The organism is Deinococcus aquaedulcis (assembly GCF_019693445.1).
GTDB lineage: Bacteria > Deinococcota > Deinococci > Deinococcales > Deinococcaceae > Deinococcus > Deinococcus aquaedulcis.
In genome coordinates this window covers 220,430-277,165 of the sequence record NZ_JAHRBL010000004.1, presented here as the reverse complement: position 1 = coordinate 277,165, position 56,736 = coordinate 220,430, and the positions used below count along the sequence as shown (strand labels likewise).

The 56,736-nt window shown below is 68.2% G+C and carries 46 protein-coding genes (2 of these 46 only partly in view); 22 read left to right on the top strand and 24 right to left on the bottom strand.

The annotated features are described in order from the left end of the window. Together KMW22_RS08015 and alaS are read left to right on the top strand one after the other, a co-directional pair. Positions 1-994, top strand: the 3' portion of a protein-coding gene (locus KMW22_RS08015; RefSeq protein WP_221089502.1) for a CHAP domain-containing protein. The gene continues 824 nt to the left of window position 1, outside the view; the window shows 994 of its 1,818 coding nt (coding positions 825-1,818); its start codon lies off the left edge, out of view; the stop codon is at positions 992-994. 645 nt (positions 995-1,639) lie between these two features. Next, a complete protein-coding gene (alaS, locus tag KMW22_RS08010; protein WP_221089501.1) occupies positions 1,640-4,312 on the top strand; it encodes an alanine--tRNA ligase in 2,673 nt (890 codons plus the stop codon). Positions 4,313-4,374: 62 nt separating this feature from the next. On the opposite strand, the gene KMW22_RS08005 is transcribed toward alaS, so the two are convergent. From KMW22_RS08005 to KMW22_RS07980, 6 genes are all read right to left on the bottom strand, one after another. After that, a complete protein-coding gene (locus KMW22_RS08005) occupies positions 4,375-4,860 on the bottom strand; it encodes a hypothetical protein (RefSeq protein WP_221089500.1) in 486 nt (161 codons plus the stop codon). After that, positions 4,857-9,755 (bottom strand): DUF4132 domain-containing protein, encoded by a 4,899-nt coding sequence (locus KMW22_RS08000; RefSeq protein WP_221089499.1) that lies wholly within the window; start codon positions 9,753-9,755, stop codon positions 4,857-4,859. The genes KMW22_RS08005 and KMW22_RS08000 overlap by 4 nt, the downstream gene beginning before the upstream one ends. A 1-nt stretch (position 9,756) precedes the next feature. Continuing rightward, positions 9,757-10,161 carry a hypothetical protein gene (locus tag KMW22_RS07995; protein ID WP_235692750.1) on the bottom strand — a complete coding sequence of 135 codons (405 nt, stop codon included), beginning with the start codon at positions 10,159-10,161 and terminating at the stop codon, positions 9,757-9,759. Between the two features lie 120 nt (positions 10,162-10,281). Continuing rightward, complete coding sequence (locus KMW22_RS07990; protein ID WP_221089498.1) at positions 10,282-10,824, bottom strand: class I SAM-dependent methyltransferase; 543 nt, start codon at positions 10,822-10,824, stop codon at positions 10,282-10,284. Between the two features lie 11 nt (positions 10,825-10,835). Further along, a complete protein-coding gene (locus KMW22_RS07985; RefSeq protein ID WP_221089497.1) occupies positions 10,836-11,192 on the bottom strand; it encodes an MmcQ/YjbR family DNA-binding protein in 357 nt (118 codons plus the stop codon). A gap of 178 nt (positions 11,193-11,370) precedes the next feature. Continuing rightward, on the bottom strand, positions 11,371-11,643 hold the full coding sequence (locus tag KMW22_RS07980) for a hypothetical protein (RefSeq protein WP_221089496.1): 273 nt from the start codon (positions 11,641-11,643) through the stop codon (positions 11,371-11,373). Between the two features lie 70 nt (positions 11,644-11,713). On the opposite strand from KMW22_RS07980, the gene KMW22_RS07975 reads away from it, so the two are divergent. After that, entirely contained in the window at positions 11,714-12,673 is a 960-nt protein-coding gene (locus KMW22_RS07975; RefSeq protein ID WP_221089495.1) for a metallophosphoesterase family protein, read from the top strand. Here the strand turns inward: KMW22_RS07975 and KMW22_RS19310 are convergent. Next, positions 12,670-13,347, bottom strand: a complete 678-nt coding sequence (locus KMW22_RS19310; RefSeq protein WP_235692749.1) for a hypothetical protein — start codon at positions 13,345-13,347, stop codon at positions 12,670-12,672. The two genes, KMW22_RS07975 and KMW22_RS19310, sit on opposite strands and share 4 nt — an antisense overlap. 307 nt (positions 13,348-13,654) lie before the next feature. Here KMW22_RS19310 and KMW22_RS07965 point away from each other — a divergent pair, with 307 nt between their 5' ends. Further along, a complete protein-coding gene (locus KMW22_RS07965; protein WP_221089494.1) occupies positions 13,655-14,845 on the top strand; it encodes a macrolide family glycosyltransferase in 1,191 nt (396 codons plus the stop codon). Between the two features lie 39 nt (positions 14,846-14,884). Here KMW22_RS07965 and KMW22_RS07960 read toward each other — a convergent pair whose 3' ends face one another. Together KMW22_RS07960 and KMW22_RS07955 are read right to left on the bottom strand one after the other, a co-directional pair. Then, positions 14,885-15,130, bottom strand: a complete 246-nt coding sequence (locus tag KMW22_RS07960; protein ID WP_221089493.1) for a hypothetical protein — start codon at positions 15,128-15,130, stop codon at positions 14,885-14,887. A gap of 77 nt (positions 15,131-15,207) precedes the next feature. After that, on the bottom strand, positions 15,208-16,068 hold the full coding sequence (locus KMW22_RS07955) for a sulfurtransferase (RefSeq protein WP_221089492.1): 861 nt from the start codon (positions 16,066-16,068) through the stop codon (positions 15,208-15,210). Between the two features lie 143 nt (positions 16,069-16,211). Between KMW22_RS07955 and KMW22_RS07950 the strand changes: the two genes are divergently transcribed. After that, positions 16,212-16,655, top strand: coding sequence for a SufE family protein (locus tag KMW22_RS07950; protein WP_221089491.1), 444 nt, complete (start codon positions 16,212-16,214; stop codon positions 16,653-16,655). Between the two features lie 383 nt (positions 16,656-17,038). On the opposite strand, the gene rdgB is transcribed toward KMW22_RS07950, so the two are convergent. From rdgB to rraA, 5 genes are all read right to left on the bottom strand, one after another. Then, entirely contained in the window at positions 17,039-17,659 is a 621-nt protein-coding gene (rdgB, locus tag KMW22_RS07945; protein ID WP_235692780.1) for an RdgB/HAM1 family non-canonical purine NTP pyrophosphatase, read from the bottom strand. A gap of 103 nt (positions 17,660-17,762) precedes the next feature. Next, on the bottom strand, positions 17,763-19,136 hold the full coding sequence (locus KMW22_RS07940) for a D-alanyl-D-alanine carboxypeptidase/D-alanyl-D-alanine-endopeptidase (RefSeq protein WP_221089490.1): 1,374 nt from the start codon (positions 19,134-19,136) through the stop codon (positions 17,763-17,765). A 140-nt stretch (positions 19,137-19,276) separates the two neighbouring features. After that, positions 19,277-20,290, bottom strand: coding sequence for a 4Fe-4S dicluster domain-containing protein (locus KMW22_RS07935; protein WP_221089489.1), 1,014 nt, complete (start codon positions 20,288-20,290; stop codon positions 19,277-19,279). A 58-nt stretch (positions 20,291-20,348) separates the two neighbouring features. Continuing rightward, positions 20,349-20,738: a YbaN family protein gene (locus KMW22_RS07930; protein WP_221089488.1), complete on the bottom strand. Its 390-nt coding sequence runs from the start codon at positions 20,736-20,738 to the stop codon at positions 20,349-20,351. A gap of 71 nt (positions 20,739-20,809) precedes the next feature. Next, the gene (rraA, locus tag KMW22_RS07925; protein WP_221089487.1) at positions 20,810-21,343 is read right to left on the bottom strand and encodes a ribonuclease E activity regulator RraA; all 534 of its coding nucleotides are present in this window, start codon (positions 21,341-21,343) and stop codon (positions 20,810-20,812) included. A 340-nt stretch (positions 21,344-21,683) separates the two neighbouring features. On the opposite strand from rraA, the gene KMW22_RS07920 reads away from it, so the two are divergent. The 6 genes from KMW22_RS07920 (at position 21,684) to KMW22_RS07895 (ending at position 29,394) form a co-directional block, all read left to right on the top strand. Next, the gene (locus KMW22_RS07920; protein ID WP_221089486.1) at positions 21,684-22,661 is read left to right on the top strand and encodes a LacI family DNA-binding transcriptional regulator; all 978 of its coding nucleotides are present in this window, start codon (positions 21,684-21,686) and stop codon (positions 22,659-22,661) included. Beyond that, positions 22,658-23,893, top strand: coding sequence for an ABC transporter substrate-binding protein (locus tag KMW22_RS07915; RefSeq protein ID WP_221089485.1), 1,236 nt, complete (start codon positions 22,658-22,660; stop codon positions 23,891-23,893). Before KMW22_RS07920 ends, KMW22_RS07915 begins: the two co-directional genes overlap by 4 nt. A 174-nt stretch (positions 23,894-24,067) precedes the next feature. Continuing rightward, positions 24,068-25,165, top strand: coding sequence for a carbohydrate ABC transporter permease (locus KMW22_RS07910; RefSeq protein WP_221089484.1), 1,098 nt, complete (start codon positions 24,068-24,070; stop codon positions 25,163-25,165). Beyond that, complete coding sequence (locus KMW22_RS07905) at positions 25,162-26,697, top strand: carbohydrate ABC transporter permease (protein WP_221089483.1); 1,536 nt, start codon at positions 25,162-25,164, stop codon at positions 26,695-26,697. The genes KMW22_RS07910 and KMW22_RS07905 overlap by 4 nt, the downstream gene beginning before the upstream one ends. 43 nt (positions 26,698-26,740) lie before the next feature. Further along, on the top strand, positions 26,741-28,636 hold the full coding sequence (locus tag KMW22_RS07900; RefSeq protein ID WP_221089482.1) for an amylo-alpha-1,6-glucosidase: 1,896 nt from the start codon (positions 26,741-26,743) through the stop codon (positions 28,634-28,636). 137 nt (positions 28,637-28,773) lie between these two features. After that, the gene (locus tag KMW22_RS07895) at positions 28,774-29,394 is read left to right on the top strand and encodes a hypothetical protein (protein WP_221089481.1); all 621 of its coding nucleotides are present in this window, start codon (positions 28,774-28,776) and stop codon (positions 29,392-29,394) included. Between the two features lie 200 nt (positions 29,395-29,594). On the opposite strand, the gene KMW22_RS07890 is transcribed toward KMW22_RS07895, so the two are convergent. Then, complete coding sequence (locus KMW22_RS07890) at positions 29,595-30,383, bottom strand: enoyl-CoA hydratase-related protein (RefSeq protein WP_221089480.1); 789 nt, start codon at positions 30,381-30,383, stop codon at positions 29,595-29,597. 46 nt (positions 30,384-30,429) lie between these two features. Between KMW22_RS07890 and ruvX the strand changes: the two genes are divergently transcribed. Next, complete coding sequence (ruvX, locus tag KMW22_RS07885; RefSeq protein ID WP_221089479.1) at positions 30,430-30,873, top strand: Holliday junction resolvase RuvX; 444 nt, start codon at positions 30,430-30,432, stop codon at positions 30,871-30,873. Positions 30,874-30,979: 106 nt separating this feature from the next. On the opposite strand, the gene serS is transcribed toward ruvX, so the two are convergent. Both serS and gatC read right to left on the bottom strand, forming a co-directional pair. Next, complete coding sequence (gene serS, locus KMW22_RS07880) at positions 30,980-32,263, bottom strand: serine--tRNA ligase (protein WP_221089478.1); 1,284 nt, start codon at positions 32,261-32,263, stop codon at positions 30,980-30,982. Positions 32,264-32,333: 70 nt separating this feature from the next. After that, positions 32,334-32,627 carry an Asp-tRNA(Asn)/Glu-tRNA(Gln) amidotransferase subunit GatC gene (gene gatC, locus KMW22_RS07875; protein WP_221089477.1) on the bottom strand — a complete coding sequence of 98 codons (294 nt, stop codon included), beginning with the start codon at positions 32,625-32,627 and terminating at the stop codon, positions 32,334-32,336. Between the two features lie 88 nt (positions 32,628-32,715). Between gatC and KMW22_RS07870 the strand changes: the two genes are divergently transcribed. Beyond that, positions 32,716-34,179, top strand: coding sequence for a serine hydrolase (locus KMW22_RS07870; protein ID WP_221089476.1), 1,464 nt, complete (start codon positions 32,716-32,718; stop codon positions 34,177-34,179). 85 nt (positions 34,180-34,264) lie between these two features. Then, positions 34,265-34,840, top strand: a complete 576-nt coding sequence (locus KMW22_RS07865; protein WP_221089475.1) for a flagellar hook assembly protein FlgD — start codon at positions 34,265-34,267, stop codon at positions 34,838-34,840. A 153-nt stretch (positions 34,841-34,993) separates the two neighbouring features. On the opposite strand, the gene KMW22_RS07860 is transcribed toward KMW22_RS07865, so the two are convergent. Then, positions 34,994-35,278, bottom strand: a complete 285-nt coding sequence (locus tag KMW22_RS07860) for a DUF427 domain-containing protein (RefSeq protein ID WP_221089474.1) — start codon at positions 35,276-35,278, stop codon at positions 34,994-34,996. Positions 35,279-35,516: 238 nt separating this feature from the next. On the opposite strand from KMW22_RS07860, the gene KMW22_RS07855 reads away from it, so the two are divergent. After that, complete coding sequence (locus KMW22_RS07855; protein ID WP_221089473.1) at positions 35,517-38,579, top strand: alpha-amylase family glycosyl hydrolase; 3,063 nt, start codon at positions 35,517-35,519, stop codon at positions 38,577-38,579. A gap of 67 nt (positions 38,580-38,646) precedes the next feature. Here KMW22_RS07855 and KMW22_RS07850 read toward each other — a convergent pair whose 3' ends face one another. The 3 genes from KMW22_RS07850 to KMW22_RS07840 all read right to left on the bottom strand — a co-directional run bounded on the left by KMW22_RS07850 (position 38,647) and on the right by KMW22_RS07840 (position 43,280). Next, on the bottom strand, positions 38,647-38,937 hold the full coding sequence (locus KMW22_RS07850; protein WP_221089472.1) for a hypothetical protein: 291 nt from the start codon (positions 38,935-38,937) through the stop codon (positions 38,647-38,649). Between the two features lie 25 nt (positions 38,938-38,962). Beyond that, the gene (locus tag KMW22_RS07845) at positions 38,963-39,724 is read right to left on the bottom strand and encodes a hypothetical protein (protein ID WP_221089471.1); all 762 of its coding nucleotides are present in this window, start codon (positions 39,722-39,724) and stop codon (positions 38,963-38,965) included. A 124-nt stretch (positions 39,725-39,848) separates the two neighbouring features. Further along, a complete protein-coding gene (locus tag KMW22_RS07840) occupies positions 39,849-43,280 on the bottom strand; it encodes an eCIS core domain-containing protein (RefSeq protein WP_221089470.1) in 3,432 nt (1,143 codons plus the stop codon). Positions 43,281-43,471: 191 nt separating this feature from the next. On the opposite strand from KMW22_RS07840, the gene KMW22_RS07835 reads away from it, so the two are divergent. The 3 genes from KMW22_RS07835 to KMW22_RS07825 all read left to right on the top strand — a co-directional run bounded on the left by KMW22_RS07835 (position 43,472) and on the right by KMW22_RS07825 (position 47,271). After that, positions 43,472-44,110 carry a DUF47 domain-containing protein gene (locus KMW22_RS07835; RefSeq protein WP_221089469.1) on the top strand — a complete coding sequence of 213 codons (639 nt, stop codon included), beginning with the start codon at positions 43,472-43,474 and terminating at the stop codon, positions 44,108-44,110. Positions 44,111-44,124: 14 nt separating this feature from the next. Continuing rightward, the gene (locus tag KMW22_RS07830) at positions 44,125-45,123 is read left to right on the top strand and encodes an inorganic phosphate transporter (protein WP_221089468.1); all 999 of its coding nucleotides are present in this window, start codon (positions 44,125-44,127) and stop codon (positions 45,121-45,123) included. Between the two features lie 114 nt (positions 45,124-45,237). Then, complete coding sequence (locus KMW22_RS07825; protein WP_221089467.1) at positions 45,238-47,271, top strand: cation:proton antiporter domain-containing protein; 2,034 nt, start codon at positions 45,238-45,240, stop codon at positions 47,269-47,271. Positions 47,272-47,439: 168 nt separating this feature from the next. On the opposite strand, the gene KMW22_RS07820 is transcribed toward KMW22_RS07825, so the two are convergent. Next, complete coding sequence (locus tag KMW22_RS07820; protein ID WP_221089466.1) at positions 47,440-48,078, bottom strand: hypothetical protein; 639 nt, start codon at positions 48,076-48,078, stop codon at positions 47,440-47,442. 100 nt (positions 48,079-48,178) lie between these two features. After that, entirely contained in the window at positions 48,179-49,621 is a 1,443-nt protein-coding gene (gene gatB, locus KMW22_RS07815; protein WP_221089465.1) for an Asp-tRNA(Asn)/Glu-tRNA(Gln) amidotransferase subunit GatB, read from the bottom strand. 99 nt (positions 49,622-49,720) lie between these two features. Here gatB and KMW22_RS07810 point away from each other — a divergent pair, with 99 nt between their 5' ends. After that, a complete protein-coding gene (locus tag KMW22_RS07810; protein WP_221089464.1) occupies positions 49,721-50,869 on the top strand; it encodes an aminotransferase class I/II-fold pyridoxal phosphate-dependent enzyme in 1,149 nt (382 codons plus the stop codon). A 49-nt stretch (positions 50,870-50,918) separates the two neighbouring features. Here the strand turns inward: KMW22_RS07810 and KMW22_RS07805 are convergent, their stop codons facing one another. Then, on the bottom strand, positions 50,919-51,227 hold the full coding sequence (locus KMW22_RS07805) for a hypothetical protein (RefSeq protein WP_221089463.1): 309 nt from the start codon (positions 51,225-51,227) through the stop codon (positions 50,919-50,921). A gap of 112 nt (positions 51,228-51,339) precedes the next feature. On the opposite strand from KMW22_RS07805, the gene KMW22_RS07800 reads away from it, so the two are divergent. From KMW22_RS07800 to treZ, 3 genes are all read left to right on the top strand, one after another. Then, complete coding sequence (locus tag KMW22_RS07800) at positions 51,340-52,119, top strand: exodeoxyribonuclease III (protein ID WP_221089462.1); 780 nt, start codon at positions 51,340-51,342, stop codon at positions 52,117-52,119. A gap of 260 nt (positions 52,120-52,379) precedes the next feature. Continuing rightward, positions 52,380-56,381 carry a ribonuclease R gene (rnr, locus tag KMW22_RS07795; RefSeq protein WP_221089461.1) on the top strand — a complete coding sequence of 1,334 codons (4,002 nt, stop codon included), beginning with the start codon at positions 52,380-52,382 and terminating at the stop codon, positions 56,379-56,381. A 258-nt stretch (positions 56,382-56,639) separates the two neighbouring features. Then, positions 56,640-56,736: the 5' end (the start) of a malto-oligosyltrehalose trehalohydrolase gene (gene treZ, locus KMW22_RS07790; protein ID WP_221089460.1), read on the top strand. Its footprint extends 1,748 nt past the window's final position; the window shows 97 of its 1,845 coding nt (coding positions 1-97); it begins with the start codon at positions 56,640-56,642; the stop codon falls past the right edge of the window.

The following is a 56,736-nucleotide window of genomic DNA, read 5'->3' as shown; positions in this document are numbered from 1 at the left end:
ACGCAAGCAGAGAAACATCACGGAACTGGGCAACACCAAGCCGGGAGATGGATACAAGTATAGAGGTCGAGGCTATGTCCACCTCACGGGGAAAGCAGGCTACACGCGAGCACAGAAAGAGATTGTAGAGCCGAGTGGATATAAGATAGATGGCAAAATTCCCAACATCGTAGAGAATCCAGATCTCGCCGCAAGTGATCGCGATTTAGCAGGCATGATCATCGCGAAGGGGATGATGATGGGATTATTTACTAAAAAGAGCTTGAGTTCTTATGTTGCCGGCGCGAATATTGACTTCTCGGGAGCAAGACGAGTAGTAAATGGGACTGACTCTGCTGATGTGATCGCAAGGGGCGCTGCCACCGCCTCTCAAATGATGACCAATAATAACAGCGACCAAATTGAAGGGATCGAAGAATTAACGGATGAGCAGCGCGACGCTGTTCGCAACATTCCGAAAGGTGGATATACACAAGAAGAAATCCAGAGAATTACAAAGGGGGTTGAAATAGGTAGCTTCAAAGGAATAAGTGCTTATTATAATGGGACAGTAGAAAAGGAAACTTGGGGCAATAACTTTGGCGCAGGTGGCTTGTACTATGGTTTCAAATGGCAGTGCGTGGAGTTTGTTCGAAGGTTTACACATTTAAATTCTGGAGTCTATTTACATGAAATGGGTCATGCAGGAACTTGGTTCAAGAGCCATGTACAGGATGGCCAGAAGGGCCACAGTGGCCATCCACAGTATAGAAACTATGACATAAAAACTAAACTTCGAACCGGGAGCAAGGAAAAGCCTCAAGTAGGCGATATTATAGTTATAGGCACATCAACCTTCGGCCATGTTGCCATCATAGCCGAAGTAAACGACGATAGCATCGTAATCGTGCAGCAAAATGTAGAGACCAAATTTAGCGAATCAATCTCCATGGCTAATAAGAATGGGAAGTGGATTCTCGAGAGTCGAGTTCTATGCTGGATAAGGCCAAAATGAGATATTTTGTTTTTCTTACGCTGCTGGCTTCCTGTACAGCCCACTCATCCGCATTGTTAGGACAAGGGAGTCTAAAGACCCTGACAACATCCTTATTTTGCAATAAATACAAATGTCAGTCTGTAGATAACAACGAATCAGCAGATGTTCTGCAATATGAGGTCCTATTCAAAGACTCCTCCGGGAAGCAATTGGAGACATTCTTCGATGTTTATTACGAGAACAACCTCGTGAAGGGTTTAGTGCTCCAAATTGGTATCGACTATCCGAAAAATAAATTGAATCTTGATTATTCAGTCATAGTGGACGACTTCTACCGATTAGCGACCGGACGCCAAATATTGCCCCAGCAACAAAGATTCTATGGCGGCAAGGTCACAGAGTGTTATGATAAACTTTATGCTTCACTAGCAAAGTCTAAATCAAATACGAGGTATTTGCTAGAAGTGGGAAAAACCACCGATGGTCGTACATACTCGGCATACTGCTCGCAGTTATTTCTTGGAAATAGCAAAAGATCGAATAGATCGATAATTATAACCGTTAAATGACCGATCCAAAGCAACTATAATTTGCAATCAGCTCTTTCAAATAAGACTTCTTCCGTGTGCCGGTAAATCGCCCATCCTCGCTATACTCTCTCCTATGTCCACCTCGCTCTCCACGGCCCAGATTCGCGAGAAGTACCTGCAATTTTTCGAAAGCAAGGGGCATCTGCGCCTGCCCAGTTACTCCACAGTGGCGCCCGATCCCACCACCCTCTTCACTGTGGCGGGCATGCAGCCTTTCAAAGATCAGTTCATGGGGGCGCCAGCGGTCTTTGACGGCGTGGCCAGCAAGCGCGTCACCACGGCGCAGAAGTGCCTGCGTATTGGCGACATTGAAAACGTGGGGCGCACGCTGCGCCACTGCTCGCTGCTGGAAATGCTGGGCAACTTCAGCTTTGGCGACTACTTCAAGCGCGAGGCCCTGACCTGGGCCTGGGAATTCCTGACCAGCCCGGACTGGATGGGCCTGGACCCCAGCAAGCTGCACGCCACGATCTACCAGGATGACGAGGAAGCCTTCGCCATCTGGACCCAGGAGATTGGCCTGCCCCCCGAGCGGATTCTGCGCTTTGGGGCCGACGAGAACTTCTGGCCGGCAGACGCACCCAAGGAAGGCCCGAACGGCCCCTGCGGTCCGTGCAGCGAGATCTTCTATGACCGTGGCCCCAAATACGGCGACGATACCTGGGCCGAGTACGCCGACACCCGCGAGAGCGCCCGCTTTCTGGAAATCTGGAACTGCGTGTTCCCCCAGTATGACCGTCAGGACCCACTGCCCGACGGCACCCCGGTCCTCAAGGATCTGCCGTTCAAGAACATTGACACTGGCATGGGCCTGGAGCGCATTGCGACGGTCGTGCAGGACGTGTACGACTTCTACAGCAACGATGTGTTCGCGCCCATCATCGCCAAGGTGGTAGAGCTGAGCGGCCAGCCCTACGAGGGGCCGCAGAACGTGTCGCACCGCGTGGTGGCCGAGCACACCCGCTCGGTGAGCATGGTGATTGCCGACGGTTCAGCGCCCAGCAACACCGGGCGCGGCTATGTGGTGCGCAAGATTCTGCGCCGCGCCTCGCGCCACGCCTACCTGCTGGGCCTGCGCGAACCCAGCCTGTATCAGCTGGTGCCCCTGGTGGTCGAGCGCATGGGCGAGGCCTACCCCGAACTGCGCGAGCACCAGGCCAAGATTGAAGCCACCATCCGCGCCGAGGAAGAGCGCTTTCTGAAGACGCTCGAAGGCGGCATTCAGCGCCTGGGCGGCCTGCTGACCGGCATGCAGCGGGGCGACGTGCTGTCGGGCGAGCACGCCTTTGTGCTCTACGACACCTACGGCTTCCCAGTAGACCTGACCAAGGAAATTGCCGAGGAATACGGCATCACCGTGGACGAGGCCGGGTACGCCGAGAGCCTGGAGAATGCCCAGAACATTGCCCGCGCGGGCAGCAAATACGGCAAGTCCGAGCTGTTTGGCAGCAACCAGGAGGCCCTGGACGGCCTCTCCCCCACCGAGTTCGTGGGCTACGACGACCTGCAGGCCGAAGGGCAGGTGCTGGCGCTGGTGGGCGCGGGCGAGCGCCTGGAGCACCTGGCGGCGGGCAGCGAGGCCACGGTGGTCCTGTCGCGCACCCCCTTCTACGCCGAGGGTGGCGGCGAGGTGGGCGACACCGGGCGCCTGGAGTGGGAAGGCGGCGCTGGTCTGGTCCGGGACACGCGCAAGACGCCGCAGGGTGTGTTCCTGCATGACGTGCTGGTGGAAGAAGGTGAGTTGCGCAGCGGCATGACCGTGCGCGGCGTGGTGTCTGGTGGGCGGCAGGCCATCCAGCGCCACCACACCGCCACTCACCTGCTGCACGCCGCGCTGCGGGCGGTGCTGGGGAGCGGCGTGGCGCAGAAGGGCTCGCTGGTGGCCGCTGACCGCCTGCGCTTTGATTTCTCGCACGGGGCGGCCTTGAGTGCCGATGAACTGGCCGCCGTGGAAACGCTGGTGAGCCGCTGGATCAGCGCGAACTTCGCGGTGTCGTGGCAGGAAATGCCCATTGCCCAGGCCAAGGCCGCCGGGGCCACCGCCCTGTTCGGTGAGAAGTACGGCGAAACCGTGCGCGTGGTGAGCGTGGAAGGCGACGTGAGCTACCACGGCCAGCCTGTGAGCAGCAAGGAACTGTGCGGCGGCGCCCATGTACGCCGCACCGGCGACATCGGCGCCTTCGTGCTGCTGAGTGACGAGAACGTGGCGGCGGGCGTGCGCCGCGTGGAGGCCCTGGCGGGCGAGGCTGCCACCGCCTGGGTGCGCGAGCGCCTGAACGCCGCCGCCAAGGTGGCGGGCCTGCTGAACACCAGCCCCGAGGGCCTGGAAGCGCGGGTGTCTGGCCTGCAGGGCCAGCTGAAGGCCGCCGAAAAAGAGGTGGCCGCCGTCAAGCGCCAGCTGGCCGAGGCCCAGATGGGTGGCGGGGGCGCAGCGGCCCAGACCCGCGAACTGGGCGGGTTCCAGGTGGCCGCGCTGAAACTGGCGGGCATTGAAGGCAACGAACTGCGCGCCGCCGCCGACAAGCTGCTGGACCAGAGCGGCGCCGATCTGGTGGTCGTGGCCGGTGACAAAGGGCTGGTCGTGAAGGCCACCAAGGCCGCCGTGGGCCGGGGCGCACACGCCGGGCAACTGATCGGCAAGCTGGCGGCGGCCGGCGGCGGCAAGGGCGGGGGCCGCCCGGATATGGCCCAGGCCGGCATTTCGGATGCCGAGGCGGCGCTGGGGGCGCTGGACGGAGCGTTCTAACGGCCAAAGGGAAAGCGGCGGAGGCATCACCTCCGCCGCTCTCTCCTGTGATCTGGTCTGCGTCAGTCGGGCCGCAGCAGGCGCACGCGGAAGCCCCGGGCTTCGTCATAGGACGGCAGGCCCCGGCGCGCCGTGCCCGCTGTCCATTCCCACCGCAGGGTCCAGAAGTGCAGGTTCAGGCGAATGACCTCACAGACCTCGGAAAAGTCGAGATCGGCTTCGGCGGTGCGGTCGAAATAGGTCAGCTCGGACCAGAGGTGCAAGCGGTCTCCCTGGCGGATGACCTGCCCTTCCTCGCGCAGGTTCACGCCCTGCCCAGGCCGCAGGGCCAGGATGGCCTGCAGAAACTTTGGGGTCTCGCTGTCCTGAAGCCAGCTGCCCTGAAAGAAACGGGTCACGGCCTGAAGGGCGTCTGCCGGGCCCTCGGCCGCGAGAGTGAGCCGCGACGTGTAGGCAGGGACATCTGCCCATCCCGGGATGACCTGCGCGCTCAGGTGGATCTGCACCAGACGCAGGCCGGTGAGCACCGGGACGGGCAGCTGATTCACCGCAACTGCTCCAGAATCGTGGGGTCCTGAATCTTGCGGTCCTCGGCCAGTAGCAGCACCTTGCTCACCACCTCGGCCGTTTTAGGATCGGGGTCGGCAAACGGCAGAAAAATCCGGCCCTGGTGCTGATTGTGCACCGGTACGATGCACAGGAAGCCCCCCGGCTGGCGGTGAACGGTGCCGCTGCCCAGGTGCACGGTGTAGCGGGCGTGGTGGCCGTCAATCAGGGCGTGGTCGTTTTCCAGGCGCACGTTGCCCAGTTTCAACAGGCGCAGCGTTTCGCGCAGCAGGGCGGCGCGCATCTCGGTGGTGCTCTGGCTGGCTTCGGGGTCCACGCCGCCCACGTGGGCCACGCTGACCACCAGGTCCAGGTCGCGCATGGTTTCGCTGAACACGCGCGGCGGCACGTCCGCCAGGAGCAGCGGCTCGGTGGCGCCGGGGCGCAGGAAATACGCGGCGTGCAGGGGCGCACCTTCCACCTCGTTCGGGGTGCCGTAGCCCACGCTGGTGTCCACCCAGACGCTCAGGCCCTCGGCATGCCACGTCTTGCGCACGCCCTCTTCGGGGACCGCCACCCAGCCGCGCGTCTTGAACAGGGCCGCCGCCTTGCCGGGCTGCACGTGGTGGCCGTCATAGCGGGTGGTGCGGCGGGCGCCCTGCTCGGCCCCGGTGAGGGGGTAATACTCGCGGAAGGCCTGCTTGAAGGGCTGTGTCACCCCGCGCGTCATGATGTCCTGCTGAAGCTGCGGCCACTGCCCGCCCACGAACAGGTCATGCGGGTGCGCCAGGCGCAGGGCGTGGTCGGCCAGGGGAACGGGGCCGCCGGGCGTGTCCAACGCGTCCCCCTGCCACCAGCCCACGGCGTCCTCGTTCAGCACCCACAGCAGAGAGCGCAGCATGGGCGCAATCACCGGGTGCCCGGCCAGGTCGCGCAGTTCCTGGGGGGTAAAGAGGTCGCCGCGCACCATCGCCTCTTCCAGGGCCCCGCGCATGCGGCGCTGGGTGGCGCCCAGTTCCCTGACCGCCTCACGCAGGGCTACGACTTCGGGGTGCTTTTTCAGGGCGGCGGGCAGGGTTTTCAGGGCCTTCTGGCCGCGCGTCACGGTCAGGCTGGCTTCACCGCCTGCGGTGAGGTGGATACCCACGGTCACGTCGCCTTCGGTCACCGTCTGGGCCCAGTCGGGGGCCATGCGGGCTTCCATCGCCCACATCAGGCGCTGGGGGTCGGCGTAGCCAGCGGTGCGGGCGAGGTTCTGCAGGCCAATGTCGGCAGCGAGGCGTTCGCTGGCCTGCTTCTGCGCGCCCCACTGCCTGGCCTCGCGGCGAAAGTCGCTGAGGAGACGGTAGCGGGCCTCCAGTTCGCGGGCGGCCCTGGCGGCGCCCCGGCCCAGGGGCAGCAGGCCCAGGGCGCGCACGGCGTCCTGGTGGCGCTTCTCGCGGATGCGGGTGGTCAGTTCGGCCGCTGTGACCTCGCCGCGCAGGGCCTGGGCGTACAGCTCGGCGCGTTTGTGGCCGCCGCTGCTGGAGGCATATTTGGCCGCGCCCAGCAGCGCCTGAAAGCGCGCCTTGCCTAAGCCCCGGTGCAGGCGGTGAAACCACGCCACGTCCACCGCGCCCGCCATCAGGTCTTCGGGGGACAGGGCGGTGCGCTCACTGATCTGCACCTCCCAGTCCTCGCGGATGTCCTGGGGCACCGTCCAGTTCGTGTCGCGGGTGTGGGCGTGCAGCCAGTACACCCCGTCCTGCAGGCCGCGCCAGCCCAGGGCGCCGGCCACCAGCGGGGCCCACTGCGGGGCAAACATCGCCAGGTCCAGCAGCCGGGCTTCACTCAGCCCGGCCTCCTGCGCCAGCCGGGCAAAGGTGGCGGGGGTGTCGCCGGGCGCCGGGAACGCCACGCGAATCAGGTGGCTGAAGGTCACGTCGCGGCTCTCGTTGCGCCCCTGGTAGCCGCGCTTCAGCGGGTTCTTGCCCAGCGCGGCCAGCAGGCGCAGGGCTTTCTCCGCGCCGCTGATGGATTGCAGGGCCAGGGCCGCCGGAGTGGCGGGCGTTTCCAGGTCGCCGCGCACTGCTTCAATCTCCAGCACGCGGGCGCGCACGGCCTCCACCGCCGCCTGCCAGTCGGGGTGGGTGGGCGTGCCCTCGCGCAGGCGGCGCCGGGTAGAGGTGTTCAGGTCGTCAAAGTCGTTGCCGTAGTAATAGCCGGTGCGCTCCGGGCGCGGGCCGATCAGCTGATCGCACAGGTCGGCGCGGCCCGCCCAGCCTTGCTCGTAGGCGCGCAGCAGCAGGCCCGTGTCCGGGCGGCGGCGCGGCAGGTGGGGAAAGCCCGTTCCCTCGTGCAGGGTCAGGTGCCACAGGCGCCGCTCCTGGGCCGGGGTCAGGTGGCCGGCGTGCCTGGGCCGCAGGGGCGAGAGCAGGTCGCGTGGGTCCTCGCTGCGCCAGGAATAGCGCGGGTCGGTCAGCATCTGGGCGTCTTGCGGTAGCCCACTCAGGGCCGTGGCCCAGGCGTCCAGCGCCAGATCCACGTCGGCAGGGGTGCCGAAGGTGGCCTGCAGGTGGCCCGCGACCGCCTGCACCCGGTCCATGTGGGCCAGACGCAACGGCACCAGCGGGCCCAGCGTGCGGTGCAGGGTGGCGCGGCGCAGGGCCTGCCGGGTTTCGGCGGTGCGGCGGGCCTGGGCGCGTTCGGGGTCGGCCTCGGCGTCCTCTTCCCCCGCCAGTTCGGCCAGGACGTCGGCAAGGGCCTCGTCCTCTTCTGCCTCGGCTTCCAGGTCCGGCAGGGTGCTGTCCTGGCGGGCCACGAAGTGCGACAGGGCCCAGGCCATGCGGGTCAGGTCGCCGTCCTGGGCGCCGGGGCGCCCGGCCCACCAGCTGTTCCACAGGTCGGCCAGGGGCATGGGCTGCTCTGCGCGGGGGCTCAGCAGCCAGCCCGACACGTTGCCTAGCAGCGCCGTCTGCTGGCCGTCCCAGCCCAGGCCAGTCAGCGGGGTTTCGCGGTTAGCCTCGATCAGGGCGTCCAGCGCGCGCAGCAATTCTGCGCCGCGCGCCACCTCGGGGGCAAAGTCGCCCTCCACCGGCACGGGGGGCTCGGGGCGGGTCAGGGCCGCCGGGTCAAACAGGCCCAGGCCGTCGCGCAAGCTCAGTTGGCTCTCGGGCTCAGTCAGCGCGGCCAGCAGGGTCTGTTCGGTGACATTCTTCGGCTTGAAGTCGGCGGGCGGCGTCCCCCCCACCTCGCGCAGTAGTTGCAGCCCGGCCTGCCGCTGCTCGGTGCCCGTCTGGGCCAGCAGGCGCCCGGCACTCTGGGCCCCCTGAACCTGGTCGGCCGCCAGCAGCCGGATCAGCCCCCGGCGCAGGTCGGCGCCCCGGCGCCTCAGCAGCCCTTCGAGCACCGGCACCTCGTCCGGCGTGGGCGAGAGGTGGGCCATGATCTCCACCGCTGTCTGCGCCACGCTGCCCACGCGGTCTTGCAGCAGGGTCAGCAGCAGGTCGCGGGTGGGGGCGTCCAGGGGCTGGGGGGGCGCGGCCTTTTCCTCCGGCTGCGGGGTATGCCGCCGCCGCAGATGCCATAGCGCCGCATTCTTGCCGCTGCTGCTCATCTGGTTCAGGTAGGGCGCCAGGATGGCCAGAGGGGCCTCGCCCACCAGTCCGGGCAGGCTGTCCATCGCGTCACTGCGGGCCGGAATGTGGCCCAGCCAGGGAAACAGCAGCGGCTCGTGGCGGGCCTGGGCGGGCAGGCGCCCGGCGTAGGCCACGAAAGCGTCAAAGGGGGGCGCGTCCTGCGCCGCCTGGGCGTAGGCGTGGGGCCGCCCCCCGGCCAGCGCGGCGAGGCGCAGGTCCGGGTCGGCCAGTAGCGCGCCCAGGTCGGCGGGCGTCAGCGCGTCCGCCGCTTCCAGAAACTGCACGGCGGCCATGCGGCGTTCGGGGGCCGGGTCGCTCAGCAGGGGCTGGGCCAGGGCGGCGGCCTCCTGGGCATCGGCCATCGCCAGGGTGTACAGGGCGAGGTAGGCGCCTGCGCCGCTCCCGCCAGCGACGGCGGCGCGGGCCGTGGCGGGGTCTTCCAGAAAGCCCAGGGCGGTCTCCAGGTGGGCGCGCACCACCTTCAGGTCGGTCACGTCGTAGTTCAGGCCGAACCACACGCACGCGGCGCGCAGGGCAGCGGCAAAACGCAGCAGGTCTCCCTGCAGCAGCAGGCGCAGCATCCGGGTAAAGGCGCCCAGGCTGGCCTCGTCCACCGTTTCCAGAATGACCTGCCGCAGGCCCTCCTGGCGCTGGGCGGCCAGCAGCAGGCGCTCGGCCAGCGCCCAGGCGTCCTCGCGGGTGCTCGACAGCAGGGCCAGCGGGACGTGGCGCCCCATGCGGGCCACGGGGTGCTCGGCGCCGGCCGTCTGGCGCAGCACCTCGAACACGTCCTCGTGCCCGTCGCTGATGGCCTGCCCCAGCAGCAGGCCCAGGGTCTGCGATTCCCAGGGGTTCAGCAGACCGGCGTGAACGGCAAACCACGCGAGGTCCTGCGGGTAGTCGCGCGTGGCCTCCCAGGTCCGCCACAGCCAGTTCAGGGCGTGCCGGGCCATGCGGCGGTCACCCGGGGCCCGGAAGGCGCGCCGGGCGTAGCCCTGCGGGTAGGGGTGGCGGGTCAGCAGGGCGGCCAGGGCTGCAGCGGCCACCTCGGGAAACTGCGGAAAGAACACCTGCGCCAGCGCCAGCCGCTCGGCGGGGGTGCTGGCGTGCAGGTGGTCGGTCAGGGTGTCTTCGCGCGGGGGCGGCCCTTCGCGCTCGGGGCGGTGCTCCACATCGGCGCGCACCAGCTCGGCCAGGGGGGCAGGCAGGGTGTCCAGCCGCGCCAGAAAGGCCGGCTTCCAGGGCTGCTGAAAGGGGCGCAGGTATTCCTGAATGTCCATCTCAGCCCCCCGTCAGCGCGGTCAGGCGCACCAGCAGCAGCGTGCTGTCGGGCCGCAGGGTCAGCGGTGTGTCCAGCGTCTCGACCTGCTCGTCGTCCACGAACACGTAATACAGGCCGTCGCCAAAGCCGGTCAGGGCGGTGCGCACGGCGTCCTCGGTGCTCACGGTGCCGCCCGGCGCCTGGGGCGAGGTACTGACGCGCCCGGTCAAGGTGGCCTCGGACAGTTCGCGCTCGGTCAGCACGCGCAGCACGCCCACGCTGTTCTGGCGCTCGTGGTAGGCCGCGACCTCCTGCTCGACCAGATGGATCAGCAGGCTGCGCAGCGTCTGGGGGCCAGCGGGCACCTCCAGCGGGCGGCGTTCAAAGGGAGTCCGGCGACCAACAATCTTGGTTTCGACAATCATGGGTAACCTCGCAGGGGAATGGTGGTGCTGTTCACCATCCAGCTTACCCGGCCGAATTGAATATGTAAATAGCGTAATCCAGTCCAACCAGTTTGTTGGGGTTGAATGGTATCTGGGGGCCTAGCCTGGCTTCACCACGTCCAGCAGCACGCTGGTAAACCCGGGTGGGCGCTGACCCCGCCGCCACGCCTCGTTGCGGTGGTCCAGCCGGGCCGTGCGGTACACCGGGCCGTCGTCCGGCGACCAGGGCTGCTGGTGAAAGGTGCCGCCCGCATCCCACCATTCCAGGGGCTCCACCGTGAAGCCCGCCGCCGTGAAAAGGGGCGCGAAGGTTTCGAGCGTATACAGCACGCGGTGGTCATGGGCGGGCCCCGGGCCACCAACCGCGACCAGGGCCTGGTAGGCGGGGTCCGGGTGATGCCCGTCCGGCACGGCCACGCGCAGGCGGCCACCGGGCTTCAGATATTGGAAGACCAGCCGCGCCGCCTGCGCCCCTTCTTCTCGCCACAGGTGCTCCCAGACGTGCTCGCACAGAAAGGCGTCGGCCAGCCCTCTACCGAAGAACTGCTCGAAACTGGCGGGGTTCAGCAGGTCCAGCGTGGCCTGCTGCGTGGGCACCCAGCCGGGCCAGCGCTGTTCGCCAGCGCCCAGGATGACCCGCACAGGCCCCTCGTTCACAGACCCAGTTCGGCCCGTGCGGCGCGGGTCAGGCCAGCGGTGACCAGGGCGTGGCTGCCGCGCAGCAGTTCCGCCACCAGTTCGTCGGGCACGGTGCCGTCCAGGGTCACCGTGATCCAGTGGCGCTTGTTCAGGTGATAACCAGGAGCAATGGCGGGCCACGCCGCGCGCAGCTCGTCCCCCTGCTCTGGGCGCACCTTCAGCGACAGGGCCAGGGGCTCGGCCTGGATGTCGGTCAGGGCGTACATCTTGCCGCCCACCTTGAAGACCAGGGTAGTGGCGTCGAAGGGAAAGGTTTCCTGCGAGCCCGTCAGGGCGGCGCACGCGGCGCGCAGCTCGGCCATGGACTTCATGGGCCCAGCTTAGGGGCAAAGCAGGAAGCGCACCCGGCCTGCCGCGCAACGCCGGCCCCCTCAGCACAGAGAGCAGCGTTAGGAATGATGCGGTCCGAGCGGACCTCAAAGCCGTTCCAGCACTGACCTCGCAGGCCCAGAAGGCCGCCCATGCTGAAACGACTGGCTGCGCTTGCGCTCAGCTCTCTGTCGTCGGGTCCAGGCCCTCGGCGCTTTCCAGGGCCAGATTGGCTTCCATCATGGAGGGGTCCGCGCCGCCTACCAGGGCGGTCACTTCCGCGCTGCTCAGGCCGTCGCCGCTGGGCTGGGGCACGGCGGGGGCCGGTGGCAGGTGGTCCGGCGCCGGCCCCTGCTCGGCGGGGCGGTGGTCGGCGGCGGGGGCGGTGTGGGGCGCCAGGGTGGGGTTCACGGGAAGCGCGTCTCTGGGGGTGGTGGGGTCGTCGGGGGTCATGCCCCAGCCTGACCCGCCCCGGTCAGCCCCGGCTGATGATTTGCTCAAGACCCCATGAGACAGTGCGGCCATGCCGCTCCTGCGCCCCCTGCTGGCCCTGCTGCTACCTGCCCTGCTGTCGGCCGCGCCGCCGCCGGCGCCCCCGCTGCGGCTGGCGATTCTGGGCGATTTCAACGGTCCCTACGGCGCCACCACGTACCCGCCGCTGCTGGGCCGCGCCCTGGCCCAGGTGCAGGCGTGGCAACCCGACGCGGTGCTCTCGCCCGGCGATCTGGTGGCCGGCCAGAGTCCCCGCCTGAGCGCCGGACAGGTGCGCGCCATGTGGGCGGCCTTTGACCGCGAAGTGCGCGCCCCGCTGGCCCAGGCGGGCCTGCCCTTCGCCTTCACGCTGGGCAACCACGACGCCGCCCTGCCCGGCGACCGGCGCGAGGCCGCGCGCTACTGGCAGGCGCACGCCCCGGCCCTGGCCTACGTGGACCGCGCGGGGTTTCCCTTTCGCTTCTCGTTCACGCTGGGCGGCGGACAGGTGTTCGTGGTGTCGCTGGACGCCAGCGGGCCCACGGTGGACGCCGCGCAGCGCCGCTGGCTGGCGGCGCAACTGGCCTCGGGCCCGGCCCGCGCGGCGGGGGTGCGGCTGGTGCTGGGCCACCTGCCCCTGGCCGGGGTCAGCGCCGACAAGAACCGCCCCGGCGAGGTGATCCGCGAAGCCGGGGCGCTGCGGCAGGTCATGGAGGAGGGCGGCGTGCTGGCCTACCTGCACGGCCACCACGCGGCCTTTTACCCGGGACGACTGGGGGGGCTGAATGTGCTATCGGCCGGCGGGATTGGGGGCCGGGCCTACGTGGGTTTTCCCGGCACCGCGCGCAGCACGGTCACGCTGCTGACCGTCTGGCCGGCGCAGGGCCACGCCACCTTTCAAACCGTGGACGTGGCCACAGGCAAGGCCGTCCCGACCGAGACGCTGCCGGCCCGCCTGGAAGGACTGGGCGGGCCGCTGGAACGGGTCGAACGTTTTGAAGGGGGGCGTTAGGCCTTGTGCCCGCCCGGCGACGCGCTGTCGTCCCCGAAGCTCCAGATATCCAGATCGTCCAGCGCGCTGCCCAGGCCCTGAAGCTGCTGCAGGTCCTCGGCCTTCACAGGTTGGTTACGCACGTCGTCCACCTGCCCAATGGCGCGGGCCATCACGTCCTCGGGAACGGCGGCCATCAGGCGCTTCAGCTCATCGGGGGTCACGTCCAGCAGCGCGTCGGACAGCACCTCGTCGGGCACATCGGCCTGCACGGCGGCGCGGGCGGTCGCCACGGCTTCGGCGCTGACTTCGGGGCGAATGGCGTCGGGGTCGTCCAGGGCAGCGGTGCCCGGAGGGGCCAGGAAGGCGGGGGCCGCCGCCACAGGGGCCACTGTCACGGCGGTTGCTGCCACGGCCGGCGCCGCAGCGGCAGCAGGCGGGACAACGGGGGCCGGCGCGGCCTGGACCGGGGCTGCCGGCATGGGCACGGGGGCCGGCGAAATGGGCGCGGCCGTCTGGGGCGGCAGGGGGCTGACCACTGGGGAGGGGGCGGCGGGGGTGGGCACCACGCGCACGCCCGAGGGCCGGTCCGCTGGGGTGGCCGGGGGCGCGGCGGGGGGACGGCGGCGCCGGGCCACAGCCCAGACCAGAGCGAGCGCAGCCAGCACGGCCAGGGCGACAAGAACTCCCATCATGGCTTCAGCCTAGAGTGCCGCCTATGACACTTTTCTGAACCCTGGGGCCGCACGCCCCCCTGGCTGGTCAGAGGTCCCGGGTGCACCAGCGCAAGAGGGGCCAGCAGAACCCAGCACAGGCGCCGTTTCTCGAAGACGGCCCAGCAAAAAAGGCGACCCGCAGGCCGCCTTGATTTTTTAAAGATAGAGCGGTATCCAGGCCCTGTCAACCTATGCACCTGCCTGCCCTGGGCTTGAAAGGGCGCCGCCACCCAGGCTCCAGACCATCAAGCGTTGGGCAGCCCGGCGCGACCCGTAGAGTGTGGCAATGAGTACCATTGTGGTCTTTACGCTGTCGGCGCTGGGACATGTTCACCCCACCCTGCCCATCGTGACCGAACTCGTTCAGCGTGGATACCACGTGGTGTACTACTGCGGCGAGGAGGTGCGCGCGAAGATTGAGGCCACGGGCGCCACCTTCCGGCCCATTCCCTGGGATTTCCGCTCGGTGGAGCGCGCGCAGCAGCCCCGCCTGAGCGCCTATGCCCTGGCGCAGGCCCACTGCGCCGCCGCGCTGCTGCCCCGGCTTCTGGCCGAGGTCGTGGCCCTGGCCCCCGCTGGCGTGCTGGCGGATTTCATGTGCCTGTGGGGCCGCATGGTGGCCCGCACGCTGAAGCTGCCCCTGGTGAACATCAGCAGTGGGTTTGCCCTGGGCCCGGGGGTCCTGCCGCCCCGCCCCATGCTGATGGCCCTGGACGTGGGCCCCGCGCCGCTGCCCGGCGGCCGGGAGGTGCTGGAACTGCGCCGCCTGACCGCGCAGCTGGCCCGGCAGTACGCGGCGCCGCCCATGCAGACCCAGTTTGATCTGCTGTCTATGGACGGTGACGACGTTCTGGTCTGCACCGCGCAGGCCTTTCAGCCGCGTGGGGAGCAGTTCCCGGCGCACTTTCACTTTATCGGGCCGTCGGTGGCCCCCCGCGCCGAGCAGCCGCCGACATTGGGGCCACTGGACGACCGGCCGCTGGTCTACGTGTCGCTGGGCACGGTGTTTAACCGCAAGCCAGACTTTTTCCGCCAGTGTGTGGCGGCCTTTGCCGACGGCGCCTATCAGGTCATCCTGTCGGTGGGCGACCGCACCGATCCTGCCGTGCTGGGGCCGCTGCCCGACCATATTCAGGCGCGGGCCTACGTGCCGCAGCTGGAGGTGCTGTCGCGCGCCAGCGTCTTTGTGAGCCACGCGGGCATGAACAGCGTGTCTGAAGCCATCTCGCAGGAGGTGCCGGTGGTGGCGGTGCCGCAGGCCGCCGACCAGTTCACCATCGCCCAGCGGGTGGCGCAGCTGGGCATTGGCCGCACCCTGCAGCCATTCCAGCGCAGCGCCCGGCAGTTGCGGGCGGCGGTGGACGCCCTGGCGCAGGACACGGCGGTGCGGGGCCGGTGCCGCGATCTGCGCGGGGCGTTTGAGCAGGCCGGGGGGCCCGCCCGCGCGGCGCAGATCATTGAGGCGCGGATGGCCTGAAGGCGGCATGCGCTCAGCCAATGGCTGCGTTTCTCCTGCCTAACCGTCTTCCCCGGTCCAGCGCCTGACGCTGTGCCCGGCCAGCAGGTCCAACTCCCAGGCCAGCGCGTCGTAGAGGTAGGCGGGCAGACCGGGCCACAGGGCCGCGCCCTCAAAGGCAGCCTCGATGGTCCCGAACCGTTCCTGCCGGCCAGCAAAGGACAGCCCCACCTGTCCGCCGGGCAGCACATCCAGCCTCAGTTCGCCTTCCTCTGCCGGAATCCGTACCAGTGATCGCCGCACCATAGGGGCCAGCGTACAGGGCGCAGGCAGCAAAAGCGGCCAGCCCTGGGAGGAACTGGCCGCTCGGGAAAACCGAGGTCTTACGCTTCGCTGTAGGTTTTTTCGATGGGCATGCCCACGGCGTTGCCCCATTCGGTCCAGCTGCCGTCGTAGTTGCGCACCTTGGGGTAGCCCAGCAGTTCGCGCAGCACGAACCAGCTGTGGCTGCTGCGTTCGGCAATGCGGCAGTAGGCGATCACGTCCTTGTCGGGGGTCACGCCTTCGCCTTCGTACAGGGCCCTCAGTTCCTCGGCGCTCTTGAAGGTCCCGTCCTCGTTGGTGGCCCTGGCCCAGGGAATGGAGCGGGCGCCGGGGATGTGGCCGCCGCGCAGCACGCCTTCTTGCGGGTAGGCGGGCATGTGGGTCACCTTGCCGCTGAACTCGTCGGGGCTGCGCACGTCCACCAGGGCGCCCGCGCCATTCTTGACGCTCTGCAGGTGCGCCTTGACCTCGTCACGGAAGGCGCGCAGCGAGTCGTCGCGGGTCAGCGCCGGGTACTGGGTCGCCTCCACCTGGGGTGCGTCGGTGGTGGTCTCGCGGCCCTCGGCGATCCACTTCTGGCGCCCGCCGTTCATCAGCTTCAGGTTCTTCACGCCGCTGTACGACAGGAACCAGTAGGCGTAGGCGGCCCACCAGTTGCTCTTGTCGCCGTACAGGATGATCTGGTCGTTGGGCCCAATGCCCAGGCGGCCCAGCAGCGCGCTGACTTCCTCAGGGGTAATAAAGTCGCGTTCCACGGGGTGCCACAGGTCGGTCTGCCAGTCCAGCTTCACGGCGCCGGGAATGTGGCCAGTGTCGTACAGCAGGATGTCTTCATCCACCTCCACGAGGCGGATGCCGGGGGTGTTCAGGTTCTGGGCGACCCAGTCGGTGCTGACCAGTACGTCTTTTGCGTAGTCCATAGGTGTGCCTCCTGAGGCGAAATTGGGCCGGTCTTGCTCGGTTTGCCCCCGGATTGTAACCCTGAGCGGCAGTTATTGACAAAAGAGGTCAACTGGACAGCCCACCCCATTCCCCCGCCGGGGCGGGCGCTACAGTGGCGGGCATGACCGAGAGCGCGCCCCTTCCCGAAAAGCTGCAGAGCATCGTGAATCTGTTCCGCAGCGCGCCCAAACCGCTGCGGCTGCAGGCCCTGCTGGAGTACAGCAAGAAGCTGCCCGGCCTGCCGGAGAAGTACCTGGAGCACCCGGAGTTCCTGAAGCCCGTGCCCGAATGCACCAGCCCCTTTTTCCTAGTGACCGAGCAGGACGAGGCTGGCGGTATGCACCTGTATTTCAAGGTGCCTGAGGAAGCGCCGACCGTGCGCGGCTACGCGGGCATTCTGCATGAGGCGCTGGACGGCGCGCGGCCCGAAGAGATTTTGAATATTCCGGACCAGTTTTATATGGACATGGGGCTGACGGAGTTGATTACGCCGATGCGGCTTCGGGGGATGGGGGCGATTTTGATGCGGTTGAAGACGGATGTTCGGGAGCATGGGCAGGGGTGAGGGTGGCGCTTCCTGGCTAGCCCCACCCCCCAGCCCCCTACCCCAGAGGGGCAGGGGGAGCAGACGTTCGCACTGGGCAAGAGTTTCTACTGAAGTCGGCTGCGCTTCCCTCTTCGTTGACGTATCCGGCTTCGACGCCATCCTCCGAGAACGCGCAAGGGCCCGCGCGCTGCGCGCCCGACGGCCTCGTCTGGACCTGGACGGTAGAGGAGCCAGGCATCTTGGTGCGGCCCAGAAGGTTCTCCTTTTCAAAACAAGGGGGCTGGGTGGGTAGGTTCAGGCACACTCACTGAACAGCACGTCTCTGGCCCGACGAGTTCCATACCCAGAACAACCGCCCACCTCATCCTTTGCGGGACGGGGTGGGCGGTTGCTCTTGGGCTTTATTCGTCGCTTGTGGTGGGGACGGGGCGGGCGGGGGGGCCTTCGCGGTAGGCATGGACCAGAGCCGCCAGGGCCTGGCCCCGGTGGCTGATGGCGCGCTTTTCAGGCACGGTCATTTCGGCGAGGGTGCGGGTGTGGCCGTCGGGCACAAAGAGGGGGTCGTAGCCGAAGCCACCGTCGCCGCGCGGGCCTTCGAGCAGGGTGCCCTGGAGTTCGCCCCGGTAGGTTTCCACGTGACCGTCGGGGTGAGCCAGAATCACCACCGACACGAACTTGGCGCGGCGGTTGGCCTGCCCGCGCAGCTTGTCGAGCAGGTACACGTTGCGCTCCACATCGCTGTTCCAGTTGCCGTAGCGCGCCGAATACACGCCGGGTTCGCCGCCCAGGGCCTCGACTTCCAGGCCGCTGTCGTCGGCCAGGGCGGGCATGGCGGTCATGTGGGCCACAAAGCAGGCTTTCAGGGCGGCGTTGTCCTCGTAGGTGCGCCCGGTTTCCTCGGGCAGAGGCAGGCCGCTGACGCTGGTGAGGGTCCAGTTCAGGCCAGACAGCGCTTCTTGTATTTCCCGCACTTTCCCGGCGTTGCCGGTGGCCAGCATGACCTTCATCCCTGCGTCGTTCATCACGCCCCCGAGTCTAGGCGATGCCCTGGCCCGCATGTGAAGAACCCCACGCCCGGCAGCGGGGCGGCGCGGTGGGGGTATCGAGGCCCAGGCGGTCCGGGGGTCAGTAGCGCGCCGCCAGTTCCTGCACCAGTTCGTCCTGCAGAGCACGCAGGGTAAGGATAGGGGCATCCTCGGGGCCGTTCATCAGGATCGCAAAGGCCAGGGGGTGTCCACTGCGGCCCGTCACGTATCCGGCCAGCGCACTCACCCCGGGCAGGGTGCCGGTCTTGGCGCGCACGTCCAGCCCCGCGCCCAGCAGCCGCCGGGCCAGGGTACCGCCGCGCCCGTCGTGCTCCGGCACATTTTCGCCGGTGCCGGCCTGGGGCAGCGCTTCAATGAAGGCGTTGCCCCGCGTGCGGTACAGGGCCCCAGGCAGGCCTGTCTTGCCGGGCAGGGGGTGGGGCAGATCGTACTGGGCGCGCAGCACCGTGACCAGCGCCCGCGCGGTCAGGCGGTTCTCGCGGCTCAGGCCGCTGCCGTCAGCGAGGCGCACGCCCCGCAGGTCTACGCCCACGCGGCGCAGCCACGCCCGCTCCCGGGCCAGGGCCCCGGCGAGGGTGCCGTTGCCGCCGGGGCGGTGGGCCAGGGTGGCGAGCAGTTCTTCGGCCCGCAGGTTGTCACTGGGGCGCAGCATGGCCGCCAGCACCCGCGCAGGCGAGGCGCTGCGCACACTGGCCACCCCCTGCTCGGGGCGCTGGGCCAGCGGAATCCAGGGATCGGGGGGCAGCGGGCGGCCCTGGTCGTCGGTGCGGGCGGGGGGCACGTAGGGCCGGAACGGGGCGGCGCGCCCAATCTGCGCTGAGGCGACAGAGATACCGGCGCGGCGCAATTCCTGCACCAGGGCCGCCCCCAGGCGCGCCTGGGCTTCAGCGGCGGTGGCAGGGGGACGAACGCGCCATTCGGCCAGTCGCAGGGCGGTCATGGGCAGCCCCAGCGGAGTCTGTGCCCAGGCGCCACTCAGCGGCGTTTGGTCCAGCCGCACCTGCCCCACCTGCCGCACGCCGTGGGCATAGGCCTGCTGCGCCAGGGCCCGCAGGCTGTAGGCCCCCGTGACCGCCAGCGTGGGGTCGCCGCTGCCGCGCAGGGTCAGGTGCGACACCTGCGCGCGGCCCACCTGGGCAGCAGGCACCGTCAATTCGGCTGTCCAGGCCCCCGACGACCCCCCGCGTTCGTCCAGCACGCTGCTGGCCGTGATCAGCTTGATCGTGCTGGCGGGAATAAAGGCGTCGTCGGGGGCCTGGGTTTCCAGCACCGCCCGCGTGCGCAGGTCCACCACCAGCACCCCTGCGCGCACCCCCGGCGGCAGCTTCGAGAGCACCCCGCGCGCCGGCGCACTCAGGCCCGGCTCGCGCGTCAGCCGAACCGTGTCGCCTCCCTCGGGCGCCTGGGCCCCTGCGCTCAGCAGACAGAAAATCAGCAGGGCAGCGCGGCGCATGGGGGACAGGATAGAGCAGGGGGCGGGGTGGCAGTGAGACTGCCTCATGCGGCCCGGCGGGCCTGTCAAGCCCTGGTTTGCCCGCGCCCCGCCTTTCTCTTTTCCCACTTCCTCCTTCCCACACCCCACTTCCCACAGCCCTACATCACCGAATCGCTCTCCCGCAGCAGCAGCGGCGCGCGGAAGGCCGCCGGGCGCCAGTGGGTCTGGGCGTGAATGGCTTGGGGGGGGCAGGACTGCAGGCAGGCCATGCAGCCGGTGCAGGCATTCAGGGTCAGCAGCAGTTGCACGCCGCCGTCGGGTTGCAGTTCGCGGGCAATGGCGCCTGTGGGGCACACGTTGGCGCACACCGGGCAATCAATACAGCTGTCGTCCACCAGCGGGGCGGGCCAGGAAATGGCGGCGTCCTCCGGGGGGGCGGGCTTCAGGCTGCGCGCGCGCCACACCCATTCCTGGGGGGTGCGCTCTTCAGGCACGCTCCAGTCCACGAAGGGCAGGGGTTGCTCGGGCAGGCTCTGGGCCACCTGCTGCTTGCCCGCACGGAACAGGGCCCCAAAGGCCCCCCGGCGCGACACGGTCAGGGCCCGCGTCCTGTCCTCGGGCGCCGCGCGGCGGATGGTCACCCGGGCGGGCTGGCCGGTGGGGGCGCGCAGGCGCTGGGCTTCGTCCAGCACCCGCTCCAGGCGGGCCGGCACATCGGGGGCGCCCACCGGGCACGCGGCGCAGTCGCCGTGCAGCAGGGTCAGCGGCGCGCCCCAGGCCCCGGCGGCCGACAGCAGCGCCGGGGTCACGCGCCCCAGGCAGGGCAGTGTGGGGCCGCCCGCGCCGCTCTGGGCACAGGTGAGGCTGGCGTCGGGACCGGGGCGGCTGCCGGGGGCCTGCTGGTCTTTGACCGCTTGCAGGGCGGGTTCCAGATTGTATTCCAGGGCGCCGCTGGGGCACACCTGCACGCACAGGCCGCAGCCGGTGCACTTGGCCGGGTCAATCTGCACGCTCTGGCCCAGTGGGCCCAGTTCGATGGCGCCGTGCGGGCAGGTGCGGTGGCAGGCGTCGCAGCCCCCCACCGCCTGACGTTCCAGCAGGCAGCGCGGGGCCGTGAAGCGGGGCAGGGGGTTGGTGGCCTCGTCCAGCCGGGCCAGGACTCCGTCAAGCATTGGGGCAGTCTACGCGCGGGCCGGGCCGGCACACCGTGGCGCAGCGCCGGGTCTGCGTTCAGCGCCGCGTGGGCACCCGCAGCGTGATGTACAGCACGCCGGCCAGCCCCAGCAGCACCCAAAGCACCTGTCCGGCCAGCACCGGAATGCGCCCCACGCTGAAGGCCACGGCCAGCACGATGCACAGGCAGGCCACCCATTTGGCCCGCAGCGGCATCCCCCGCCCCGCGCGGTAGTCCTGCACCAGCGGCCCCACCACCGGGCGCGAGAGCAGCCACGCCTCCCAGCGCGGATCGCCGCGCGAGAAACAGGCGGCGGCCAGCACAAACCACACCGTACCCGGCAGCCCGGGCAACAGCAGCCCCAGCACACCCAGGCCCGTCAGAACAAAGCCCAGCGCCACCCACAGGGGGCGGATTTTGGGGGGCGCCGGCGGCAACGAAGCCATAGCCCCCAGCCTAGCCCAGTCCCAGGTGGCCCAGTCCCAGGTTTAGGCACCTAGGAAGAGGGACGCCCCCCTCAGGCCGGCAGCACCACGATGCCGTCTTCATCGGCGTGCAGGCGGTCACCGGGGCGAATGGTGACGCCCGCAAACGTGACCGACACGTTCTGTTCGCCCTGCATGGCCTTGCCGCTGCGGCGCGGGTGGGCGGCCAGGGCCCGCACGCCCAGCGGCAGGCAGCGCAGTTCGGCGGTGTCGCGCACGCAGCCGTGCACGATCACGCCGGCCCAGCCGTTCTGCACCGCCAGATCGCCCAGCAGCCCGCCCAGCAGCGCACAGTTCAGGCTGCCGCCGCCGTCCACCACCAGCACGCGGCCCTCGCCGGGGGTTTCCAGGGCGGCGCGCACCAGCGGGTTGTGCTCGTGCACCCGCAGAGTCACCGCCGTGCCGGTAAAACGGGGGCGGCCACCGTAGTCGGTCAGCAGCGGCAGAAGCACCTGCGCGTCCGGGTAGAGGTCGCTCAGGTCGGTGGTGGGCAGGTCCTGGGTAGGCAGATCGGCACTGGGTTGATCGGCGCTGCGGAGCTCGGTGTGGGTGGGGGTGGGGGTCATGCTCTAGTGAAGCAAGCGGAGCGGAGCGGCAGCCGTACTCCGCAGGGAACAACAGCAAAGCGGGGGCAGGAGGTGAGGAGCGGTGCGCCTCTCCCCCGCCTGAGCCCCTGCCCTGGGCACCCCGGGCCTTTTGCCAAGCGCGACTTGACAGGCGGCGCTTCCGGAGTACGATGGTTTTGTAACCGCTTACATTTTCTGAGCCACCGGGCCCGCGCGTTCTCCTGCTTTGCCGCCAGTACGGCATCACTCTCTTTTCGCGCTGCTGTTGTAACCGGTTACAGTCTGCCCACTCCCCTCACCTCTCCCCCGCCAGCGGCCTGGGCCCGCCAGAATCGGAGCCATGACCCCCACGACCCGCGCCACCATTGACGACATCGCCCGCGCCGCTGGCGTGAGCAAGGGCACCGTCAGCCGCGTGCTGAACGGCCACAGCACCGTGGCGGCGCGCACCCGGCAACGGGTGCAGGACGTGATGGTGCAGCTGAGCTACGCGCCGGACCCGGCGGCCCGGCACCTGAGCTGGCGCACCGGGCAGACGCTGGGGCTGTCGCTGGACCGCGACGATCCGCTGCTGCACCCCTATCACGTGCTGTTTCGCCGGGCGCTGGAAAGCCAGACGGCCCCGCAGGGTGTGCAGCTGGTGGACCTGCGCGCCGACCTGCAGGGCATGGCCCGGTTGCCCAGCGCGGTGCTGGTGATGCACGCCGTGGACGGCGACCCCCGCCTGAGCTATCTGGCGGCCCAGGGGGTGCCGGCTGTGCTGATCGGGCACCAGCCGGGGGCCTTCTGGGTGGCGCCCGACGATGTGGGCGGCGCGCGCCTGGCCACCCGGCAACTGACGGGCGCGGGCCACCGCCAGCTGGCCTACCTGGGGGCCGGGCCCAGCCAGGTGGCCCAGGACCGCGAATACGGCGCGCGGGACGCGGCGCGCGCCGCCGGGGCCACCCTGCAGACCATTGCCAGCGATTTCACCGTGCTGGGCGGCTACCGCGCCGTGCGCCGCGCCTGGGAAGGGGGGCTGCGCTTTACCGGCCTCTTTGCCCAGAGCGACGAGAGTGCCGCTGGCGCCGTGGCCGCGCTGGACGACCTGGGCGTGCGCGTGCCGCACGAGGTCAGCGTGGTGGGCTTTGACGGCCTGCCCGAACTGCCCATTCCGCTGAAGCTGACCACCGTGGCCCAGGACATTCCCCGCATTGCCGCCACCGCCCTGACCCTGGTGCAGGAGGCCATTCGCGGCCTGCCCGCGCGGGGCGAATTCATTCCTGTACACCTGATGCCCGGCGCCACTGTCGCGCCACCCCCCGGAGGGACGCCATGAAAAAGACCGTGCTCCTGAGCCTCGCCGTGCTTGCCGCCGCTGCCGCCCAGACCGCGCAGGCGCAGACCACCATCAAGATCAACGGCTACGGCGGCACCGACCCGGCCGTGGTGGGCGACCTGATCAACCGCTTTGTGAAGCCTGCGCTGGCCAAGGACCGCATTACGGTGGTCTACGAGCCGCTGCAGGGCGACTACAACAAGGCGCTGACCACCCTGCTGGCGGCCGGCAACGCCGGGGACGTGTTTTACCTGCCTGCCGAGACCATTGACGGCTTTGTGGCCACCGGCAAGGTGCTGCCGCTGAACGGTCTGGTGAACACCAGCCCCTTTATCAGGAGCCTGAACAGCGCCTTTACCCGGAACGGGCGCCTGTACGGCGTGGCCAAGGACTTCAACACCCTGACCCTGGTGTACAACCGCGACCTGTTCGACGAAGCGGGCGTGCCCTACCCCAACAACAACGACACCTGGGCCACCCTGCAGACCAAGCTGACCACCCTGAAGCAGAAACTGGGCCCGGACTACGCGGGCATCTGCCTGCAGCCCAACTGGGACCGCTTTGGGGCCTTTGCCTTTGCCACTGGCTGGCAGCAGTTCGACAGCAAGGGGCGCACCAATCTGGCCGATCCCCGGTTTGTGGAGGCCTTTAACTTCTACACGGGGCTGGCGAAAAACAAGGTGGGCGTGCAGCCCAGCGAGGTCAGCGAGGGCTGGACCGGCGGCTGCCTGAAAACCGGCAAGGTGGCGGTGGCCATTGAAGGCAGCTGGATCGTGAACTTCCTGCGCGACAACGCCCCGAACCTGAAGTTCGGCACCGCCCTGATGCCCAAGTACACCAAGACCGGCACGCGCGGCAACTTCCTGTACACCGTGGGCTGGGCCATCAACAGCGGCACCAAGAACCGGCAGGCCGCGCTGAAGGTGCTGAACATCCTCACCAGCCCGCAGGTGCAGCAGTACGTGCTGGAACAGGGCCTTGCCATTCCCAGCCGCACGGCGCTGACCAGCAACGCCTACTTTAAAAAGACCGACCCCGGCGCTGTGAACAGCCGCCTGGTCTTTGACGGCGCCGACGACGGCAACGTGCGCGCCTTTACCTTCGGGCCCCAGGGCACCGACTGGAGCAAGCCGATCAACGAGGCCCTGGCCGCCGTGCTGAGTGGCCAGAAGAGTGCCGCCGACGCGCTGAAAAAAGCGCAGGCCGACATGAGCACCTTCCAGAACCGCTAAGGGACGGATAGGCCCTTGCCCCTCTCCGCTTCTGGGGCTCAGAGCGCTGCCTAGCGGAGAGGGGGCCCCGGGAGGGTGGGTGAAGGGACGTGCCTGCCCCCTCCCCCCCCTCCTGACCACGTCAGGGCCCTGGGCGCCCCTGACGCCTCTCCCCTGCCCGGCTGGAGGGCCCCTATGCGCCAGCACCGCTCGCAGACCCCGACCGCCTACCTGTTTCTCGCGCCGTTTCTGATCACCACGGCCATCTTTTTCTTCTATGCCTTTGGGCGGGCGCTGTACTACTCGTTTACCGACTTCAACCTGTTCAACACGCCGAAACTTATCGGCGTGGCCCCCTACGCCGACGTGCTGGGCGATCCATCGTTTCGCCGGGCCCTGGGCAACAGCCTGGTGTTTGCCCTGGTGACCACCACGCTGCAGACCATTGGCGCGCTGCTGATGGCCGTGGCGCTGAACAACAAGATCCGGGGCATGGGCTTTTTCCGTTCGGCGTGGTACATGCCCAGCATCACGTCTTCTGTGGTCATCACGCTGATTTTCCTGTGGCTGTTTCAGCGCCGGGGCATCGCCAACTACCTGATCACCCAGTGGCAGGCGTACCAGCCCCTGATCCTCACCTTTCTGGGCACGCTGTTGGCCCTGCAGGTGGGCCAGGTGCTGTGGGAACGCGCCCGGCGGCTGCCCGCTGGCTGGCTGGACCCGGCCCTGGCGGCGGTGAGTGCCCTGGGGGCCCTGGCGGTCACAGGGCTGCTGGCCTGGACCGGCGTGGTGGGCGCGCGCGAGGTGGCCCCCTTTGACTACCAGTACTTTGCCGACAAGTGGATCGAGGTGGGCGGGGTGCGGGTGCTGAGCGTACCGCTGCTGGTGGTCATCATTCAGAACACCTTCACCACCATTCCCACGCTGATGCTGTTTTTCCTGGCAGGGCTGCAGAACATTCCCGGCGCGCTGTACGAGGCCGCCGATATTGACGGCGCCACGCCCTGGCAGAAACTGACGCGCGTGACGGTGCCCATGCTGCGCCCGGTGACCTTTTACGTGGTGACCGTGGGATTGATCGGCACCATGCAGATGTTCGATCAGGTGGCGGTGATCGGCAGCGCCGCGCCGCCCGATACGCTGGTCACGCTGGCGTACTACGTGTATACCAACACCTTCAAAGCCGGCGCCGCGCCGGTGAACATGGCCTCGGCGGCGGCGATCATCCTGGCCCTGATCATTCTGGCGATGGTCTTTGTGCAGCGCCGCTTCTTTCCCTCGGAGGCCTCATGACGGCTGCGCTGCCGGGCACCCCGGCCCACCACACCCCCCAGGCCCGCGACCGCTGGCTGGCGCGGCGCCGCTGGGCCCGCGCGGGCTGGCTGTACGCCTTCATGCTGGTCATGAGCTTTTTCTTTCTGGGCCCCTTTGTGACCGGGCTGCTGAGTTCCCTGAAAGACAACCCCAACGAGTACCCGCCCACCCTGAACATTCCGCAGCTGACCCCGCAGTTCATCACGCGGGCGTGGCAGCTGGGTGTGCAGGGCGGGGGCGACGGCTGGCAGGGTGGCCTGAAGCCCGGACGCAGCGTGAGCTTTGAGGTGAGCGTGCAGTCGCCCGCCGGCGCGCCGCAAACCCCGCCCACCGTGGCCCTATTTCCCTACCAGCCCGTCAGTCTGGTGGCGGTGGCGCGGCAGGCCCAAGCCAAGGACTACGCCGCCCTCACCACCGAGCAGGTGGCCCAGCGCAACGACGTGCGCACCTACCGCGTGACCGTCAAAAGCCCGGTGCTCACCCGCCAGACTGGCGACCCCGTCCGCGCGGTGCTGGTGGCCCCAGACGCCAATCTGCGTGCCCGGCTGCCCGGGGGCGAGGTGGTGCCCGTGGTGCTGGACACCCCCGAAGCCCAGGCCAAGCAGTACGAACTGAACGAGGGGCAGGCGGTGGAACTGGTGCGCGGCCCTGGCGGCTACGCCCTGCGCGGGCCCCTCTTCGAGCGCACGCCGCTGCAGGTGGACGTGGTGCGCGGCCAGAGCATCGTGGGCAGCACCCTGCCGCCCAGCGACCGCCAGAACTTCGGGCGCTCGTTCGCCTACCGCAACATCACGCCCGGGGTGCTGGGCTACACCTTCAACAACTACCGCCGGGCCTTTAACGAAACCCGTGACGGCAAGAGTGGCCGCAGCCTGTTTTTCAGCTGGGTGATGAACTCGTTCCTGTACGCCTTCCTGCGGGTGGCGGCGGCCGTGGTGTTCTGCTCGCTGGCGGGCTACGCGCTGGCCCGCATGCAGTTTCCCGGCAAGAACCTGATTTTCCTGGGAGCGGTGCTGTTCGTGCAGATGGTGCCCACCCAGGTCAATCTGGTGAGCAACTACGTGCTGCTCAAGGATCTGAACCTGCTGAACATCTGGGGCCTGTGGCTCTCGGGGCTGGTGGCGGCGGGCGGCGTGTTCCTGATGAAGCAGTTTTTTGAAGGCATGCCGCGCGAACTGGAGGAATCGGCGGCCATTGACGGCGCGGGCACCCTGACCACCTTCTTCCGCGTGATGCTGCCGCAGGCGGGCCCGGCCCTGATCGCCCTGGCGATCACCCAGTTTCAGGGCGCCTGGAACGACTTTTTCTGGCCGCTGGTGATTCTGCGCGAGAACACCAGTTTCACCCTCACGGTGGGCCTGTCCAACTTCCGCGAACTGTACGGCGGCCAGGGCGACTACGGCCTGATTCTGGCCGGGGCGGTGCTCAGCGCCATTCCGGTGATCATCCTGTTTGTGGTGTTCCAGCGCTACTTCGTGGACACCGGGGCCGACAGCGCGGTGAAGGGCTAGGCGCGCGCCGCTGCCCCTCCCTTTTCTTCTTCCAAGGACGGTCATGCTCAACACCCGCACGGTTCTCAAAGACAACGACCTTTATCTGGTGGGCGACGCCCAGTACGTGGTGGCCCAGGGCGAAAGCGGGCTGTACCGCCGCGACACGCGGGTGCTGTCGCGCTACGAGTGGCGCCTGGACGGCCAGCCGCCCCAGCCCTTGCTGCAGCAGGAACGCGCCCCCTTCTGGCTACACGAGCAGGCCGCCAACGCCAACGTGGGCTACACCATGAAGGTGGGCCTGCGCCGCGACCTCACCCTGAGCGCCACCGAACTGCGCGACACCCTGCAGGTCACCCGTTACCGGGGCCAGGGCCCCCACGAACTGAAGCTGTACCTGGGCGCCGATTACCTGGATATGTTCGAGGTGCGCGGCTGGCCCGGCGGCCTGGGCGCGCGGGCGGTTGAGGCGCAGGCCACCGCCCAGGGCGTGACCTTCGCGTATGCGGCGGGCGACGGCCTGCGCAGCCGCACCGTGGTGCAGGCCAGCCTCCCCGCCACCTGGGACGGCGAGGCCCTGGTCTGGACATTGCCAGATGCCCACACCCAATTACAGGTGAGCGTCTTTCCCCTGCAGGACGATGAGGTGCCTACCCCCGGCGACCCGGCGGCGCTGCTGGCCGAATACCGCGCCCTCACCGAGAGGCTGCGCGCCCAGGTGCAGCTGCCCGACCCCGCCGACCAGCAGGTGCTGGAGCGCAGCGTGGCCGACCTGCGCAGCCTGAGTTTTCAGACCGACCACGGCGCCTTTCCGGCGGCGGGCCTGCCCTGGTTCGTGGCGCCTTTTGGCCGCGACTCTATGCTGATGGCGCTGATGGTGCACCGCCACCTGCCCGAGCTGGCCCGCACGGTGGCGCGCTACCTCGCCGCCCACCAGGGCGTGCGCCACGACCCAATGACCCTGGAGCAGCCCGGCAAGATCCTGCACGAACTGCGGGTGGGCGAGCTGACACGCCTGGGCCACACCCCGCACCGCCCCTACTACGCCACCGCCGACGCCACGCCGCTGTTCGTGTGGCTGGTGGGCGAACTGGCCCGCACGGACCCCGCCCTGGCCGGGGAACTGCGCCCGCACTGGGAAGCGGCCCTGCAGTGGTGCCTGCACGACGGCGACCCCGACGGCGACGGCTTTCTGGAATACACCCCGGACCCCAACGGGATTACCAACGCGGTCTGGAAAGACAGCGGCGACTCCACCTTTACCGAGGACGGGGTGGATGTCAGCGGCCATGTGGCGGTGATCGAGGTCCAGGGCTACGCCTACGCGGCCTACCGCGCGGCGGCCAGCATGTACCGCCAGCTGGGCGAACCCGGAGCCGCCGAAGCCTGGGACGCGCGGGCCCTGGCGCTGCAGGCGGCCTTTCAGCGGGCCTTCTGGTGGCCGGAGCGCGGCACCTACGTGCACGGCCTGAACGGCGATAAACAGCCGCTGCGGGTGCTGGTGAGCAACGCGGCCCATACCCTGTGCACCGGCATCATTGCCCCGCCCTACGCGGTGCAGGTGGCCGCCAGCGCCCTGGGCCCAGAACTGTGGAGCGGCTGGGGCATTCGCACCCTGGGCACCGGGGAGCGGCGCTACAACCCGGTGTCGTACCACAACGGCAGCGTGTGGCCACACGACACCGCCCTGGCGGCCCTGGGCATGGCCCGCTGCGGCCTGCACGCCCAGGCCCAGCAGGTGGCCCGCGCCCTCTTTGACGCCGCCCGCGCCGCCCCCGACCACCGCCTCAGCGAACTGTTTGCCGGCTTCCCCCGCGAGGCCCACACGCCCCCCGTCCCCTATCCCGCCGCCTGCCACCCCCAGGGCTGGGACGCCGCCATTCCCCTGGCCCTGTGGCCCCTGCTGGGCAGCAACGCCGACGCCGTCCCCCATCCTACCGAGGTGGTCGCCAGCCGCTAACCCAGACGGGAAACTGGCTCATGGCTCATGGCTCATGGCTCATGGCTCATGGCTCACGGCCCAGGGTCTGCCCCCGTTAAGGTTTTCTGCAGCCCACCCGCCCCAACCTCACCGGCGGCGGGCGCACACTGACAGGCATGCTGGACAACATTCTGAACACCGTCAAACGGGGCGCAGAGCGGGTGCAGCGCCGGGGCGAAGAGGTGGCGCACGCCGCGCGGCTGCGCATGGAAATCTTTCAGCTGGGCCGCGAACTTGACGCCCTGTACGCCCGCCTTGGCCGCTCGTACCATGCCGGGGCCCCGGCTGACGTGCTCTCGGGGGTGCAGGAAGAGGTGCGGCGCCTGGAAGACGAGATCCGCGCCCGCGAGCGCCTGATGGCCGAGCTGAACACCGAGCCTGAACCCGCCGCCGCCGACGCCGCCCCGGGGGGCCTGAGCCCCAGGCCCGCCACCCCGCCGGGCGCCGCCACCGAACCCACCGTCCCCGACGCCATGCCCCGACCCCACCACCAGGAGGCCACCATGACCGACCGCGACCCCTACGTGACCCCCGCCGACCGCACCCCCGACGAGCGCCCGGCCGGCGTGCCCACCACCCCCGACCCCACCATGCAGCATAGCGACAAGCGCCTGGAACCCGGCGACCACCGCGCGGGCGTGGCCCTGGAAGGCGAACGCGAAAAGCAGTTCCGCCACGACAACACCATTGAAGAAGGCAAGATGGCCAGCCGCAACCCGGACCCGCTGGACAAGTAAGGGAAGAAGGAGCCCAGGCGTCCAAAGGGGCGTCTGGGTTTTTTGTGGCATGAAGGTGGGCCGAGGGGTCGAGCAGTGGGGAAAACTCTGATGCAGGCCCTTCTGTGGTTCAGGGCGGCTCTGTCGTTTTGGCCGGGCCGAACGTCCCCCTTCTCTCTTCAGCCCAGGCGTGCAGCAGCCCCTAACCTCCTCCCCTGCCCTTACCCCTCTTCCCGAATAAACTGCGCCGGCCGCTTGGCCCGGAATGCCTCCACGCCTTCCTTGTGCTCCCAGTGATCGCCCGCCACCTGCTGCAGAATCGCTTCCTGGTCCAGGGCCTCATCCAGGGTGCTCGTCTGGGCAGCCATCAGGGCCTGTTTGGTCAGCTTCAGGGCGTGGGCGGGGCGGGCGGCCAGGCGCTCGGCATAGGCCTGCACGTCGTCGGCGAAGGTCTCGTCGGGGAAGACATGCTCGCACAGGCCCAGCTTCAGGGCGTCGTCGGCGCGCACCCGCTCGGCCAGGGCCATCAGCTCAAAGGCACGGTGGTAACCCACGATGCGCGGCAAGGTCCAGGTGCTGCCGGAATCGGGAATCAGGGCAATGTTGGAAAACACTTCAATGAAGCTGGCCCCCTGCGCCCACAGGCGGATGTCACCGGCCAGGGCGAGGCTGGCCCCTGCGCCCGCCGCCACGCCGTTCACAGCGGTCAGCACCGGCTTGCCCAAACCCCGGATGGTGCGGATCAGGGGGTTGTAGGTGTGGTGCAGGTGCTCGGTGAAGGTCATGTCGCGCCCGGCCACGTCGCCCAGGTCCTGCCCGGCACAGAAGCCGCGCCCGGCCCCGGTGATCACCACCACGCGCACGGCCTCGTTCTCGTCGGCCTGCTGCAGTTCGCGGGTCAGGGTCAGCAGCAACTCGTCGTTGGCGGCGTTCAGCTTGTCGGGGCGGTTCAAGGTCAGGGTCAGGACGTGCGCCTTGAGCTGGGTGCGGATGACGGGCTCACTGGTCATGGGCCCCAGGGTAACGCCCGAAGGGCACCCTGCTACACTCCGGGCCGTGAGTGATCCCGCGCCGCCCGTGGTTCTGGCCCTGGATGTCAGCAAGTCGCGCATTGGCTTCGCGGTGAGCGCCGGGCGACTGGCCTTTGGGCGCGGCAGCGTGGACCGCAAGCGCCTGCCGCTGGACCTGAAGGCCGTGCGCCTGAAAGTCGAGGACACCGGCGCCACGCTGCTGCTGCTGGGCCTGCCCCTGCGCACCGACGGCGCCCCCAGCCCCGCCGCTGACCGCGTGCGCGCCTTTGGCCGTGTGCTGCAGGAACGCGGCTACCGCGTGGCCTACCAGGACGAACGCTTTACCACCCGCCGCGCCCGCGACCTGGGCGCCGCCGATGAGGACGAGGCCGCAGCGGTGCAGATTCTGGAACTGTACCTGTTGGGTCAGGAACGGGAGCAAGGCGCTCTGAGTGGGGACACAGCGGCGAGCGGGCCAGAGCAAGGCTAAAGAGGCTCTGGGCCATGAGCTATGGGCCATGAGCAAGCCAGCGCCCCCGGCCAGCCACACAAAAAAGCAGACAGCCCGCAAGCCATCTGCCTTTCTCTATCAACCATCACCCCTCTCTCACCGCCCGCCCCAGCACCGCCTTGCCCCCCAGATACGGGCGCAGGGCTTCGGGCACGCGGACCGTGCCGTCGGCCTGCTGGTGGTTTTCCAGCAGGGGCACCAGAATGCGCGGCACCGCAATGCCGGTGTTGTTCAGGGTGTGGGCGTACAGCAGCTTGCCGTGTTCGTCGCGGTAGCGCAGGCCGGTGCGCCGCGCCTGCCAGTCGCCCAAGTACGAGCACGAATGCGTTTCGCGGTACAGCCCTTCGCTGGGCACCCAGGTTTCCAGGTCGTACATGAGCACCTTGCCGGCCCCCATGTCGCCCGTGCAGTTCTGCACCACGCGGTAGGGCAGTTCCAGGGCCTGCAGCAGGGCTTCGGCGTTCCCCAGGATGGTCTGGAACCAGCGCAGGCCCTCGGCCTCGTCGGCGCGGCAGAGCACGTACTGCTCCACCTTGCGGAACTCGTGCACGCGAATCAGCCCGCGCACGTCGCGCCCTGCCGACCCCGCCTCGCTGCGGAAGGCCGCGCTGATCGCCGCGTAGGTGATCGGCAGCGCCTCGGCCGCCAGTTGCTCGCCCGCGTACAGGCTGTTCACCGGCACCTCGGCGGTGCCCGCCAGCATCAGCTCGTCACCCTCAACCTTGTACACCTGATCCTCGCCGCCCGGGAAGTGCCCGCTGCCCACAAAGGCGTCGGGGCGGGCCAGCGCGGTGGTGGACAGGGGCGTAAAGCCGCGCCCCGCCAGGAAATCCAGGGCGAAGGTCAGCACGGCCATTTCCAGCATCACGGCCTCGCCTTTCAGCAGATAACTGCGGCTGCCCGACACCCGGGCCACGCGTTCGGGGTCGCTCCAGCCCTGCCGTTCCAGCAGTTCCACATGGTCCAGCGGCGGGTAGGCAAAGGCGGGCAGGGTGCCTTCGCGGCGCAGTTCCACGTTCTCGCTGTCGTCCTTGCCTACCGGCACGCTGGGGTGCGGAATGTTGGGCACGCGCAGCAGCAACTGTTTCAGGCTGTCCTCGTGGGCGCGCAAGGCGGGTTCCAGGGCCTTGATTTCCTCAGCCAGATCCTTGCCCTTCTGAATCAGGGCCGGGCGCTCTTCGGGGCTGGCCTTGGGCACCAGCTTGGCGTTGGCATTACGCTCGGCCTGCATGGCCTCCACGCGCTGCTTGAGTTCCACCAGTTCGCGGTCCAGGCGCAGCACCTCGTCAATATCCAGGCTCAGGCCCTTGACCTGCACGGCGTGCTTGACGGTGCCAGCGTGTTCACGGATAAATTTCAGGTCCAGCATTACTGCGCCCCCCGGCACTCTGTGAGCGGCAAGTCCAGCGAGGGGCCGCCCCTGAGCTGAAGGCCCCGCATCAGTCCTGCTCCACGGTGCGCGGCACGCGAATGTGGCCGTCGGGCAGGTGCTCGGGGGCCAGGGCCATGACGACCTCGGGGGGGAAGACCTCGCCGGGCACGTCGTCCCGCAGCACGTTCACCAGGGCCACGGGGCGCTGCATCTCCGCCACGCCCTCTGTGTCCAGTTCGTTCAGCTGCTCGAAGTACCCCAGCACGCGCCCCAGGTCGTCCGCCATCGCTGCGCGTTCCTCCGGGGTCAGGTGCAGCCGCGCCAGCTGCGCAAGATGAGAAATCTGGGCCGCGTCAATCATGCCGCGAAGTATAAAGCAGGGTCCGGGGCGGCTGGGGGCGGGCCACAGGGTCTGGAACCCGGCCGCGCACCCCCGCGTAGCTCCTGACATGCGCTTTCTTTCCATCGTCCCCGCCGCCCTGACTCTCTCGCTCTCTGGCGCCGTGGCCGCCCAGGCCCCCACCCCGGCCCAGGCCGTGACCCGCGTGCTGAGCGGGCAGGCACAGGAAAGCGACTTCGCCCCCAGCTTTCTGGCGCAGGTGCCACTGGCCACGCTGAAGGCGGGGCTGGAGAACATCCGCCGCGAGCTGGGCAGCTTCCAGCGCCTGCACGACCAGGGCGGCACCCTGCGCGCCGTGTTCGAGCGCGGCGAGCTGATCGTGTCGGCCCTGTCGCTGGATGCCCAGGGCCGGATTGTGGCGCTGCGCTTCAGCTCGCCCACCCCAGACAGCGTAACCGCCCAGCGGGAAGCGGTGCTGCGCGCCCTGTTCGTCACGCCGTTGGACCCCGCCCTGTTCACGCCCGAATTTCTGCAGGCCGTGCCCCCTGCCCAGCTGAGCGCCCTGCTGGACAGCCTCCGCGCCCAGTTCGGCACCTTGCAGACCGTCGCCCTGGCCGGCGAGGGCGCCACGCTGACCTTCTCGAACGGCACGGTGCAGGTGCGCGCCCTGGCGCTGGACGACCAGGGCCGCATTGAGGGGCTGCTAATCGCCCCGCCGCGCCCCGAGGTGAAGGTCACCACCCTGGACGAGGCCCGCGCCGCCTTTGCGGCCCTTCCCGGGCAGGTGAGTGTGCTGGTGCAGGAGGTGGGCGGCCCGGCCCGCCTCAGCCTGAACGCGGGCCGGCCGCTGGCGGTGGCCTCGGCGTTCAAGCTGGCCGTGCTGGGCGAGTTGCAGGCGCAGGTGCAGGCCGGGCGCCTGAAGTGGACCGACGAGGTGACCCTGCAAGACGCCGACCGGGTGTTCTCCAGCGCCGCGCTGGAGAAAGTCCCTGCGGGCCGCCGCCTGACCCTGCAGGAATTGGCCGCGCAGATGATCTCGGTGAGTGACAACACCGCCACCGACCTGCTGCTGCGGGCGGTGGGCCGCGACGGCGTGGAGCGGCGCCTGGGCGTGCGCGTGATGGTCAGCACCCGTGAAGCGTTCATCCTGAAAAACCCCGCCAACGCCGAACTGCTGCGCGACTACCGCGCCGCTGGCCTGAATGAGCAGGCCCGCCGGGCGGTGCTGGCCCGGACCGACGCGCTGCCCCTGCCCGCCCCCGAAACCTGGCCGGACGGCCCCCAGGCCCTGGACGTGGAATGGTTCGTGAGTGCCCCGCGCCTGTGTGCCCTGATGGCCGAAGTGGCCGCCCTGCCCGCCACGCAGCTGAACCCCGGCGTGGCCCAGCCCGGCACCTTCAAGACCGTCAGCTACAAGGGCGGCAGCGAGCCCGGTGTACTGAATCTGACCACGCAGGTGACCACGGCGGCCGGGCGTACGTACTGCGTGGCCGCCACCTGGAACCATACCGAGGCGCTGGACGACGACCAGTTTATTGGCCTCTACAGCGCCCTGCTGGACCTGCTGCGCTAGGGGGGACTGGGCGCAGGGGCAAAACCCTCACGCTTTCTTCAGCAGGGCTCACGCAGCGTCAGGCCCACAGGCTCAGAGTGGAACCATGACCCCACGTCTGCTGCTGACAGCCGCCCTGCTGGGCATGTCCCTGGCGCACGCCCAGGTGAGCATCTTCAACATTCCGGCGCTGCCCCCGGGCCAGTCGGCCCCGGCGGCCCCGGCCCCCACCACGCCAGCCGCGCCGGGTACCGCAACGCCAGGGGCAGGGGCCACTACCCTGCCCACCGCAGGCGAGGCCCTGGACATTCCCCACCAGGCCACCCTGAACGGCCCCGGTAGCCTGAAGGTGGGCGAAGCCACCACCTGGACCTTTGACCTGAGCAACCAGGGCGAGCAGCCCATTCGCCTGGAACACGGCGCCTGCGACGTGCGTTTTGAGGTGCTGAACGCCGCCGGACAGGTGGTGCGCGGCAACCCCCGCGACACGGTGTGCACCATGCAGATTGTGGTGACCGAGGTGGGCCCGGGCGAAACGATGGACGTGCAGACGATCCGCTGGGACGGCCGCGACAGCCAGGGCCGCGCCCTGCCCGCTGGCGAGTACACCATCCGCGCGGTGTTCAGCGGCGCGGGCGTGCGCATCGCCGCCGAGCCCTTTACCGTCACCCTGGAGCGGTAAGGCAAAGGCGCGGGCAGGTGGAGAAGGAGAGTTTCCCTCTCCCCTGCACCCGCTCTGTTGTTGTTCACAGTGGCGGCCTGTTCCACCCAGGGCCTCCAGCACAGCCCACGCGGCCCCAGGACCTTGGGATAGACCACCCCGTAAACGCTCTGTTCAGTCTTCGGTCACCTGCACGCCCTTCCAGAACGCCACGCGGCCCTGAATCTGGCGGGCGGCATCCTTGGGGGCGGGGTAAAACCACGCGGCGTCGGGGTTTTCCTGGCCGTCCACCGAGAGGCTGTGGTAGCTGGCCTCGCCTTTCCAGGGGCAGGTGGTCCGGGTCGCGCTGGGCCTCAGGTACTCGGCCCGCACGCTGTCGGCCGGAAAGTAATGGTTGCCTTCCACCACCACCGTGTCATTCGACTGGGCGATCACCGCGCCGTTCCACATGGCTTTCATGCGGCCCAGCGTAGAAAAGCGCGCGCGCCGTGACCGTCAGACCGGGTGCAATCCGGGAACCCGCTGGGCGAGCACACCGGGTGACTGAACGGCCACCTGTCATAAAGCCACCCTCCTTTTGTCATCAGCCACGCAGCCCAGGCCGCCTCCCAGGTCACCGCAGCTGTCCAGATTCAAGGGTCGTCTAACATCAGCCCATTGACTTTCGGAAGCGCTTCCTCATTCAATGTTGAGACACATGAAACGCTTCCAGATGCTCGGGCGCGCTGGCGCCCTGACGGCCCTGACCCTATCCCTGGCGGCCTGCGTGCCACCACGCACGCCGGACGCCGGCCCGCGCGCGTGGCAGGACGAGGTCATTTATTTCGCCATGACCGACCGCTTTGCCAACGGCAATCCGGCCAACGACAACGGCCCGAACCGAAACGCCGGGGACCGCGCGGACCGCACCAATCCGCTGGCGTGGCACGGCGGTGACTTCGCGGGCCTGAAGGCCAAGATTGAGGAAGGCTATTTCAAGCGCATGGGCTTTACCGCCATCTGGGTCAGCCCGGTGGTGCTGCAGGTGCCCGCCATCAACACCGGCAGCGGGCCCAACCAGGGCAAACCCTTTGCCGGCTACCACGGCTATTGGGCCGAGGACTTCAAGAAGGTAGACCCCCACTTCGGCACGCTGGACGAGTACAAGGCCCTGATTGACACCGCCCACAAAAACGGCCTGAAGATCATTCAGGACATTGTGGTGAACCACGCCGGCTACGACGCCACCCTGACTAAAACCAACCCCGAGTGGTTCAACACGCCAGCGGACTGCGCGGCGTCGAGCAACAAGACCACCGACTGCGATCTGGCGGGCCTGCCGGACTTCAAGCAGAGCCTGCCCGCCGTCACCGCCTACCTGAACGACTTCGTGCGCTACTGGCGGGACACCACCGGCATTGACGGCCTGCGCATAGACACCATGAAGCACGTGCCAGACGCCTACTGGAAGCAGTTCTTTGCGGCGGGCGGCGCGGGGGACCCGGCGAAGGTGTGGTCGGTGGGCGAGGTCTTTGACGGCAACCCCTCATATCTGGCCCGTTTCATGGACGACCTGGGCTCGCCCAGCGTCTTTGACTTCGCGCTGTATTTCGCCATGAAAGATCACCTGACAGGCGCGGGCGGCAACCTGGACCGGGTGGCCGACGTGTTCGCCCAGGACGGCGCCTACCGCGACCCCACCCGCCTGACCACCTTCGTGGACAACCACGATGTGCGCCGCTTTGTCTCGGAAGTCACCGAGCGCGGCGGCAGCGCGGCGCAGGCGGCCGAGCGGCTGGACCTGGCCCTGTCGACCATGTACTTCTCGCGCGGCACGCCCAGCGTGTGGCAGGGCACGGAATACGCCCAAAGCGGCAAGGGCGACCCCTACGATTACCCGCTGGGTCAGGGCAACCGCGAAGACATGGACTTCATCAAGCTGGCTGGCAGCACGCTGGATGAGCGCCTGGGCGCCCTGGCAAGCGCCCGCGCCACCTACCGCGCCCTGACGCGCGGCGCCCAGCAGGAACTGTGGCGCCCGAACGGCGGCGCGCCTGTGCTGGCCTACCGCCGGGTGATGAGCGGCGTGACGGGGCAGGCCGGGCAGCCCGTGGTGTTCGTGGTGAACGGGGGCGACACGCCCGTCGACCTGAGCACCCTCAGCGGCGGCGGCATTCCGCTGCTGGGCACCTTTGCCGGCACCGCCCTGACCGAAGTGACGGGCAAGGCCCACACACTGAGCGTCAGCGGCGGCAAGCTGGTGGGCAGCGTGCCCGCGCGCAGCGTGCTGGCCGTGACCGCCCCGGCTGGCGCGGGGGCCAGCGGCACCGTGAATCCGGGTCTGCCCGAAGTGGCGGCCCTGAGCGTGAAGGCCGGCGACAGCGCCGCGCAGCTGTCGTGGACGCCGAGCACCGACCCCAAGGTGAGCGGCTACCGCATCTACGTGAAACAGGGCGCGGGCGCCGAGCGGCTGGTGAACTTTGCGCCCATTGCCCGCGATCAGGGCAGCTTCCTGGTGCGCGGTCTGACCAATGACGCGAGCACCACCTTCCGCGTAGTCACGGTGGATGCCAGCGGCGCCGAAAGCCGGGGCAGCGCGGTCAGCGCCACCCCCAGCAGCAAGAACACGGTCAAGGTGACCTTCACGGTGGACGCCCGCAGCCAGGGCAACGGCCCCATTGAACTGCGCCGCTTCGACACCGGCCAGCAGCTCGAACTGTCCATGACCCAGACGGGCCGGGGCCTCTGGAAAACCGAGGTGGAGCTGCCCCTGTTCCGCGAGATCAAGTTCAAGTTCGGCAACGACGGCCCCGGCGCCAAGAACAGCGGCTACGAGGGCCCTGGTCAGGGCGACCGCGTGTATGTGGCCGGCACGAACGGCAATGCGTACAGCGGCACCTACGACTTTATTGATAAGCCGGTGCCCGCCGCCACCATTGAAGGCAAGGTCACAGGCGCTGGGCAGCCCCTGGGCGGCGCCCTGGTGGAGGCCACCACCGCTGACCCCAGCCTGAACTACGCCCTGACATTCAGCGACGGCACCTACACCCTGTTTGCCCCGGCAGGCACCCACACCCTGAAGGCCAGCGCGGGCGGCTATCTGGATGCCACGCGCAGCGCCACTGCCCCGCAAACCGGCGCCGACCTGAACCTCAGCCGCGACACCCGCACGAAGTACACCATTGACGGCAACCTGAGCGACTGGACCGCCCCCAAGGTCACGGTCCAGAGCCCGAACCCTGGCGTCTTCGGCGCGGACAACAACTGGCTGAGCCTGCGCGCCGACAGCGACGCCCAGTATCTGTATCTCGCCTACACCTACCGCGTGGCGGGCAACAGCGCCATCCTGTACCTGGACACCGGCGCGGGCGGCGCGGCCCAGGCCGACAGCTTTGAGGCGTGGCGCCGGGCGGCCACCTTCAGCGGCGGCGTGAATGGCGTGGACGCTTTCGTGGCCCGCTATGAGAACCAGACGGCCCAGCTGCGGCGCGTGGCCAGCGCCACCAGCACCCCGGAGGTGAACGCCGCCGACTACTTCCAGGCCAGCAGCGGCACCCTGCCCGAACAGACCGTGGAACTCGCCATTCCCTGGACGGCCCTGGGCCTGAGCGGCGCGCCCGCCGGCGGTGTGAAGGTCATGGGCGGCATCTTCGGCGGCGACGGCTACGGCGCTGGCGACATCATCCCCGATGCGGGCAGCACGCCCGCTGGCGCCAACACGATTGGCACCGACGGCGAGCAGCGCCGCGCGACCTTTACAGCGCCCGTCACCGTGCCTTAAACCATCTGCTTAGAAGGGAGAGCGGCGAGGGCCCAAGTGGCATCCCTCGCCGCTCTCCCTTTGCCGTTCAGGACGCCGTGCCGGTGCGCAGGTAGTCCAGAATGCCTTCCACATCGGCCGGGGCCAGGTTCTCCGTCAGCCACCCAGCGTCCACATGCCGGCCCTGGGCACGGGCGTTCAGCACCTCGGCCAGGGCGCCCAGCACAGCGTTCATCAGCTCGGTTTCGGGGGCGTCGTCGCCAGCTGCCGCCAGCCGCCGTTCTTCAGCCAGCGACAGCGGCAGGCCCGAAAAGGTCAGGTCGTTGATCGCGAAGGGCGGCTTTTCGTTGAGGTGGCGGCCAAATTTCACTTGGGTCATGGGGGCTCCTGAGAGGGTGAAGGGGTTATGCCTGGGGGCGTGGCTGCTGGCGCAGGTAGGCCGCTCTGGCCTCGCGCAGCCACGCGGTTTCCGGGGCTTCCTGCACGGTGGTCAGGTAGTCCAGCAGGGCGTCGTGGATGGCCTGCAGCTGCGCGGTAAACAGGTTCAAGGCGTCGGTTTCTGGCGAGACGTAAAACTTGTTGCAGATCAAGAGGCGCTCGCGGTCAATCAGGAAGCAGATCTGCCGGTGCCGCAGGGCGACGGAATTGATGAGGTCGAGAATCTGCTCGCGGTGCTGGTCATAGAGCCCTTCGTAGTCCCGTAAGTCGTAGGAGATGATGACGGACTCAGCGTCTAGAGTCTTCTGTATGCCGAGTGGTAAACCACCCGTGTCGAAGGAGACATACTTTTGATCCTCTGATGTTATCCTGTCGCCCTTTATTTCCGCCATAAAGTGTTTGAACGCCTGCCAGGAGTACAGCTTGGTCTTTCCATTAATGTATGAACGAAATCTGCCCACGGATGTCAAAGGGGGCTTTTTTAATAGGACTAGATTTATTTGAGAGAACAATGCATCTAAGATTTCCATAGGAACACCTTGATGCCATAAAGATATTCCCCTCTGTATATAGATAGCTTCATTTATTCTTAGCGGAGAGAAATAAATATCCCATTCTGGCATATTGTCTATTGACGTATCACTTGCATGACACGGTATTCTAAAATTCAGAATTCCTTTTCCGTTGGGCTCACAATAGATATCCAATCCATCGTAGATAATCTTCATAACATTGTTACTAACGCTGCTTTGAATACCCCTTTCTAAAAGGTATTCTTTTAATATGAAAATAGATTCTCCTAAAAACTGGCTTGGTAAGTCTTTAGGTTGCGCAAGCAGACCCCTAAATAGCCTATTTAACACCCTTTTGCTCCTTATCGGGTTTATCGGGCTCGGTGATCTCGTGGAGATCACCACCTATAACGTTACCCAGTGAGCTTCCAAGATATTTCAGGACTGTGTCGAACCCCATCGCAGTCGGCAGCATCCCCGGTTTCCCGAGCAGCTCTGGCGGAATGCCAGCAAGACTTTGGAGCGCAGCGTCACCATAAGTGGTGACTTTTCCAAACTCATCGGCCGTTTTTCCCATAGCCAGGGGAATAGCCTGACGACGAGTCTGCTCGTCTTTACTGCCAGAGTTGGCTTTCACATTCAAGCTGAATTTCAATCCGGCGAACTTTGTGAGTTCCTCGGCCACTGACCCCACATTCTGTCCTATTCCTCCGGCCAGACCGTGGTCCGTGAAGGCCTGTAGGAAGGCCTGTGACTTCTGCTGAATATTGGCGGCCATCAGCCGTGGACCTGTGAGGGCCATCATGCCTGCCTTGCCGCCAACAGTGGTCGCGTTGCCAACAAAACCCTGGCGCACCTGTTGCCACATACTGCCCCGAGCCGCTGAGTAGGCTGCCCGGCGCAGCTGCGGATTGGCTTTCCACGCCGCTGCGATCAAGTCCTCTTGCGGATTGGCCTTGAGTTCGTTGAAGAGCGCCTGCCGAATTTTCTTGGCACTGGCACCCGGCATATTCAGGCGGTGGCGAGCCAGAATCAGTCCCATTGGTCTGTTCAGTTCTGCCTTGACTTGGGCCCGGGCGACACGGTTCACGCTTTGCCGCAGCACATCTGTTCCAGCCAACAATGTTCCCACATCACGCTGCCCTATGCCGCGCCAGCCTGCGTTGCCCAGCATGTCGTGGCGCACGCCAGCACGCACACTGGCCACAATGTTCTGGTTGTACTGCTGCACGCCCTGGCGGGTGGCCTGCCAGACCTGGGCGATCTCTTGCCGAATAGAGGACGCCTGATTGCCCACACGCGCGGCACGATTGCCTGCCAAGCGGGCAGCAGTGCTTCTAACACCCTGCCACCCCGCTCCAGCCACCTTCCCTACAACCTGCCCTGCACCGCCCACATACTTCAGCGCGCTGCCCACCCCTCTGGCCACGCCACCGCCGACCACCCGCGCCGCCGGCCCCAGAAATGCCCCCAACAGGCCGTCTACCGCCAGGGTCGAGGCAGTGATGCCCGTGCTCCACTTGCGGTTCTTGTAGTTCTCTGGGCTGGCACTTTTCAGAACCGCTGTTTCAGCCAGCGAGCCCGCCACGCCGCTCGCCATGCCGGCAGCCGCTAGAACGAGGGGCAAGGCGGCGCCACCCGTTCCGATCACCGCCACCACGCCCACGCCCACGGCAATGGACGCCCCGAACTTGGCCAGGATCGCGGCGCCTTCTGGGGAGCGCACCCACTTCCAGGCGCCGGCCACGGCTTGACCGACCTGACTCTTCTTGACTTGCTCCCACTTCGCGTTGGCCCAGGTCATGGCCTGTTTGGACTTCTGCACCACGGCCACCACCGCGTCTTTGCCCAGCTTGCCAATACTGCCGGCCAGCTGCTGCAGGGGCATGGTAATGCGCTTGCCGGCCTGCGCCATCCTGGCCAGCTGTTCACCCCGGTACGCCTTGTCGGTGGTGAAGCGGTGGATGTTGCCGCCCACCTGCGCTATCTGCTTGACCATCGGGGTCTGCGCCAGCCGCTTGAGCGCCTTGCCCCGGTACGCGGGGTCGGTGGCGAATTTTGCCGCACTCAGGCCCAGGTTCTGCAGGTTCTGCACGGCCGCCCGGCCAGTCTTGGCCAGCCCCTTCAGGGCCTTCTGCGCGGGGGCAGGCAGCGATTTGGCCGCTGCCCGCAGCGTGCGGTGCAGACCAGCTTTGGCCTGCTTGACGAGCTGCGCGCGCCCCTTGGCCGTGCCCAGCTGCCGGGCGGTGCGGCCCACCCGCGTGGCCACCTGGGAGACCGCTGCCCGCGCCTTTTTGGACAGCTGCCCCACGCTGCTCAGTAACTGGGCAGCGCGCGGCAGGCGTTTGCCCAGGGTCTCCCCGGCGCGCTTGACGGCGCCGCGTGCAGCGGCCATACCTTTGCCCAGGCCCGCACGCACGCCACCCACCTTCTTGGCCGCCTTCTTGATGGTGGCGCGAATGGGGGCAGGGAGCTTACGTTTCAGGGTGTTCAGGGCCGCCTTGCGGGCTGCTGGGTTGGTGACGGTTCTCACCACCTGCTTGACCGCTGCCTTGGCCTTCTTCTTCAATTCCTTGAGTTTGTCCAGGGGGTTGAACCAGCGCTGAATGGTAGGGGCCTCGGCCAGCCGCTGCAGGGGCTGGGGGGAACGCACCTGGGTCAGTGCCCCGGGCCGGTGCCGCGCGTGCTGCGTGCCGAAGCGAGGGCCTTGAGCCAGCTTGGCGCCCATCGTCCGAGCCTCGCTTTCCAGCCCAGCATCGGGGTCCACGCCCGGTCCGACGCGCCCTTGAGACTGCTGCACGGTGTGGGTGACTTCGTGCGCCAGCAGTTCCAGCCCACTCTGGCTGTTCGGATTGAACTTGCCACTCTGGAAAAAGATGTCACTGCCGGTGGTAAAGGCCAGGGCATTGACCCCCTTGGCCAGCGTGTCCGCTTCCGCATCATCATGAATACGAACGCGGGACAGGTCGTGGTTCAAGCCTTGTTCGAGGTGCCGTTGAATCGCTTCGGGCAAGGGATTGCCTGCGCCCCGTCTGGCTTGAATCCGTTGCAACACGGGTTGCGTGGCTTCGGCGTCCAGTTCCGCCAACTGCCGCTGCAAGGTCTGGCGGTGGGTCAAGGTCGCTGCTACGGCCGCCTCGGCTTCATAGCGTTGGGCGGCTGTATCCACAGCTCGCTGAAGGGCCAGCCGTTCTCCAGCGGGCACCAGGCCCAGAACGACCCGGCTGACCGGCGCACTGATTTCATGCCTCTGCAGGGTCGCTAAATGCTCGCCGTAGGTGTCATAGCGGGCTTGGGCGGGGCCTCGATCTGCACGGAAGCCTTGGACCAACGTATTGGCCACTTGGCGCTGCAGGGCCGTGAACTGGGCGTATTGCCGTGTGTCTAACGCTTGGCCTTCAACCTGCTGGGCCTGATGGCGCATCACCGTCACCCAGTCGGCGGGGCTTTGGGGTTTCGCGGGCACAGGCTGGGCCTGTTGCTGGACCGCCACACCCTCCACCTGGGGCAGGGCGGCCAATTGCTCGCTCACCGCTTGGCGCTGAATGGCAAGCCGGGCTACCTCCTGCTGGGCCAGCCCCGACGCCCGCAGCACCGGCCCCGCCGCTTGTCTCTGCACAACAGTCGAGGTTGGATTCAGGCGCCGCAATTCCTGGGCCAGACGCTGCAATTTCAGCGTGGCCAGATCGGGCGCGGGAGCAAGGACTTCAGAGACCCGGCGGCGTGCCGCAGTGGGCCCAGCCGGGTGCTGGCGGTGCAGACGTTCACCCATACCTGTGCATCTTAGAGAAAGTGCCGGGCAATTAGTGCGCAGGTCAGCAAAGGGCGTCTGGGCGGTCCGCTGGCCCTTTGCCTTTACACTGTGACCAACGCGGGAGGCCACCCCAAATGCCTCCCGCTTCTTTGTGACCGCCCGGGCTGACATTCCCATGACATTCGGGCGAAACATTCGGGAGGATTGTCATGGTTCTGTCTAAATTCATGCCCAGCAACCCCAAGTTCAGCGAGAAGTTCGCGGCGGCGGCCCGCAATGCCCACGCCACCGCCCAGGCCCTGGTGGACCTGCTGGAGAACTACACCGATATCGACGCCAAGGTCCAGCGCGTGCGCGACCTGGAACACGAGGGCGACCGCCTGACGGGCGAGGTCACCAACCTGCTGGCCGAGTCGTTCATTGTGCCGTTTGACCGCGAGGACATCATCAGCCTGAACAGCGAGCTGGATGACTTGGTAGACGACATGGAAGACGCCGCGCGCAAGCTGAGCCTGTACGGCGTGGAGCGGCCCCTGCCCCAGATGGCGCAGCTGGCCCGGGTGGTCGAGCAGCAGTGCGCCCTGCTGGCCCAGGGCATGCCGCTGCTGGAGCAGGGCAGCAAAGTGGCGGACCTGAACCGCATTACCCGCGAGGTGCGCGCCCTGGAAGATCAGGCCGACACCATCAGCGACGAGGTGCAGCGCCATCTGTACAGCGGTGTGAACGACGTACAGGGCATGATCCGCGCCATGCGCGGCGGCGAGATTGTGGCCCTGATTGAAGACGCCAGCGATCAGGCGCAGCGCGTGGCCAAGACCATCGAGAGCATTCTGCTCAAGAACGCTTAAGGACCGCGCCCTCTATGGAAACGGCTCTGATTGGCCTGATCGTCATTGTGACGCTGGCCCTGATTTTCGACTTTATCAACGGCTTTCACGACACCGCCAACGCCATTGCCACCAGCGTGGCCACCAAGGTGCTGACCCCCGCCCAGGCCATTGCCATGGCGGCCATCCTGAACGTGGTGGGCGCGCTGACCGGTACGGCGGTCGCCAAGACCATCTCCAAGGACATCGTGCCGCAGGAATACGCCACCCTGGAATTGGTGGGCGCCACCCTGGTCAGCGCGATTGCCTGGAACCTGTTCACGTGGTGGAAGGGCTTGCCCAGTTCGTCCAGCCACGCCCTGGTGTTCAGCCTCGTGGGGGCGGGCATCGCGGCAGGCGGCGTGGGCATCATCATCCCCAAGGGCGTGCAGAAAACGCTGACCGGTCTGGTCACCAGCCCCGCCCTGGGCTTCCTGATCCCTATTCTGCTGATGTTCCTGCTGTCGTGGCTGGTGCTGCGCTGGATGAAGCCCCGGGTGGTCACGCGCACCTTTCGCACGCTACAGATTTTCAGCGCCGCTTTCATGGCCTTTTCGCACGGCGGCAACGACGCGCAGAAAACCATGGGCATCATCACTTTCGCGCTGGCGGCCTACCTGAACACAGAAATCGAGATCGTGCCGCTGTGGGTGATTCTCTCGGCGGCGGCGGCGATGGGCGCAGGCACCGCTGTGGGGGGCTGGCGCATCATCAAGACCATGGGCTTCAAGGTCGTGGACCTCAAGCCGGTGGACGGCTTCGTGGCCGAAACCAGCGCCGCGCTGATCATCGAAACGGCCAGCCGCCTGGGCATTCCAGTCAGCACCACCCACACCATCTCCACCAGCATCATGGGCGTGGGCACCACCAAGGGTTTCCGCAAGGTCAAGTGGCAGGTGGCCGGGCGCATCGTGCAGGCGTGGATTTTCACCATTCCGGTGTGCATTGCGCTGGGCTGGCTGGTGCATAAGCTGCTCCTGGCCGTAGGGGTGTAATTCGCAGGCTGCCCGCCGGGCAGCAGCACAGGGGTCAGCGGCGTGCCGGCTGACCCCTTACCGTTGGGCCCCAGCCCTGTTGGGGGCGGTCTGGGCCGGGTGTCATGCTGGGGCATGGTCTGGAACAGGTGGGCAGGACTGCTGCTGGCGCTGGGCGGCGCCGCACTCGCAGAGGGAACAGGCGCCCACAGCGGCCCCCCGGCCTTTTTGCTGCAACTCACGCTGCTGCTGGGGGTCTCGGCGCTGGCGGCGTATGTGTCGTTCCGGCTGCGGCTGCTGCCCATCATCGGCTTTCTGGTGGCGGGGGTGCTGGCGGGCCCCGGCGCCCTGGGCCTGATCCGCGAACCAGAGCTGATTGCAGCCGCCTCGGAAATCGGGGTGATGCTGCTGCTCTTTACCATTGGCATCGAATTCAGCCTGGAGCGGCTGGGGCGCATTGCCCGCCTGATTTTCCTGGGCGGGGGCCTGCAGGTGGGCCTGACGCTGCTGGTGACCGTGGGGGTCATGCTGGCGCTGGGACGCGGCGCGCCCGACGCGGTGTTTACCGGCTGCCTCATTGCCCTGTCCAGCACCGCCATCGTGATGAAGCTGCTGGGCGAACGCGGCGAAACGAACGCGCGCACCGGGCAGGTGGCGCTGGGCATTCTGATTTTCCAGGACCTCGCGGTGGTGCTGATGGTCCTGATGATTCCGATGCTGGCCGGGGAGGGCGGCGGCCTGGGCGGGGTGGGACTGGCGCTGCTGAAAGCGGCCGGCATCATTGCCCTGGTGCTGCTGGCCGCGCGCCGACTGGTGCCGCCCGTCATGGAAGTGGTGGCGCGCACCTGCTCCTCCGAGATTTTTCTGCTGACGGTGGTGGCGCTGTGCTTTGGCACGGCCAGCCTGACGGCCGCCGCCGGGGTCAGCCTGGCCCTGGGGGCCTTTCTGGCGGGGCTGCTGGTCAGCGAAAGCCGCTACGGCGCGCAGGCCCTGGGGGAGATTCTGCCCCTGCAGATTCTGTTCAGCGCGGCGTTTTTCCTGTCGGTGGGCCTGCAGCTGGACCTGGGGTTCCTGGCCGGGCACCTGGGGCTGGTGCTGGGGGCCGCCGCCGTGATTGCCGCCGCCAAGACGGTCATCACGGCCCTGAGCGTGCGTCTGCTGGGCGAGCCCTGGTCGGTGGCCCTGCCGGTGGCGCTGCTGAGCGCGCAGGTGGGCGAGTTCTCGTTCGTGCTGGCGGCGGCTGGCACCGCCCTGGGCCTGAGCTTTGCGGGCCTGGGCGCGCAGGGCAGCGGCGTGTTTATTGCCGCCACCGTGCTGCTCATGACCCTGACCCCGGCCCTGGCCGCGCTGGCCCGGCCACTGCTGGCCCGCCTGGGCCCGGCTGCCACGCCCGCGCAGGCGGCGCTCGCAGTGACCGCCACCGCCCACGGGCTGGCGGTGGCGGGCCGGGTGGTCTTTCTGGGCTACGGCGCACACGCGCGGCTGGCGGCGCGGGCGCTCAGCCGCGCGGGGCACCCCTACGTGGTCGTGACCCGCAGCCCGGACGGCCCCAGCGAACTGCAGGGCCGGGGCGTGGCGGTGCTGATCGCCGATTACACCCGCGCGGCCCTGCTGCGCGAACTGGACATCGCGGCGGCCCAGGCGGTGGTCATTGCCGACGACGACCCCGAAACCACCGAGCGCGCCGTGCAGGTGCTGCGCACGGTAGCGCTAGAGGTCACCGTGATCACCCACGCCCCCACCGCCGAGGAGGGGCTGAAGCTGCGCGGCCTGGGCGCCCAGCATGTGCTGTCGCCCCGGCACGAAGTCGCCGCCGGGCTGCTGGACCTGCTGACCCCCGCCGAGGTCTCACGCGGTCACCTTGCCCGGCACCTCGCCGCCCACCCGCCCGTGGCCCTCAGCGCCGAGCAGCAGGCGCAGTGCGAGCATGCCCGCGCCAGCGCCGGCCCGGTTACCCCCGAGGCCGATGTGTGCCTCGCCTGTGTGGCGCAGGGCGACACCTGGGTTCACCTGCGCGTGTGTATGACCTGCGGGCATGTGGGCTGCTGCGACTCGTCCAAGAACAAGCACGCCACCCGGCACGCCCAGAGCAGCGCCCACGCCGTGATTCGCAGCGCCGAGCCCGGTGAAAGCTGGGCCTACTGCTACGAGCACGGGTGGACGAAGTAGGGCGCAAAGGGGTCACAGCGGACCCCTTTGCGCTTGCGCGTGAACGGGGTGCAGGGAGAGAGCTGGTCGCCGTCAAGCCAGCGGGGTTTTGTCCTACGCCCTCGCTTTAAGCCCTCTCCCCCGCTTCAGCATTCAGGGGTAACCAGTTGCGCTCTGAACAGCCTGTTCTCAAACGCGGGGGGCCACCCGCAGGGCCTGCAGCGCCAGCAGGGCAGCCGCCACATCCAGCGCGGCATGCAGGCCGTACACCAGCAGGTCGGCGGCTGAACGGGGACCGCCCAGCCCGGCCACCGGCACCAGATTCACCACCCCAATCGCCAGACTCAGCGCGGCGCCCACATTCAGCCACGACGCCAGCGCGGCCCGGCCGGCCAGATCCAGCGGGGCGGGAGCAAAACGCGCCAGCGTGCCGTACACCGCGTTCTTGGCCAGAATGAAGCCCAGTTCCACCGTCGCCAGGGCGGTCAGGGCCACCGGGTTGGCGTCGGGGACGGCCCCGCCCGCATACAGGAACACACCCATCAGCCACAGCGCCAGCCGCAGGGCGGTCAGCCAGGGAAACAGGCCGCGCAGGGAGCGCAGCACGCCGTCATCATCCTCGGTTTTCAGGGCCTGGGCATAGCGGGCGAACACCTGCGTCCACCACACCAGCACCAGCGCCGAGAGCAGCGTGCGCAGCGCGCCCAGCCAGCCGAATTCCGAAAGCGGCCAGCCGGACCACACGGCGTATGCGCACAGCCCGAAGGTGGCCACCACCAGCGCCCACAGCGCCACCAGCGCGGCCGTGCGCCAGCGGGGGGCGGTCATGGGGCCCCTGCGGGGCGTCTAATGGTCAAAGGGTCTGAGGGTCTAAGGGATTTACTGCCCCATCTCCTTAGACCCTTTGACCCTCGACCCTTAGACCTCCTCACAGGCCCAGCTTCGCCTGCAGGCGCTCGCGCACGACTTCAGGTTTGGCCTTGCCGCCGGTGGCTTTCATCACCGGGCCGAACAGAGCGTTCATGGCCTTGGCGTTGCCGGCGCGCACCTTCTCCACCGTGGCGGGGTCGGCCTGCATGGCGGCGTCAATGGCGGCGTCAATGGCGGCGGTGTCGGTCACCACGCTCAGGCCGCGTGCGCGCACCAGTTCGCGCGGGTCGTGGCTGCCCAGCACGTCGGGCAGCAGGTCCTTGGCCACCCGGCCGCTGATGGTGCCCTCGTCAATCAGCGCCACCAGGGCCGCCAGATGCGCGGGCTGCAGCGCGCTGCCGTCCACCGTCTGCCCCTGGGCGGCCAGCAGGCCCGAGACGTCCCCCAGCAGCCAGTTCGCCAGCTTCTGTGCATCTGGTTTCTGGGCATCGGGGCCCGCGCGCATGGCCTCGTCGTAAAAGCGCGACAGGGCCACGTCGTGGCTCAGGGTATGGGCGTCGCCGGCCCGCACGCCCGCCGCTAGATACCGTTCCTGTTTCTGGGCGGGCAATTCCGGCATGCGCGCGCGCACCCGCGCGATCCAGTCCGGAGTGATGTCCAGCGGCGGCAGGTCGGGCTCGGGGAAGTAGCGGTAATCGGCCTCGCCTTCCTTGGTGCGCATCAGAAAGGTCTTCTGGCCGCCCTCGTCCCAGCCCAGGGTGTCCTGGGTGATGCGCCCGCCACCTGCGAGCACCCGCGCCTGCCGAGCGGTTTCATATTCAATGGCACGCGCCACCGAGCGGAAGGAATTGAGGTTCTTGACCTCTACCTTGGTGCCCCAGGGCTCGCCGGGCTGGTGCAGGCTGAGGTTCACGTCGCAGCGCATCTTGCCTTCCTCGGGGGCCGCGTCACTAACCCCCAGCGCCTGCGCAATGGCCTGCACGCTTTCCAGAAAGGCGCGCGCTTCTTCGGGGCCGGTCAGGTCGGCCTCGGTAACCATTTCCAGCAGGCTGGAGCCGGCGCGGTTGAGGTCCAGCATGGAATAGGGCGCGTAGGTGGGGTGGGTCAGCTTGCCCGCGTCGTCTTCCAGGTGCGCGCGCTTGATGCGGATGCGCCGCACCTCGCCGCTCTCCAGGGTCACGTCCAGAAAACCGTCACGGGCAATGGGGCGGTCGTACTGCGAGAGCTGAAAATTCTTCGGCGCGTCGGGGTAAAAGTAGTTCTTGCGGTGAAACTGGGTGGGCCCCGAGACGTCGCAGTTCAGGCCCAGGCCGAACATCATGGCGAGTTCCACCGCCTCGCGGTTCAGCGTGGGCAGGGTGCCGGGCAGGCCCAGGGTGTAGGGGTCGGTAAAGGTATTGGGCGCGGCGCCGTGGTAGTCCTGCGGGCAGGCGCTGAAGATCTTGCTTTTCGTCTTCAGCTGCAGATGCACTTCCAGCCCAATGACCGCCTGATACGCCATGCGGCCGAGCATAGAGCATTTGCCCGCGCGCGCCCCGGCCCACCGCAGACAGGCGCGCCCCCTCCCCGGCGCCCAGGGCCATGCACTACCCTGCCTCCCATGTGGATCTCTGGGCGGGCAGCGGCGGTGCCGGGCAGCGTGTTCGCGCTGATGGACGCCGCCAAGGAGCGGGCGCGGGCTGCTGGGCGCGTGGTAACGGACCTGAGCATTGGCAGCAGCGACCTTTCGCCGCCCGAAGCGGTGCTGTCGGCGCTGCGCGAGGCCACCCGGGACCCGGCCACCTACCGCTATCCCCTGTTCAGCGACACGGCCCCGCTGCGCGAAGCGGCGGCGCGCTATCTGAGCCGCCGCTTTGGCGTGCAGGTGGACCCCCAGACTGAGGTGCTGCCCCTGATCGGCGCGCAGGAGGGGCTGGCCCACCTGCTGCTGGCCGTGACCGATCCCGGCGACACGCTGCTGCTGCCTGACCCCGGTTACCCGCCCTACCTGGGCGCGGCGGCGGTGGCGGGCGTGCAGGTGGCGCCGCTGCCGCTGCGCGAGGAGCACGGCTTCCTACCTGATCTGGACGCGGTGCCGGCTTCGCTGCGTCCCCGCGCCCTGCTGCTGAATTACCCTAACAACCCCACCTCGGCGGTGGTGGACGATGACTTTTTTTCCCGGGTGGCCGCGTGGTGCCGCGCGCGGGGCACCCTGCTGATCCACGACCACCCCTACGCCGAACTGACCTTTGGCGACTACCACGCCCCCAGCGCCCTGCAGGCGGGCGTAGGCGGCGTGGTGGAACTGCACTCGCTGAGCAAGACCCACCACATGGGGGGCTTCCGGGTGGGCTTTGCCGCCGGAGACGCCGGGGCCATTGCGGCGCTGGCCCGCGTGAAGGGCAGCGTGGATTTTCACCCCTACCTGGGCATTCAGCGCGCGGCGGCCCTGGCGCTGGACCTGCCTGAAGCCCTGGGCCGCCAGGGCGCGGCCGTGTTTCAGGCCCGGCGCGACGCCCTGGTGCCCGCCCTGCGCGACCTGGGCTGGACCGTGGCGTGGCCCCAGGCCAGCATGTACGCCTGGGCCCGGGTGCCGGGCCTGCAAGACAGTGTGGCCTTTGCGGTGCGCGCCGCCGAACAAACGGGTGTGGCCCTCAGCCCCGGCGCCGCCTTTGGCCGCCAGGGCGAGGGCTACGTGCGCCTCGCCCTGGTGCAGCCCCCTGAAGTGTTGCTGGACGCGGCGCAGCGGTTAGGCGAGGTAGAGACATAGGTTGTGGGCTGTCAGAACGGCTTTTTCCCACACCCCGCTTCCCACACCTTTACTTATCGAACTTGTCGTACCCGGCCGCGCTGCGGCGCTGGGCGCCCCGGGCGTAGTCCATCTGCATTTCCACCGTCTCGTGCTTGCCTTCGGTGAAGGTGCTGTCGTGAATCCAGTAGTTCAGGCGGTCGTCGCCCAGTTGCACCCAGAACTTGTGGGCGTCTTCGGGGTCACGCCAGAACACCACGTGCTCAAAGGCGTTGCTGTGGGCCCACTTCTGAATGTCGCTCAGGACGCGGGCGGCCTTGGGATGGGTCATCTCGAATTCCTGACCGTCGCTCTCGTTGCGAAACTTGATCTCGACCATAGTGAAAGCAGCGTAACAGACCCTGCCTGCTGCCCACCTGCAGCTTGTCTGAAGGAAAATTCAGGGTGCGGTGAAGGCGGCGCGGGCCGGTCCTCTATGCTGCGGGCTGCCCATGACCGACCCGCCCCTGCTGAAGGTCACGACTTTGAACCTCAATGGCCTGCGCAGCGCCCTACGCAAGGGGCTGCGCGAGTGGCTCAGCACCGAAGCGCCCGACGTGCTGTTGCTGCAGGAGGTGCGCGCCGACCCCATGCCAGACGCACTGGCCGACCTGGGCTACGCCGGGGCGTGGTTCCCGGCCCAGAAGGCGGGCTACAGCGGCGTGGCCATTCTGGCCAAAGCGCCCCTCAGTGATATCCGCGTGGGCCTGCCGCACGACGAACTGGACGCCGAGGGCCGCGTGCTGAGCGCGGTCGTGGGCGGCGTGCGCTTTGCCAGCGTGTACCTGCCCAGCGGCAGTTCCGGCCCCGAGCGCCAGGGCTTCAAAGAGCGCATTCTGGAGGACTATCACGCCTGGACCCAGGCCCTGATGGCCGAGGGCACCCCACTGGTAATCGGCGGCGATTACAACATCGCCCACCAGGCCGTGGACCTGAAAAACTGGCGTGCCAACCAGAAAAACAGCGGCTTTCTGCCCCAGGAACGCGAGTGGATGACCCGTCACCTCGCCGGCGGCCTGACCGACACCCACCGCGCCTGCCTGGGCGAAACCGCCGCCTATACGTGGTGGAGCAACCGGGGCAACGCCTACGCCAACGACGTGGGCTGGCGCCTGGATTACCTGCTGAGTGCTGGGGTGACGGTCCAGGGCGTGCAGGCGCACCGCGCCGCCCGCCTGAGTGACCACGCGCCCCTGAGCGGTCAGGTGCTGCGCCCCGGGCCTCAGCCGTAGGTCACGCGGATAGGCCACGGTGCGTAAAGGTGGCGTCAGGCGGGGCGTGTTATGCTAAGGACGCTGCCGGGTTCAGGACAGCGCCCCCACCACGATCACGGTTTTTCCGGTCGTGCTGGACTGCCGGGCGCCACCCGAGGAAGCGACCAACACCAGTTCCCGTGGGCGGATTGCGCGCGCCGGCGCCACGCAGCAGAAGGCCATAAAGGCGGCGCATGAGTTCACCCCCACGGGCGCGTCCTGATTCACCAGGAACGTACATGCCGAAGAAAAAAACGGAAACGGTGCCGGGCACCGACAGCACCGGCACATCTACACCCACCTCTACCCGTTCGCGGCGCCCCGCCGCGTCTCAGCCGGCGGCCGACGCGGCCCCCAAAACCCGTACCAGCCGCAAAAAGGCCCAGATCCCCGCTGCAGAGTTGCCCCAGGTGACCCAGCCGGACACGACCCTGCCCACCCTGGTGGAGCAGGCACCCGAAGCCGCCGTGGCCCCCACACCGCCCCGCGCACCTCGCCGGGGCCGGAAGGCCGCGCCTGTCGAGGCCGCCCCTACCCAAACCACGCCAGCCGAAGAGGCGCCGGCCCAACAGTCGGGCGCCACGCTGGCCCCTGTGGCCGAGCCCATTCCAACGGCAGAACCCACGGTGACCGTTCGCCCGGCCGCCAAGCGGGCGTCTTCCCGCCGTGCCCGGCAACCGGAGAGCACCGCTGACACGGCGCCGATGCAGGCCAGCGAGCCAGAGCCCGTGGCTGACCCTACCCCCGCCGAGCCCACCCCTGCTGAGCCCGAAGCCCCGGCCCCCCAGCCCAAACGGGGCCGCAAGCTGCGGCTGGCTCCGGCGGTGACCGAATCCACCCCCGAGCTGGACGAAGCGCCGGCAGCTGTGGCCCCGACGCCCGACCCTGCACCCGCCAAACCGGCCCGCCGGGGCCGCCGCGCAGCTGTCCCAGCCGAACCCACAGCGCCCGAGAGCGCCGCTGTGGTCGCCGCGCCTGTAGACGACGCCTTGCCGGTGGAACTGGCCACCCCCGAGCCGGACCCGGTCATTCTGGAGGTGCCCAAGAAACGCGGCGGGCGCCCGCGCAAGGCCCCGCTGCCCGAGGTGCTGTCTGGTGTGGAAGCGGTGGAGGCCACCCCCGAGGTGACCCCCGCCCCCGCCGAGCCGACCCCTGAGCCGGCGCCCACCCGCAAGCGGGGAGACCGCAAAGCCCGCCCGGCCGCCGAAGCGGCGCCCCTGGCCGCCACGCCCACCCCGGCGGATCAGGCCGAGCCGCTGGCCGATCAGGCCCAGCCAGAGCAGACGCAGCCGGAGCAGGCGGGGGCCGTTCAGCCGGTCCCAGACGACGGCGATGAGGACCCCGCCGCGCACCCCGAGCGCGACATCGTGGTGGCGCAGCTGCGCAAGCTGGGGCGCCCGGTGCACGTGCGCGACCTGGAACGCACCTTTACCCGCCAGACCATTGGGCGCCTAGGCGGCTGGCGCGACCTGACCGACCTGCTCGAAGCCCTGGTGGAGAGCGGCGATGTGGTGCGCACCCGCAAGAAGACCTACGGGCTTCCCGAGGCCATGAGCCTTGTGCGCGGACGCTTCCAGGCGTCGGCAGCGGGCTTTGGCTTCGTGATTCCCGACAGCGGCGGCGAGGACTTTTACATTCCCGCCGAGCAGACCCTGGAAGCCTGGAACGGCGACATCGTGCTGGTGCGCATGGAAGGCCGGGGCGACAGCCGGGATGACCGTGGCCCACGCGGCTCGCGCCGGGGCCAGCGCGGCGACGGCAACCCGCGCGCCAGCGTGGTGCGCATTGTGCAGCGCGCCTACCGGCAGCTGGTGGGCACCCTGGAATTCCACCATGGCCATCCCATCCTGAAGCCGGACGACCACCGCGCCCGCCACCGCATCTTGCTGCTGCCCGAGGGCCTGGAGGAGCTGCAGGCCGGTGCCCGCGTGGTCACGGAGCTGTTCTGGCCGGAAAATACCGGTGAGGACGAGGTGTTCGGCCAGATCACCCGCGTGCTGGGCGAGCAGGACGACCCGGTGACCGAGACTGAAGCCGTCATCGTGAAATTCGGCCTGCGCGGCGAATTCCCCGATGAGGTGCTGGAACAGGCGAACGCCATTCCCACCCAGATTCCCGAAGAGGCCCTCATTGGCCGCCTGGACCTGCGCGAGTTCAACATCTTCACGGTGGACGGCCGCGACGCCAAGGATTTCGACGACGCCATTCATATTCAGCCCACGCCCGAAGGCACCTTTGTGGTCGGCATTCACATTGCGGATGTCAGCCACTACGTGCAGGAAGGCACGCCGCTGGACCAGGAAGCCTACGCACGCGCCACCAGCGTATACATGCCGGGCCGGGTGTTGCCCATGCTGCCCGAACACGTCAGCAACGGGGTGTGCTCCCTGGTGCCCTACGAGGACCGCCTGACCATGACCGCCATGGTGGAGCTGTCCGCCGAAGGCGAAATTCTGAAGGTGCAGCTGGCGCCCAGCGTGATCAACTCCAAGGCGCGGCTGACCTACGACGAGGTGCAGGCCTACAGCGAGGCCACCGCCACGCTGCCCGAGCACGCCCGCCACCTGGAAGGCGACCTGCACCTGCTGCTGAAAATCACCACCAAGCTGCGCCAGAAGCGCCTGCGCGAAGGCGCGCTGGACTTCAAGCTGCGCGAGGTGAAGGTGGACGTGGGCCCGGACGGCCGCATGGAACTCATTCCTATCCGCGAGGAAACGGCGCGCGGCATGATCGAGGACCTGATGCTGCTGGCCAACAAGGTGGTGGCCCACGAACTGCTGCAGCGCGAACTGCCCGCCCTGTTCCGCATTCACGAGGAACCCACCCTGCAGCGCTTCCAGGAGGTCAGCAGTGCCATCGGGCGGCTGGGGCTGGCCTTCCCGGGCGGCGAACCCACCCCGCAGGCGTACCAGGCGGTCCTGAAGCAGGTGCGCGGCACCCCGCGCGAGGGCATCGTGAACACGCTGCTGCTGCGCTCCATGCAGCAGGCGAAGTACGCCGGGGAAAACCTGGGGCACTTCGGGCTGGCGTTTGACGAGTACCTGCACTTCACCTCGCCCATCCGCCGCTACCCGGACCTGCTGGTGCACCGGGTGCTCAAGGGCATGCTGAGCGGCGAGCTGAAGGCTGGCAACCGCGCGGTGGCCCAGTTGCAGGCCCGCCTGCCCGGCATGGGCGACCACACCTCCGAGCGCGAGCGGGCCGCCGCCGAGGCCGAGCGCGACCTGACCAAGTACTACCAGGCCAAGTGGGCGCAGGAGCACCTGGGCGAGTCCTTCCACGGCAACGTGTCTGGCGTGGTCGCCAGCGGCCTCTTTGTGGCGCTGGACAACGGCGTGGAAGGCAAGCTGCACATCTCTCACCTGGACGATGATTACTACGTCTATGTGGAAGACGCGCAGATGCTCAGGGGCCGCAGCCGGGGCCGCAGTTACCGTCTGGGCGATCCTGTTCACGTCACCATTCACGCCGTCAACCCCCTGGCCCGCCAGACCGACTTCACCCTGGCCGATCCCCACAGCCCGGATTACCGCCCGGGCGACACTCAGGAGACCGATATGGATTCACCCGTCAAACCCCGCGCCCGGCGCCGCGAAGACCGCGAACAGGAAAAGCGCGAGAAATTGCAGCAGCTGCCGGTCAGCGAACCCAAGAAGTTCACGCTGGACGACCCCTCGCCCCGGCCCACCCTGTCTCCCTCGGCGGGGGCGGGGCGCCCGGTGCGCGGCCGGGGCCAGGGCACGCCGGGCCAGGGTGGACAGGGACAGGGCCGCGAAGGCCGCCCGCAGCAGGGCCGCGCTTCCTTTGGCGTGGGCATGGGCGGGGGCCGGGGGGCCCGGCGCGTGATCACCCTGGAGCGCCCGCGCAATGAGCACCTGCGCCCGGTGAACATCACCGTGCAGCGCATGTACTTTGGCGACTGGACCATTGAGAACATGCCGCCCGAGGACGGCCAGGGCGGCGCGCCCCACGGCCGGGGCGGCGGCCGGCCCATGAACGGCCGCCCCGAGCGCGGCGGCGCGGGCGGCGGGCGCGGCTTTACCCGGGGTGGCAATGACAGGGGCGCCACTGGGCGCCTGAATGGCCGCCCCGCTGGCGGCGCGCGCCCGGGCCCCGCCCGCGAACCGCGCGAGGCCAGCCCGGCGCCGGCCCCCAGCGAGGCCAGCGGCACCCCGGCCGATGATGCCAAGCGCCGCCGCCGCCGCCGGGGCCGCCGGGGCGGTGCGCCCGGTCAGGGCTGAACCTCCCGCCTTCCTTTCCTTTTCCGCGTCCCTGGGGCCCATCGCCCAGGGGCGCTTTTTTCGTTTCTAAAGGCCCCTTGAGGCAATCCTCTGGGGCCGATCAGACAGTCGCACCGTTTCTTGACGTGCTTCTCATGGGGCAAGTGGGCCCGCCGTCTACCCTTCATGATTGTCCCGCACGCGCGGCGGGCCGGGCGGCAACGGGCACCGGAGGCCCACCGCCACCACATCGCACACCCCACACGGAGGAAGAGGCTCATGACGACCTTGGCCATGCCGCACACGGAGAAGGGACACCGGCGCCTGGGCGCCCACCTGCTTCCCGGAGGAGACAGCACCCGCTTCAGCGTCTGGA

What these genes read in the sequence shown, in the direction of transcription:
- alaS (WP_221089501.1), top strand. Translation starts at nt 1,640, where the DNA reads ATGTCCACCTCGCTCTCCACGGCCCAGATTCGCGAGAAGTACCTGCAA.
- KMW22_RS08000 (WP_221089499.1), bottom strand. Translation starts at nt 9,755, where the DNA reads ATGGACATTCAGGAATACCTGCGCCCCTTTCAGCAGCCCTGGAAGCCG.
- KMW22_RS07995 (WP_235692750.1), bottom strand. Translation starts at nt 10,161, where the DNA reads ATGATTGTCGAAACCAAGATTGTTGGTCGCCGGACTCCCTTTGAACGC.
- KMW22_RS07985 (WP_221089497.1), bottom strand. Translation starts at nt 11,192, where the DNA reads ATGAAGTCCATGGCCGAGCTGCGCGCCGCGTGCGCCGCCCTGACGGGC.
- KMW22_RS07980 (WP_221089496.1), bottom strand. Translation starts at nt 11,643, where the DNA reads ATGACCCCCGACGACCCCACCACCCCCAGAGACGCGCTTCCCGTGAAC.
- KMW22_RS07975 (WP_221089495.1), top strand. Translation starts at nt 11,714, where the DNA reads ATGCCGCTCCTGCGCCCCCTGCTGGCCCTGCTGCTACCTGCCCTGCTG.
- KMW22_RS19310 (WP_235692749.1), bottom strand. Translation starts at nt 13,347, where the DNA reads ATGATGGGAGTTCTTGTCGCCCTGGCCGTGCTGGCTGCGCTCGCTCTG.
- KMW22_RS07965 (WP_221089494.1), top strand. Translation starts at nt 13,655, where the DNA reads ATGAGTACCATTGTGGTCTTTACGCTGTCGGCGCTGGGACATGTTCAC.
- KMW22_RS07960 (WP_221089493.1), bottom strand. Translation starts at nt 15,130, where the DNA reads ATGGTGCGGCGATCACTGGTACGGATTCCGGCAGAGGAAGGCGAACTG.
- KMW22_RS07955 (WP_221089492.1), bottom strand. Translation starts at nt 16,068, where the DNA reads ATGGACTACGCAAAAGACGTACTGGTCAGCACCGACTGGGTCGCCCAG.
- KMW22_RS07950 (WP_221089491.1), top strand. Translation starts at nt 16,212, where the DNA reads ATGACCGAGAGCGCGCCCCTTCCCGAAAAGCTGCAGAGCATCGTGAAT.
- rdgB (WP_235692780.1), bottom strand. Translation starts at nt 17,659, where the DNA reads ATGAACGACGCAGGGATGAAGGTCATGCTGGCCACCGGCAACGCCGGG.
- KMW22_RS07940 (WP_221089490.1), bottom strand. Translation starts at nt 19,136, where the DNA reads ATGCGCCGCGCTGCCCTGCTGATTTTCTGTCTGCTGAGCGCAGGGGCC.
- KMW22_RS07935 (WP_221089489.1), bottom strand. Translation starts at nt 20,290, where the DNA reads ATGCTTGACGGAGTCCTGGCCCGGCTGGACGAGGCCACCAACCCCCTG.
- KMW22_RS07930 (WP_221089488.1), bottom strand. Translation starts at nt 20,738, where the DNA reads ATGGCTTCGTTGCCGCCGGCGCCCCCCAAAATCCGCCCCCTGTGGGTG.
- rraA (WP_221089487.1), bottom strand. Translation starts at nt 21,343, where the DNA reads ATGACCCCCACCCCCACCCACACCGAGCTCCGCAGCGCCGATCAACCC.
- KMW22_RS07920 (WP_221089486.1), top strand. Translation starts at nt 21,684, where the DNA reads ATGACCCCCACGACCCGCGCCACCATTGACGACATCGCCCGCGCCGCT.
- KMW22_RS07915 (WP_221089485.1), top strand. Translation starts at nt 22,658, where the DNA reads ATGAAAAAGACCGTGCTCCTGAGCCTCGCCGTGCTTGCCGCCGCTGCC.
- KMW22_RS07910 (WP_221089484.1), top strand. Translation starts at nt 24,068, where the DNA reads ATGCGCCAGCACCGCTCGCAGACCCCGACCGCCTACCTGTTTCTCGCG.
- KMW22_RS07905 (WP_221089483.1), top strand. Translation starts at nt 25,162, where the DNA reads ATGACGGCTGCGCTGCCGGGCACCCCGGCCCACCACACCCCCCAGGCC.
- KMW22_RS07900 (WP_221089482.1), top strand. Translation starts at nt 26,741, where the DNA reads ATGCTCAACACCCGCACGGTTCTCAAAGACAACGACCTTTATCTGGTG.
- KMW22_RS07895 (WP_221089481.1), top strand. Translation starts at nt 28,774, where the DNA reads ATGCTGGACAACATTCTGAACACCGTCAAACGGGGCGCAGAGCGGGTG.
- KMW22_RS07890 (WP_221089480.1), bottom strand. Translation starts at nt 30,383, where the DNA reads ATGACCAGTGAGCCCGTCATCCGCACCCAGCTCAAGGCGCACGTCCTG.
- serS (WP_221089478.1), bottom strand. Translation starts at nt 32,263, where the DNA reads ATGCTGGACCTGAAATTTATCCGTGAACACGCTGGCACCGTCAAGCAC.
- gatC (WP_221089477.1), bottom strand. Translation starts at nt 32,627, where the DNA reads ATGATTGACGCGGCCCAGATTTCTCATCTTGCGCAGCTGGCGCGGCTG.
- KMW22_RS07870 (WP_221089476.1), top strand. Translation starts at nt 32,716, where the DNA reads ATGCGCTTTCTTTCCATCGTCCCCGCCGCCCTGACTCTCTCGCTCTCT.
- KMW22_RS07865 (WP_221089475.1), top strand. Translation starts at nt 34,265, where the DNA reads ATGACCCCACGTCTGCTGCTGACAGCCGCCCTGCTGGGCATGTCCCTG.
- KMW22_RS07860 (WP_221089474.1), bottom strand. Translation starts at nt 35,278, where the DNA reads ATGAAAGCCATGTGGAACGGCGCGGTGATCGCCCAGTCGAATGACACG.
- KMW22_RS07855 (WP_221089473.1), top strand. Translation starts at nt 35,517, where the DNA reads ATGAAACGCTTCCAGATGCTCGGGCGCGCTGGCGCCCTGACGGCCCTG.
- KMW22_RS07850 (WP_221089472.1), bottom strand. Translation starts at nt 38,937, where the DNA reads ATGACCCAAGTGAAATTTGGCCGCCACCTCAACGAAAAGCCGCCCTTC.
- KMW22_RS07845 (WP_221089471.1), bottom strand. Translation starts at nt 39,724, where the DNA reads ATGAAGATTATCTACGATGGATTGGATATCTATTGTGAGCCCAACGGA.
- KMW22_RS07840 (WP_221089470.1), bottom strand. Translation starts at nt 43,280, where the DNA reads ATGGGTGAACGTCTGCACCGCCAGCACCCGGCTGGGCCCACTGCGGCA.
- KMW22_RS07835 (WP_221089469.1), top strand. Translation starts at nt 43,472, where the DNA reads ATGGTTCTGTCTAAATTCATGCCCAGCAACCCCAAGTTCAGCGAGAAG.
- KMW22_RS07830 (WP_221089468.1), top strand. Translation starts at nt 44,125, where the DNA reads ATGGAAACGGCTCTGATTGGCCTGATCGTCATTGTGACGCTGGCCCTG.
- KMW22_RS07825 (WP_221089467.1), top strand. Translation starts at nt 45,238, where the DNA reads ATGGTCTGGAACAGGTGGGCAGGACTGCTGCTGGCGCTGGGCGGCGCC.
- KMW22_RS07820 (WP_221089466.1), bottom strand. Translation starts at nt 48,078, where the DNA reads ATGACCGCCCCCCGCTGGCGCACGGCCGCGCTGGTGGCGCTGTGGGCG.
- gatB (WP_221089465.1), bottom strand. Translation starts at nt 49,621, where the DNA reads ATGGCGTATCAGGCGGTCATTGGGCTGGAAGTGCATCTGCAGCTGAAG.
- KMW22_RS07810 (WP_221089464.1), top strand. Translation starts at nt 49,721, where the DNA reads ATGTGGATCTCTGGGCGGGCAGCGGCGGTGCCGGGCAGCGTGTTCGCG.
- KMW22_RS07805 (WP_221089463.1), bottom strand. Translation starts at nt 51,227, where the DNA reads ATGGTCGAGATCAAGTTTCGCAACGAGAGCGACGGTCAGGAATTCGAG.
- KMW22_RS07800 (WP_221089462.1), top strand. Translation starts at nt 51,340, where the DNA reads ATGACCGACCCGCCCCTGCTGAAGGTCACGACTTTGAACCTCAATGGC.
- rnr (WP_221089461.1), top strand. Translation starts at nt 52,380, where the DNA reads ATGCCGAAGAAAAAAACGGAAACGGTGCCGGGCACCGACAGCACCGGC.